Genomic DNA, 57,671 nt, shown 5'->3' with positions numbered 1-57,671 from the left:
TTGTTCACGTCAACCGGCCGTGAAGGATAGGTGGGAATGCGATCAAGTTCCCTGCGGTCCGCCGCGAAGACCAGAAAGCCATTGGTTCTGTTTTTTTCAATGGAATCATCCATTTTACTTCTGCTGCGGCAGTAGTCGACTGCCAGAACAGAGAGCCCCCGGTCCCGGGCAGCCGTCAGATATCCGAGCATATACTCCGTATCATATTCCGGTGTCTTCCTGTTATCCGCTCTGTATCCGTAATAGAGGTCCTCCCGCCCCACTCCGTCGATGGCATCGAGATAGGAAGAGACAAATTGCCCCGCCGCCGTGCCATCGGATGTGAGGAGCTCCTGGCCGTTCTGGGGAATAACGGCAAAGCCGGGGTGTCTCTCTTTTCCGTATCGGCTTATCTCCTCTACGAGGCTCCGCATCTCGCCGCGGTAATCAATCTGTTGAGCTGCGATTCCCTCGGTAAACAAAATACCCGCAAAAAATAATAACAGGGGAAGTCGTAAGGGAACCGATGATCTCCGTTGCCTCATGGCGCGATACTCTTTTTCCTCAATTTGGGAAACAGAGGAAGGACTGAGAATAAAATAAGTCCCGCCGAAACAAAGAGCAGAGCTTCGCCGACCCCTCTTCTGTCTGCGGCGAAACCGAAAATCAGAGCTATCAGCGCAGTCAAGACTGTTTTAACCTGAGACTGAACGGAGAGAACTGATGTGAGTATAGAGCTGTTGACCTGCTCAGAGAGGTAACCGGTCATAAGAGGCTTCCGCAAGTTCTCGGTCAGGTGGATTATCAGGAAGAAAAAAACCGTCAGCAGCGGGTATCCCGCCATGAGAAAAAGTCCTCCTGCAGCACCGGCCGCCAGCCCCCCCAGAAGAGTGGCCACGGGAATAAACAGATTCGCACCGGGGTTTATTTTTCCCGCCGATGCGGAAGCTATGGATGTCAGGAAGTAAATGACAAAATAGACAACCCCGATAAGCAGTGCCGAACGCTGGTCCGTATTGTACTCTTTGAAAAGGGGCAGAGTGAGAACCAGAGCGACCAGGACCGGCTGAATATAGTCTTTTACTGCTTTGAGATAGGCCGTATGGAGGGCTGTCAGATTTATCAGTTTGAAGACTTTTCTATCGGTTATGGAATGTATTGTTTCGCTGAGAACTTCCTTCACCTTCTCCCTTTTCCCCTTCGAAGCGTTTTCCTCGCGGTTATCCAGATTCACCGGATAGGAGAGAATCAGAACGAAATTGATGGCGTAGGGAACAGTGGAAAAAAGGAAGATCGAATCGTATCCCCCGGAAAGAAATACAAAAAAACCGGCGGCGAGCGATGAAAGGGCCAGCCCCAGCTGGGACCAGGAGCGCGTCCGGCCGTAATAAGCGGACATCAGCGCCTGTTCGCCCCGCCCTTTCAGGTAATCGGCTATCATGCCCTTATGCGTCCCCGATCGGAAAGCCTCTCCCGCTCCGTAAAAAATGAACGCTACAGCAAAGAGAAGAGGATTCCTGAAGAGATAAAAGATGAGAAATGATGCCATGTAGAGAAGAAAGGATCCGGCAAGCGTTTTTCGTCTCCCCAGAACATCGGCGGCGATTCCCGAGGGGATTTCCAGAAGATTGGCGCTGATTTCCCGAACAGCATAGAGAACACCTATGCTCGTATAGGAAATGCCCCGCTCTATAAGGAAAACAATGAGAAAAGCTTCAAAAAAGCGGAGATTCTTGAGAAAACCGTAAGCGCAGAATTTACTGAACTGAAAATCTCTCTTTCCGGTCATAAAGGTCTATTTCCAGGCGCGTATCTGCGAAGTCATCTTCCAGATGGCGCCCATGTGGAACGCCGTATGGGCCAGAACACAGAGGATGCCCGCGAAGTCGTCGACATTCTTCCAGTAGGTCATACCGTAGACATTCGCCTTTACGGTTTCATAGGATTCCCTCACTTCTTTTTTGAGTTCCTCCCATTGCTCTTCCGTAACCTTCTCCACGGTCCAGCTCTGATTCCAGTCTGTCGGTTCGTCAATCTCGCCCGTATTGTAACCGATAATGGTATTCATAAAGAAACTTATATGCCGGACATGACCGGCAATGGAGGAATCGGATCCGGATGGACAGACAGAGACTTCTCCGGAAGAGAGATCATCAAGAGTTTCGAAGAGGCTTGTCCCTTTATCCAGGTAAAAACCGTCCACTTTCTCAAAAGTTTCCCGAAGAAGATTTCCGATTTCTTCGCTTATCATTTCGTCCTGAGACTTATCCATATAAACTCCCCGGGATCAGTATCCCGTTAATCTGATATTGACGTAGAAAATCAGTATAACGTCAAAGGAAAAATTAATACATTAAAAACTGGCAAGTTTGGTGTGCAATGCTCCCCTGGAAGTGAGCCGGCTCGTATAGAGGTGGAATGATCTTACATCAAAGCTTGAAGACCGGAAAGACGCAGTACCGGCCAGCCATTCGCCCACAGCATCATGAGGTTCTCCTGTCAGCCGGCCGAGAGTGATATGGGGAGCAAATTTTCTCCCCTCCCGCTTGACGCCGCAATAAAAGAGGGCTTCATCAACCCGGCGGTAAAGCTTTTTCAGCTGATCCGATGGCTGAACTCCGGCCCAGAGTATGTTCGGCATCCCCCTTGGAGGGAAATAACCGGTACCGGCCAGGATAAGAGAAAAAGGATCCGGTTCAAGAGAGCTCAGCTGTTCACAAAGATCCCGGACGAGAGCTCCGTCACCCCTTCCGATAAAGCGGAGCGTCAGATGAAACTGATCCTGCGGAGTCCACCTCACTCTTTCCAGATGACGACAAAGCACAGAAAGCTCGTCCCGCACCGCGTCCGGAAGGTCTATCGCTACAAAAAGCCTGTAATCCATAAATATAGACTATAGCTGAGCGCTGTTGCTGTCCATACAATGTTGCAATCAGCTATGGTGACTCTTAAAATATAGAAAGAAGCTATGAAAAAATCGGAACAGGCTGATTTCCTTAAATATATAAAGATCGGCATTGTGATAATCGACAGAGAAACCCATCTCATACAATATGTCAACGAAGACGCGGCTCTCATGGCGGACTCGACTCCCGATGAGATGACGGGAAACCGGTGTTTCGGTTTTATCTGTACGGCGGATGAAGGGATTTGTCCCTTTGAAGGTAACGCGGAAATATCCCCCAGTGTCTCCTCCCTGGTCAGATCTGACGGTTCGGCTCTGGACATAATAAAGACCATCCGGCCCACAAGTCTTAGGGGAGTTCCCTGTTATGTCGAAACTTTTTTTGAACTCGATGATATCAGACGCTTCGGCGATCTGATCAACAGGGAACAGGAAAGACTCGACAGGGCCATGACTATAGGCCGTCAGGGAATATGGGAATACAACAGAGAAACAAAAGAGCTCTATTTTGATGAACATTTCTACCGCATGGCAGGATACGGAGATGGAGACTTTCCCGCCGATTTTGATTCATGGCTCACACTGGTTCATGAAGACGACCGGGAAGGCACCGCCGGCGAACTGGATGCTTTCGTTTCCGGAAAAACAGACTCCTATAACTGCAGTTTTATGTTCCGCCGTAAATCGGGGCGTTATATGTGGATCAGAGCCAGAGGCGAGAAAGTCACCCGGATTGACGGCTCGGGTTCATCGCGCCTTCTCTGCATCCACCTGGATATCAGCCAGGATAAAGAAAGAGAGAAAAGAAACCTTCTGAGAAACAGCCTGCAGATGCGGCTTCTGAAACCGGCGCCCCTGCAGGAAAAATCTGAACTGATTTGCAAAACTGTCCGCCTCGCCACGTCTACTGACACGGCGGAGTTATGGGTAAAAGGCTACTTTCTGGGTAGTGAGGCAAGTCCGGAAAAGCCCCTGTCTCTTCACAGGGCAGCTTTTTCCGGGAAAACCGGGGAAGACAGCTTCGGAGCGATTTCCCTTTCTTTTATCGAAAAAGTAATGGCATCGGAAAATGCGGGACCTTTAAAAGCCGATGATGAGGCAAGTCTGACGGGTTTTCAATTGAAAGGATCAGACGGAAATGCCATCGGAGCCCTGGTTCTGAGCTCTCCCGGAGATCTCGACAGCGAAAAAACCGCTTATCTGGAGTCACTGGCCTCTATCACTTCCCAGGTAATACTGAATAATCACTCGGAAGAAAACCTGATAACCGCTCTTTCGGATATGGAGAGAGCGGTAAACCTTATGAACGGAAGGGAAGCGAGGATCCTGGAAATCAAGGAGGAAGTCAATCAGCTGCTGAGCCAATCGGGAAAGAGCGCCAAGTATGACCTGGACCGGAAGCCCGATCAAAGCTTCACAGGGCAACTGACTTTACGGGAAGAGAAGAGAATAGCATTAAGCCTGGCGGAAGATGCGGAAATTACCCGAAGGCAGCTTGTTGAATCCAATGAACAGCTGTTACTTATTAAAGCGGCGGTTAACTCCTCGAGCGACGGCGTCGCCATCTCGACGACAAGCGGAATGTTCTACTTCATAAATCAAACATTCACATCCCTTCTGGGCTATTCCGTCGGAGACCTTATGATAACTCCTGAAGAGAAAATTTTCTCCCGTCCGGAAGATTATACATCCTGCCTGAAAACAACTTTGAACGGCGGATCGTTTCTGCAGGAAAGTTTCCTGAAAACCAAAGGGGGAAAAATCCTGCCGGCTTTTCTTCGGGCATCAGCTTTCAATGACAAAGAGGGCTATCCCATCGGCATTATCTGGAACATCACCGATATAACCCTGCGGAAAGAGAATGAAAAGAAGATAAACAGCGATCTGGCTGCTCAGAAAGAAATGCTCAGAAAAGCCCTTGTTCTTCAGCAGAACTATATTCAGCGTTCCATTCCCGTTATCAGAAATTTCAACATACAGGGGCTTTTTATGCCCTGTGAAAAACTGGGCGGAGATTTCTTTAAAATTCTGCGGGGAATTTCCGAGGATAAATTAATTATCGTCATGGGAGACTGTACGGATCACGGCCTGAAGGCATCGCTGGATGCCTCTCTCCTCTCGAGTGTGACAGATCATCATATCGAGCAGCTTTTCCGATCCGGGCGGACAGACCTTTTTCTCAAGTCAATCAGCCGTTCCTTCATGGATATGGCCGATGAGGACCAGTTTCCCACCATGACCGTACTGCTGATAGATCTGACTAAAGGCATTCTCCGGTATTCAAACGCCAACGGGGAACTGCCTTATCTGATCCGCGACGGCCGCGCGGTCCGCCTCGATCCGGTTCAGGGAATGCACATATCCTATTTTGCCGACCCTGTTTACGGGATGAACGAAATGGAGCTTCTATCGGAGGACCGGCTGCTGATCTATTCCGATGCCGTTGTGGAAATGAAAGACAGCCGGGGAAGAAGAAACAGCCGGGCCATTTTCGAAAGCCTTCTGGAAAAGAGCCGGGGCAACAGCTCCCGTTACTTCTATTCCCTGATCCGGGAGCTGGAAAAGCTCAACGGCAGCTATCCCCTGGACGATGATACGACGCTCATACAACTGGAATACCGTCAGCCGAAACGGTTTAATTTTTCCTTTCACCATATAGATGAATGGGACAGACACCTGACGGCAATGAAGAAGCTGATGCACAATTATGATTTCGGAATCGATGAGACGGAAAAAACAGCCATTGCCATAACGGAACTGGCTATTAATGCTTTCGTCCATGGAAACCGCTCCGACAGCAGCCTGCAAGTCATGGTCAGGGGTGCCATCGACTGCGGCTCGATCGTGGTTACCCTGGCTGACAGGGGAGAAGGCTTCAAGAGGGAGGATATAATCGATCCCGTAACCAATATTCAGGAGATCATGGACCGAGATGTGGAGCATGAGTACACCCATGGAAGAGGTCTTAAAATCGCCGATGATTTTCTCAGTGAAATCATCCGCAACAAAAAGGGGAATGAGGTCACCGCCATACAGGAAAAAAAGAAGAGGGATATAATCACAATCGATAAAATCAGTTTTTAATCCCGGGGAATTTGCAAAACCCCTCCGGCGTTCTTCATAATTATAGAAGTGGAGGATAATGATAATGAATCGAACCATTGTATTGAACTGGAAAGACAGCGATCCCGCACCGGATACCCTGCACAAGGACAGAGAAATATATAACGCAGCGGACCAGAAAGAGGCCTATCTGTACCACATCGAGCACAGCGATGTGGATTCCTACATAATCAACTGTTCTTCTCTGACAATAGTCGATGTAAAAGCCATAATCCGGCACATCCAATATCTCAATGCCATTATCACAATCATTCTCTACAAAGCGGATTTCGGTGTCTTTGAACCGCTCCTTCAGGGGGGAACCGTTTTTATCGCCTCGAACATGGAGGAAGCGGCATCCCACTTGAGGGCGACCGATAAGAAAGTCCGTTCCACCAACAGGATTCAATGGCCTCTTCATGGAGAGTACTGGGAATCTTCCCCTTCGGATAGAAAAAAGGAGCGCGTTATGGTCACGTCCATTTCTTCCGGCGGCTGCTTTCTCAGAAGCGAAAAACTTGAAGGGCTGCAAGCGGGAGACGGAATTTCCATCCTCTTTCATTTCAGGAATTTCGACTTTCTGGCCGAAGGTTCAATCGTCAGAATCAATAAGGGCGACGGGGCCGCCTCCAGAGGAATGGCTGTGTCATTCAAAAAAGTGTCCCCTCAGACCGAGCGGTATATCCAGGAAATCATCGATGAGAAAATCCTTTCAGAAATTATGGACATGATAAAATAAACGGGATTTTGGAGCAGAGCACTGAAAAACAGCATCAGGGAAACAGGAAAACTACAGGATTTTATCTCAAACCTCAATAAATACACCGGCGAATACTCCCGGGTTCTCACGAATATATCCCGGAACCTACCCAGAATCGAGACTCAGATCGATGACAACATACTGGAAGCGAGGGAACTGCTCAATTTTATTTTTTCTACCGATAAAAACAGGAGCAGCTATGGAATCAAACACGAGCTGGATGCTTTTCACACCCAGCTGAACGAAGCACTGGCCAAGCTGAAGGAAACGCAAAACGCCGACAGCAAAGTGTTCGACGATCTGAAGGAAACCATAGAAATTTCCAACAACGCCGTAAAGCGAATAGAGGATATCTACAACATATCCGAAGATCTGAAAGTTTTCGCTATAAACTCCATAGTCTACTCCCAGAGAGAAGGAACAAGAGGAAAAGGCTACCAGATCATATCGAGCCGCTTTATCTCGCTTTCCGAGGAAATAGCCAAGGGGACGACCGTCATTAATGGAATCGGAAAAAAAATGAACAACCTCATCGGGCATTTTCTGACGGACATCGATGAATATGAAGAATTCAATCACAAACACATTCATACGGTATCCACCGATTCCCAGAAGCTTATGGAAGTATCGGGCAACAGCGTGGAGAATTTCTCCATGATTCTGGGGGATCTGCTATCGAGAATCGAAAACATCAAAAAGCCCACCTATAACATAATGATACAGCTGCAGACACAGGATATTATTCAGCAGCAGATGGATCATCTCTCAGAAATACTTGAAAAGACTGTCCGGATTACAGAAGATCATGCTGCCCTTCTCAATTCCGGAGAAGAGGATCTGAAAGATTTTCGTAAACTGGATGAGTACAAAAACATAAACACCCTTCTGATTTTTCTTCTGAACACAACGGAAAAGCAGATGAAAAGGATAAACAGCGAGCTTCTCTCCATGCTCGACCGCCTTGAAATTGAATTCCGGAAAATCAATGAACTGATCCGCGACGTGGACTCGGACAAGGAGATGATAAGCTCGCTGGTTCAGAGCGAAAACGGCAGAGACAGCGAGGCCACTGTCATCCATATTATTTTTCAGGCTCCGAAAAACACAATCAGGGATATCATCGCCAACCTGGAGAGCAGCCGTCAGCGGAAAAAGGATATTCTTTCGCGGTTCAGGGGCATTTATGAGCTGGTCCTTTCGGAGAGGAGCGTCACATCGGAATTCATACCCGTTATCGAATCGATAAACAATCTCCTGCTTCTGGCCAGGATAGAGCAGGCCAGAAACAATCTCGATGTTACCAGCGATCTTTCGGGAAGCGATGTTTTTTCCGATACGGCTTTTTCCGATCTTGAAGGAATCATCGGCGATATGGACGAATCGGGAGACCGCATCAGCGAAAATCTGGAAACGGTCAATTCCATTTTTAATAAACAGCAGGAAGAATATACTCTGATGGAGGAAGATCTGTACCAGTCATCGAACATAATCGAAACGACCGAACAGCTCTTTACGGAGAATTTCAACTCGGTCATGAAGATCACCGATGCCCTGTCGGGAGAAATCAGGCAGTATTCCGTGCTCTTTTCGCGGTTGAGGGAACTCCATCAGGTGATGGACAGCAAAATTTCCCTTTGCGACGAACTGCTGGACAACATCAACGGCAATCTGGAACCTTACGGCGGTCCGCTTAAGATCAGCGAATGCACCTTTAAAGATACGACCATACAGGAAATCCTGCAAAACCTGACTGTCGATGAAGAACGGACGACAATTGCCGGCGAATACTCGGAACTTGATATAGAAAAATCTACCGGTAGCAATATCACTCTTTTTTAGGAGGAGACATGAATACGTTAACAGTTGATAGGGAGCTGAAAATCAGAAATGCCGCCTCTCTGTGGAAACAGGTAAGGGAAACGGAAGACCCGCTTGAACTGGACTGTTCCGGCCTGGAAAAAATCGACGGCGCGGGAATGCAGTTGCTGCTCTATCTCATCCATCAGGAGTACAAACTGAAGGGACTTACGGAAGATCTGATCAGAATGATCGATAATAAAGGATATACAATCAAAGGAGATAAATCATGAAAACCATATTTGCCGTTGACGACTCCCCTACTGCCAGAGCATCCATCGAATACACACTATCAAAAGCGGGCTTTCAGGTTGTCCTGGCGGAAGATGGTGTCAAAGCGCTGGAGAAAATTCCCTCGACACCGCAGATTGACGTCTTTCTCTTTGATGTCAATATGCCCAATATGGACGGAATAACTCTGATAAAAGAGGTGAGAAAACTGGCGGACCACAAATTCACACCGATCCTCTTTCTCACCACCGAATCCCAGGAATCAAAGAAAATGGAAGGGAAAGCTGCAGGAGCCAGCGGATGGGTTGTCAAACCCTTCGATCCGGAACAACTGATAGCTGTCATTTCCAGATTTGCCGGGGAGTAAAGACTTATGGACAATATGCTGCATGATATTTTTATACAGGAAGCTGAAGAGAATCTCGAAATTCTGGAAAATCTGATTATAACTCTCGAAGAGACTCCCGATGACAGCGATACCATTAACGAAGCTTTCAGAGCCATTCACTCTCTCAAGGGAGGAGCGGGTCTGGCAGGTTTTTCCAGCATAAAGGACTTTGCGCATATTGTAGAAGATCTGTTTGAAAACATCAGAAACGGTTCTCTATCCATAACGGGAGACCTCATTTCGGTAATTCTCAACGCCATGGACAGCCTCAAGATGATGATTGCCAATATCAAAGAGGGGCTGGAAGCCGATGAGGGAGTGGAAACCGCCGGAACGGAAAACGAGATCCGGACCAGACTGAATGATATGGCCGCAGAGCCGGACAGACAAACGGAACCGCAGAAAGAAGAGATAGGAAAAAAGCGGCTCTTTTTTCTGCAGCTCGAGTACGGAAAGGATCTGTTTCTCACGGGGATCGATCCCCTCATGTTTCTCAGCGACCTCTCCTCCAGGGGAACCATTGCGGAGGTGGAAGCCTTTTTTGAGGAACTACCGGAACCGGACGATTTCGATCCCGAAAGTATGTATCTCCAATGGAAGCTCTTTTACGAAACGGAAATTGATGAAAAGGAACTGACCGATATTTTCTGTTTCGTCATAGATGAATCGAATCTCCGTTTTACCAATCTGACGGCTTTGAAGGAATCGGGAGAGCCGCTCGATTCCTATAAAGTGAACGGAAAAGCACCGGATGCTTTTTTTTCAACAGAGCCGGAGATAGAGCCGGTGGACCGAGAAGACAGATCTGACGGGGGCGACAGAAGGAAGGGGGACAGGCGGACCGGCCAGATCCCCGGAGATGCGATTCAAGGGGAGAGAAGGCAGGAAGACCGGAGAAAAACGGACCGCCGGAAAATCGGAACAGTCGATTCCTATATCCGCGTTCCCACTGACAAGCTGGAAAAAATATTCAACACCGTGAGCGAGCTTCTCATATCCCAGGCCAGGCTCAATATGCTTACTGAAGAACACGAGGAAATCCTCCCCGACAGTTTTTCCACCGTAACCGATTCGCTTAAAAACATAACCCAGCTCCTTCAGGAGCAGGTGACCTCGCTCAGAATGATGAATCTGGGCAGCACATTCGACCGATTTAAAAGAGTTGTCCGCGACATGGCTTCGGAAAGGGGAAAGAAGATCCGCCTGAACCTGAGCGGCCAGGAGACCGAACTTGACAAGAACATGATCGAAAAGCTCAACGATCCTCTCAAGCATCTTGTCCGGAACTGTATCGACCATGGAATAGAGACAACAGAAGAGCGTCTGAAACGCGGCAAGAGCGAAGAAGGCCACCTCGAGCTGGCGGCCTATCTGGAAAGCGGCAAAGTGGTTATCGAAGTCTCGGACGACGGACGGGGCATTAACCGGCAGAAACTGCTGGACAAGGCGGAGGAGCGGGGAATTATTACCAAAGAGACCCGCCTTAACGACGGCGAGATTCTCAACCTCATTTTCCACCCGGGGCTCTCTACGGCAGAAGCCGTTACCGACCTTTCGGGACGGGGTGTCGGCATGGATGTGGTTAAAAGCTCCATTAACGAACTTCACGGCAATATCGACATTATTTCCACTGAGGGCTCGGGAACGACTTTCAAACTCTACCTGCCGCTGACCCTGGCCATTCTCGACGGAATGCTCATCAGCATCGGTTCTGAAAAATACATTATTCCCACCTTATCCATTCTGGAGATATTCCGTCCCGAAGAGGTTCACCTCAAGTCTGTTTCGGGCGGAGAGGAACTGATTTTCTTCCGGGGGAACTACATCCCCATGATCCGGCTTCACAGGATTTTCAATATAGAGAACCCTGTTTCAGAGCCTTCTAAAGCGGAAGTGATCGTTATCAACAGCGGCGGAATCAAAGCGGCGATACTTGTTGATAATGTCCTGGAACAATACCAGATCGTTCTGAAATCCCTGCAGAAAAACTTCCGGAAAGTGGAACATATATCGAGCGCCACGATTCTGGGCGATGGCGATGTAGCCCTGATCATCGATATCCAGAGTCTGGTAAAAACAAATCAGCAGGCGAAAAATGTATAGAAAATACGACTCGAAATTCAAGACCCAGATAATGACCATCTTTGCGGGGGAGTACTACATAAGCACATCCAGAGAAGTCATATCGACAGTTCTGGGTTCCTGCATTTCCGTTTGCCTCTACGATCCTGTGAACCGGATCGGGGGAATGAATCACTTTATGCTTCCCTCGGGGGGGCAGGAATCGCTTATAAACAGTTCCGGAATTGATAAGGAAAAGCTGACCGAACATTCCATGCGCTACGGGATAACCGCCATGGAAGTCCTCATCGGAGAGATGCAGAAACGGGGCGCCGAAAGAATCCATCTCAAAGCCAAAATATTCGGCGGAGGCAAAGTCATCAATAAAAACATGACAGGAACCACCGTGGGCGATAAGAATATTGGTTTTGCGCGAGCCTATCTCAAAATGGAAAAAATACCTATTGAAAGCGAAAATGTCGGGGCGACCTGGGGGCGGAAGATTTTCTTTCTGACGGAGAACAACTCCGTATTCGTTAAAAAAGTCGATCTCGAACCGGCTGTTGAAGAGGAAAGAAACTACATGAGGAAACTCAAATCGCTCAAACAGAAATCCGATGTTACCATTTTCTGACGGGAAGGAGATGTCTGTGTTCGTTTTAAATGACAGGGAATACAAGTACATTTCCCGGGCTGTGTACAACTATGCCAAAATAAACCTGACTGAACAGAAACGACCGCTCATTGTCTCCCGCCTGTCCAAGCGGATAAGAGAGCTGAAGATGGGAAGCTTCGCGCAATACGTCGAATACCTGAAGGACGATACGTCCGGCCGGGAGTTCGAGTTGCTGGTCGATTCCCTTTCGACCAATTTCTCTCATTTTTTCAGGGAATCCCATCATTTCGATTTTCTAAAGGATGAGGTACTGGAAAAGGCGGGAAGGGAACAGCTGACCATATGGTCGGCGGCGGCATCGACAGGTCAGGAAGTGTATTCCATCGTCATGACCATAAAAGAGTTTGAAGAACAAAGAGGGCGCAGGATCAATGCCAGACTCTTTGCGTCGGATATCTCGCGAAAAGTTCTGCTCGCGGCATCGAAAGGGATCTATCAGGAACGGGATGTGGAGAAAGTTCCCCGCCCGATCCTGGAAAAGTATTTCCTGCGCGGAACCGGAGAGAAGAGCAATCTGGTAAAAGTTAAAAAGGAGTTGATTGGGAAAGTGAATTTTTTCCGGCTCAACCTTAACGACAAGACATATATGCTGCCGGAAATGGACATCATCTTTCTCCGCAACGCTATAATTTACTTTGATCACGACACCAAGGTGGAACTGATCAACAGACTTCACAACTATATAAAACCCAACGGTTATCTGATTCTGGGACACAGCGAGTCCCTGTCGGGAATTTCTGACAGATTCGAGCTTATCGGAAAAACCATATACAGGAGGATTGGAGATGATTGATATTCTTGTTGTAGATGATTCAGCCCTCGTACGCAAAGTTCTGACCGATATCATAAAAAAGGCTCCCGACCTGCATCTGGTCGATACGGCATTCGATCCGATATTTGCCATAGAAAAGCTGAAGAAAAACAAAGTTGATGTCATTATCCTCGATGTGGAAATGCCGAGGATGGATGGTCTGACCTTTCTGGAAAAACTGATGAAAGTGAGACCGACACCGGTCATCATCCTCTCTTCCCTGACTCAGCGTAATGCGGAGATCACCCTTCAGGCTTTTGAACACGGAGCCTTTGACGTTCTTGCCAAGCCGGAAGACATTCTTCAGCTTGAAGAGCTTGAACCGACTATTCTCCAGTCAATCCGAAATGCAGGGAAACCGCAGGTCCGGGATAAACTTCTGCTCCGATTCAAAAAAACCACCGAAGCCGTGGCCCATGCCGACAGAGCCCCCCAAAGCCGCTTCACCGTTTCGCGGAGCACTACGGACAAAGTGATTGCCCTGGGTTCTTCTACAGGGGGGACCACAGCCATTATGGATATACTGTCGGAACTGCCCGTGGACATACCGGGAATCGTCATAGTGCAGCATATGCCGCTTCGTTTCTCCCATGCCTTTGCCGAAAGGCTCAACGCCAACCTGCCCCTGACAGTGAAAATCGCCGAAACGGGAGACAGGATACAGAACGGTTTCGTCTATGTGGCGCCGGGAGAACAGCACTGCTCGATAAAATCGAGCGGGGCCAAATATGTCATAAATTTGCGGGAAGGTCCACGGGTCCACTACCACAAACCCTCAGTGGCCGTTCTGTTCAACTCCGTCGCCAATTATGCGGGGCCCAATGCCATAGGTGTCATGCTAACCGGTATGGGCGATGACGGATCCATGGCCATGAAGGAAATGAAAGACGCGGGGAGTTATAACATCGTTCAGGATGAACAGAGCAGCGTCGTCTGGGGTATGCCCGGCAAAGCGGTTGAATACGGCGCGGCCTCAATTGTTCTGCCCTTAAATAAAATTGCCGGTGAAATCTGCCGGTTTCTGAACCATAATTAAAATAGAAAAATGTGTGGAGGAGCTAAATGAGTATCAGAGAAAACAGAACGGGAGATACAGTCGAGCTTGTTGTTGACAGCCTCTCTCTTGCCGGTGATGAAGCGACAGCCTTGAAGGAAAAAGCCGTGGAATTGATTGATTCGGGACAGATTAAACTGAGCCTGAATCTGACTAAACCGGAGTATATTGACAGTTCGGGAATAGGAAAACTCCTGTTTATGAACAAAAAAATCGAAAAACTGGGCGGTGATTTCAGAATTTCTGCCATAAACAGCACGCTTTACGATTTTCTGGAGTCCCTTGCCATAACCAAAGTGATGGATATTGCATCACCGTGAGATTTTTTCTCCTTGTTTCTGCTGCCGTCCTCTGGGCTGCTTCTCTCTTTGCAGAGCCGAGACATGTTGAAGTGTATACTTACCACACCCATGCGCCCTTTATCATCGATGAAGAGCGCGGCCTGACTTACGATCTGGCCGGTTATCTGACAGAGAAGTCCAATGGAGTCTACGATTTTACGGTACTTACCATGACGCGCGCCCGTGTCGATAAAATCCTGGAGGAAAAGGTCGAAGGCATTATCCCCTGGGTCTCTCCCGATTGGTTCAGCGATGAAACGCTGTTGTGGACCCGGGGCGAACTGATGCTCGACGGCAATACAGTTATCTCATCTATGGATTTAAAACTGGATTACAGCGGCCCCGAATCAGTAAAAGGGCTACGGTTCGGCGGAGTCAGAGGACACCATTATGTCGATATAGACCCCCTTGTAGAGGCAGGGGAAATAAGGCGATTCGACAACGAAAACCATCTGAACAATTTCAGAATGATTGAAAAAGGGAGAATTGATTTTACCATAGCGCCGCTCGCGGCCTCCCGATACCTGATTAAATCAAACAATATGGAGGAGACGCTCTATTTATCGGGAGAACTCCATTCATCCTATTACAGACGTATCATCGTATCCGGCGGCGATGAAGAGCTACGCCGCTTTCTCGATACGGTACTGGCCCGGATCGATTCCGATCCCAAATGGCAGTTATATGTGAACCGGTATAAATAATGAGAACACGAACTCTCAGGCGAACCTTCTATGTAGTCATTCTGCCTATGACAGCAGTTTTGACTCTGGCCTTCTTTCTGCTGATGCAATGGTTCGAATGGAAGGACACATACAGGAATCTCAACATGAAGATGGATGTCCTGCTGAGAAAGGAGATTGAAGAGTTCGCCTACCCCCTCTGGATCGTCAATTATGAAAGAATCGAAGAAATAGGCCAGGCTTTATTCTACGACAGAGATATCGCCGGTATCAATATATACGATGAAAGCGACGCAACAGTTATCTCCATGGGCAGCACAAAAAGCTACATAAGGGAAACCATGGACTATCTCAGCGCCAGAGAGGAATCGCTCAATGAAACATTACCGGATTTTTTCCGGTATATTGCCACAGCTCTGGGGCTGAATGAAAGAGAGGAGAAATACTTCACAAGAGGAAAACAGCTTGAATATAATAGCGGTTCAAGAGCTGTTTTCGTCGGTTCAGTATATCTGACTCTTACCGATAAAAACATACAGGACGGTTTCATAAACCATTTCCGCCTTTTCATGATGCTCTTTCTCGGTATTTTCTCTCTCATATCTCTGACTGTTTCCTTCGCCTATTACCGAACAGTCCAGCTTCCTCTCAGCTCTATTCGGGCGTTTATTTACGAGAAGGAAAAGATGGGCCTCTTTGATGAAGACCTGCCGGAGGAAGAGAAAAACAACGACCTTTCTTATATCAAAAAGAGATTTGTCAGAATCTGGAACAGACAGGACGAACTGCTGAAGGAACAGCACTTCAGCAAGGAGTATTACCGCAACCTGCTGAACAGCCTTCCTCTGGGAATTGTCCTTCTCGATAGTGATAACCGCATTCTGGAATCGAATTTTTCTTTCCAGATGCTCTCCGGTTATTCCGATAGAGAAATCACCCATATGACGATGGATGATTTTACACCGGAGGATTTCCGGGAAAAAGATCAGAAATATCTGAAAGATCTGAGAAATTCGGGGATTATGAAACCCTACGAGAAAAAGATAAAGACGAGAAAAGGAAAGGAAATTCCCGTGCGGATAAACGGCTCTTCCGTAAGCCGCGGGGAAGAGTTCTGGTTTATCATCAGCATCGAGGATATTTCCGAAAGAGTGGATATAGAGGCCGAGCTGAACAGGAGTTACCAGTTTCTCGATACGGCATCCCAGATCGCCCGCGTAGGCGGATGGGAACTCGATATGGCAACCCGGAAGCTGAACTGGACACGGGAAGTGTATCGCATATACGGACTGCAGGACAGTTATGAACCCGATCTTGAATCATTCTATCTCTTTTTTAAACAGAAGTACCGGAATATTGTCAAGACAGCTATTGATAGAGCCGTAAAATCCGGTGTTCCCTTTGAAATCGAGGTCCAGCTCATGTTGGATTTTGACAAGGAAACCTGGGTTGTCGTCAAGGGGCAGCCCCGTTACCAGAACGGGAAAATAACTGCAATCCACGGGACATTACAGGATATAACGGACAGGAAAAACAACGAAAAGGAATATCACAATCTCCAGAAAGAGCTGGGCCATAAAAGCCGGCTGGACCTTATAGGGCAGCTGGCCAGCGGCGTGGCTCATGATTTCAACAACATTCTCGGAGGAATAATCAGTTCCGCCGAGATCCTCAAATTCAAAATGAAGGATAGGACCGGCGACTTTTCCAAATATATCGATATCATTATCAGCCAATCGGAAAACGCCGCCATGCTGTCAAGGCGCCTTCTGGCCCTGTCGAGGAAAGAAAATTACAATAAGAATTCTGTTAATCTCAACGGGCTGTTGAAAGATACGGTATCCCTTCTGAAAGACACACTGGACAGGAAAATCAATATTACGCTGAAAATGGAATCTGAATCTTTCGCATTTATTGATTATTCCTCCATACAGAATGCCATCATGAATATCTGTATAAATTCGAGCCACGCCATGCCCGACGGTGGTGATCTGATAATTGAAAAAACTACAGACAGCAACTCCGAAGGGATGAATTACGAGAAAATTGTAATTACTGATTCAGGAACGGGAATCGATGAGGAGCATATAGGCAGGATTTTCGAACCCTTTTTTACTACAAAAAAAGAAGGCCAGGGAACAGGGTTGGGTCTTTCGGCCGTTAAGCGGACCATAGAGGACCACGACGGAACCGTAAGCGTCACCAGCGTGGAGGGAGAAGGAACAACCATGACCCTTCTCATCCCCTCCGATCAGAAATCCATGGCAAAGGATAAAGCGGAGAAAAATGTAATTTTCGGTAAGGGACGCATACTTCTGGTAGACGACGAAACTGTAAACCGCGATACGGGAAAGGAAATCCTCGAGTCCCTGGGTTACACCGTTCTCCTCGCGGAAAACGGAGCCGATGGCGTGGAAACCTACCGGCAGAACATGGAATCCATCAATCTGACCATTCTCGATATGGTCATGCCTGTTATGGACGGCTATGAAGCTTTTGAGAAGATAAGAGAGATTAATAAGGAAGCCAGAGTCCTTATCCTGACAGGTTATGCAGACCATAAAAAGCTGGAAATCATGAAAGAAAAAGGGGTTGAGGATATTTTGAAAAAACCCTTCCAGATTCCCCAGTTGAGCCAGATTCTCGCAAAAATACTCCCGTGATTTTTTTGCATACACCGCGGGAATATTCTAGAATATAGAAGATGGGACAGAAAACCATATACGATTACAATCAGAAAATCCCCGAGTGGAATGAGAGCCTGGAAATCGGCCTGGATTCGATTGACCGGGAACACCGCTTTTTTCTCGACCTTATAAGAGAAATAGAAGTCGAAGCCTTGCGCGACAGGGAGTCGGAGTTTATCCAGCTTCACATCGATGAGCTCATTCTCTACGCCAGGTTTCACTTCTTCAGCGAAGAAATATATATGAAGAAAATCAAATATCCCGATCTGGATAAGCACAGGGAACTGCATCTTCAACTGATCGGCAAGCTCTCAGACCAGGTTACCCGGTTTCAGATGAAGGAAATCCACATCGAATCCATTGTGGAATTTCTGGTCAACTGGTTTAAGTACCACACTCTGGTGGAAGATGTGAAAATTGCCCGTTTTATTTCCTCCTGATTTGAAACAAACCGGTTGCCCTCCTAGAATATAAGATATGAAAGGAAAAAAATATTCATTATTCCTGCTCCTCATGACATTAGCCCTCTTAACGACTCTCCACGGTTTGGAAGCTCCCGTACTGATGGGAGCCGAAACAGGATACCCGCCTTTTTCCTTTCTCAACGAAGAAAATGAAATTACAGGCTTTTCAGTCGAACTGGCCGGAAGCATTCTCAATAAAATGAATGTTTCCTACCGCATTCATGTCGACAAGTGGGCTGTTTTGAAGGATCTCCTTCAGGAAGGAGCTGTCGACCTGCTGCCTCTGGTTGCAAGAGCGCCCGAAAGGGAAGGCTATTTCGATTTCACCTTTCCCTATATGGAGCTTCACGGCACTCTTTTTTTTCATGAGAATTCCCCACTTCTCTCCAGTCTCGAAGATTTGAAAGGAAGTAAAATAGCCGTAATGCAAAGCGATACGGCAGATGAATATATATCCGCACGGGTGGATGAAAGAGACATTGTCCGTACTGAGACTTTTAATGAAGCCATGCTTCTTCTTTCGGAAAAAAAAGTCGACGCCGTAGCAGCCCAGCGGCTTATGGGTCTGGAAACAATAAAGGAACTGGGAATTGAGAATATCCGGCCGGCCCTTGCTGATCTGCCGGGATTTAACCAGAGTTTCTCCCTCGCGGTAAAGGAGGGCGACAGCGAGCTGCTGGCGACACTGAACGAAGGACTCTCCCTGGTCATCGCCGACGGGACCTTCGACAGGCTCCAATTCGAGTGGTTTTCTCCTCTCGGAGCCTACAGAAGCACCCAGAAAAAAATCAGGATCGGCGGAGACAGCGATTACCCCCCCTATGAATTCCTCGATGAAAACGGCGAACCGGCCGGATTTAACGTAGACTTGACAAAAGCCATTGCCCAATACATGGATCTCGATGTGGAGATAATACTGGCTCCCTGGACGGTCACCTACAACCGCTTGATAAACGGGGAAATAGATATGGTTCAGGGACTCTTCTACTCGCCGGAACGGGACCTGACAATGGCTTTTACCCAGGCCCATTCTTCAGTAAATCACGTGGCGATAACCAGAGTGGAGGATAGTCCGATCAACAGTTTTGAGGATCTGGAAGGGAAAAGAATTCTGGTTCTGAAAAATGACATTACCCATGAAATGCTGAAGGGAAAGGGTCTGGAAAAGCAGTTGATCCCCGTAGATTCCTTCTCATCGGTTCTGATAAAACTGGCCAGCGGAGAGGGGGATTGCGCCATTGCGGCCCAGAGCCCCGCTGACTATTGGATCAGAAAACTGAAAATTACCAATTTGACAATGGGTCAGTATTCTTTTATCAGCGCCCAGTACAACTACGGCGCTCTTGAAGAAAAGAGCGAATATCTCAATCCCTTCAAAGAGGGACTCTCTCTGTTGAAAGCCAATGGGGAATACAGAAAGATCGACTTAAAGTGGCTCGGAATCGAAGATGAAGAAAGATCTTTTAAATTTCTGAATCTTTTCATTCTCTCCATTTTTATTCTTGCGATAATGATCCTGCTTCTGTTTTACAACAGACGTCTGAAAAAATTGAAAATGAAAAAAGATGTCAGTGAAGATATACAGCTCTGTACCGTTCTTCAGCAGATTGATTCTTTTCTCTGGATTTTGAATATAAAGGGAACCATTATAAAAACCAACGAATCGTTCCGTCTGATGTTCGAAGAGGGTTTTGATAAAGATGAAGAAAAAAGCATCAAGGATGGCCCCTGGTCGGATTATTTCTCCTTTATTCCCTTAAACCACTATGGATTGATCAATCTCAAACAAATGGAAAACTCTTTTGAACACCGCTATCTAGACGGAAAAGGAACCCTTCACAGAGCCCACACGGAAATTTCCATTTATAAAGACAGGAATAGTGGCTCTAACCTTCTTGTCGGTTTATCTACCGATGCATCAAAAAGTAAATCGAAAGGCAGCCTCATTTCCGGGGAAGAGGTTATACAGGACAGAGAATTTCAGGGCGGTTTCGAATTGGAGGGAAACGACAGGCATATGGTCAATCTCGAAAAAGCCATAGATCAAAGCCCGCTGTCCATAGTCATTACCGATTTCGATGGAAACATTTTATTCATTAATAAAAAAACCTGTGAAATCTCCGGATACGGCCCCGAAGAGCTGCTGGGAGAAAACGCCCGGATTTTCAGAAGCGGGCTGATGGATTCCACGGTCTACAAAGACCTTTGGGATACGATAAAAGAGGGGCGGGACTGGAACGGAAAACTCCAGAACAGAAAAAAATCCGGCGAATTGTACTGGGAGCAGGTCATTATTTCACCGGTGAAGGGTCCCGATGATAAAATAGAGACATTCATAGCCTCCAAGGAAGATATAAGCGAACTTGTGGAAAGGGAAAGCGAGAATGTGCTGCTTGAAAAAAGATTGCGCCAGAAAAGCCAGCTCGATATTATCGGAGAAATAGCCGGCGGAATAGCCCATGATTACAATAATATGCTGAACGGAATTCTCAATTCTGTTTATCTTCTGAAGAACATCCGGGACAAAGATGAGGAAAAAGCCGAAGCTTATCTCAACATAATCACCCAGGCGGCGGAACGGGCTATCGGACTTTCGGAGCAACTGAAGTCTTTCGGACATAAGGAAGATCTCCTTTTTGAAAAACTCAACCTCCATTTTATAATTGCAGAAACAGCCGATGTCCTTAAAGAATCTCTCAAAGAGAATATATCTCTTTCCATGGATCTATCAGCCCGTAACTTTCTCATATCCGGCAATTCGTCGGAAATACACAACTGTATCATGAATATCTGTGAAAACGCGGTTCAGTCAATGGAAAGCGGCGGGGATCTGATAATCCGGACTAGAGATACCAGAATCGAACGGTCCGGAGAAATCAATTCTTTTAAAGTGGAAAAAGGGACCTACTGTACGCTTGAAATCGAAGATAAGGGATGCGGAATCCCTGCGGAGAATATAGAAAGAATTTTTGAACCGTTTTTTACGACCAGGGAACCGGGAAAAGGCAGCGGTCTCGGGCTGGCAGCCGTATACGGAACCATGCTCCACCATAACGGCTATGTGGAAGTCCGGTCGGAAGAAAACAAGGGCACCATATTCGGCCTTTCCTTCAAAATTACAGGAGACATTGAAATGGAAGACAATAAGGATGGGAATGAAACAGGAGATTACGAAATGAAGGGAGCATCGAAAAGGATTCTCGTTGTTGATGATGAACAGATGAACCGGATAGTTCTTCCGGACCTTCTCGAGTCGATGGGATACGACTCCCTTGTAGCAGCCGACGGATATGAAGCCCTGGAAATCTACCAAAGAGAAAAAGATAGTATAGACCTGATTATCCTCGATTTCATGATGCCTGAACTCAACGGCAAGGAAACCTTTCTGAAACTGCTGGAAATAGACAGCGATGTACAGGTTATCGTAGCCTCAGGCTTTTCGGAAAATGAGGATATTGAGCAGATGAAAGAGAAGGGACTGGCGGGAGTCCTCCGCAAACCCTATAGAACCACAGACCTGGAGCGGGTTTTAAAAGAGCTGGAGAATTAATAATGGACCGGACGGAACTGGTTCTCGAAGATTATTTCAATGCCATTTTCGATACGGACCGCGATGAGGCCATAGCCGTAATCGATTCAGCTCTGGAGAGCGGAATGGCTCCGCAATCCATTATATTCGATATCATTATCCCCTCCATCTCGCGGATGGAAAGGGAATTGGTGGATAAGGAGAATTCCACACTGGCGCAGCACTACATATGCTCCAAGGTGTCATCGGAGATTACCGACAGGCTGATTCCCCTGCTTCCCGATTCCCCTATATCCCGGGGGACAATCGTTCTGGGTACGGCCCGGGGCGATTACCACGGTCTGGGCAAGAAAATTGTAGGCTCCATTCTCAATAGCAATATGTTCAAGGTCATTGATATAGGAATCAATGTCCGTCCGGAGCTCTTTGTAAGAGCAGCACTGGAAAACAACGCTTCTGTTATCGGAATCTCCTCCATGATGGTTCACACATCACGGGGGATAAACGGCCCCCGCGGCGTGAGAAAGATACTGAAAGAAAAAGGGTTGGAAAAACAGATCAAGATAATAGTCGGCGGAGCGCCTTATCTTTTCGACAGGAACCTGTACCTCGAAACCGAAGCCGATGCCTGGTCTCCGACAGCCATTGAAGCGGTTGATGAAATAAACCGCCTTCTGAAGGAGATAGACCATGACGCCTAAAGAAAGGTTCGGCTGTCTGATGTCCGGCAAGCTGCCGGACCGGGTCCCGGTTATCTGCAACCTTTTCGAACAGGGCGCCGCAGAACTGGGAATGCCCCTGAAAGAGTATTACAGCCGCGGGGAATTCGTGGCTGAAGGTCAGTTGAAACTGGCGGAAAAATTCGGCTACGATAATCTATGGGCTTTTCACCATACGGCGATTGATGCGGAGATGCTCGGATCCCGGTATACCGCTTATTCCGAAGAGGGACCGCCCAATGTGGGAGACCTTGTTCTCCACAGCGAAAGCGATATCTACAAACTTAAGGTGACGGAAGATATTCTGGACACTAAAGCCCACCACGAAGTGGCAAAAACCTTGAAAATACTGAAAGAGGAAAAGGGTGACTCCTATCCGGTGCTTGGCGCTGTCGTCGGCTCCTACTCCATGCCGGCCATTCTCATCGGAATGGAAAGATGGATGGAACTCCTCTACTTTTCTTCCGATAAAGCCGCGCGCACGCTTATGGAGAAGTGTTCCGAGTTCTGCAGGATAAAAACAAAGGCATTAATCGACGAAGGTGCCGATATGATCGTGTATATGAACCCTCTCGCGTCAGCATCGTTTATCTCTGTCAATAAGTTCAGAAGCGACGCTCTGGAGTGGATAAAACGGGATTCGGAGGGGACTGGATCAAACATGGTGTATTTTAACGGAGGCGGGCAGATTAATCCGATGATTACACCGCTTCTGGAAGAAACAGATTTTCCCTTTATATATATCAATCCTCTCGATGATGCGGCCGAAGCCAAGTCACTTATCGACGGAAAGAGAAATCTCGTTGGTACGATAAACGATATTAAACTGATCTCTCAAAACAGCGAGGAGATCATCGATGAAGTGGACCGCATTGTGAAAGCAGGAAAACCCGGAGGCGGTTTCGCCTTCGGAACACTCGTCATGCCCATGGCCATAAAAGAGGAGAAAATCAAGCTTATGATAAACCGGGTGAAAGAAACAGGCCGTTACTGATGGAAATCGTCAGCTGCGGGATTCTGAAAAAAGAGATTCAGCATCTCGTCCGCAAAAACCGCTGGACCTTCAGGGAACGTTATCTCGATTCGTCCCTTCACATCGATTTCAATAAGCTGGAAAACGCCCTGGATGCAACCCTGACCAAAGTCGAAGCCTCCCCGCCCCTTCTTGTATATGGAACCTGCCACCCCCTTATGGATGAGATCTGCAGACGATACGGAGCGGTGAGAACAGAGGGCCAGAATTGCGTGGAAATACTATTGGGAAAAGATATTTTCCAAAGGGAACTGAAGCGGGGAGCCTTCTTTCTGCTGGAGGACTGGGCTCGCAGCTGGGACAGAATCATCCCCGCAACAATGGGCAGCAAAAAATCCATCCAAAAGGAAATTTTCAGGGACTCGCACAAATACTTTCTCGCACTGAGAACCCCCTGCAGCGATGATTTCAAAAACGAAGCGGAACAGATAAGCCGGGAAATGGGACTGCCTCTCCACTGGCGTGATGCTGATTTGAAAAACCTGGAAAATGTTCTTAAAAAAACTATGTCATCTTTCGGGAGCATGCAGCCGTGAACCAGGAGGATCTGGAAAAGAAAATTAAAAGCCTCGAATCCCGCAACAGAAAGCTGGCGAGACTGAAATCCCACTATCAGATGGAATCGGAGATTATCGCGGCCATGGCCGCCGCTGCCGGTCTTGAAGAGCTTGTAAAGATTGCCGCTGAAGCGATTATGAATGCTCTGGGAGGTTCCAACGTCCAGATCTATTATGAAAAGGAAGCGGAATGGTACTACGCCGATTTGACAACTGATCCCGTGGTTATTGACAGAATTGATAATGAAGATGTCCTGAAAGCCATTTATACCGGGGAAGTCTCGAACTATAAGGATAGAGGAAACGAAGAGATGGCCAAACTGCTGAATTATGTCCATCCTCTTGTCATCAATGATCAGGTGATCGGCGTGGTCGTCCTGGAAGGTGTTCTGGGTTTTTTTGAGCAGAATCTTACCGAAGAAATCAGCAATATTATAAGTTTTTTCACACTGGCTCTGAAGAATGAAATCAATTCCGCCAACCTGATGCTCCATGCCTATGAAACGCTCACAAAGAAGAGCAAGGAACTGGAGAAGCAGATTGAGGAGAAAACGAAAGAGCAGATTAAATTCAGGAATACCATCAACGCGTCATTCGACGGGTTCTGGATTGTCAATGAGAATAGTGAATTTCTCTATATAAATGATGCCTACTGCGATCTGACCGGTTACTCCCGGGAAGAGCTTATCGGCAGATCTATTGCTTATATCGAAGCCGTTGATAGCGAAGAAGTAATAAAAAAACGCACACAAATTGTAATAGAAGAAGGACAGGACCGCTTTGAAACCCGGCACAGATGCAAAGACGGCTCCCTTGTAGAGGTGGAAGTCAATATAAACAAAAGTGTCGAAGACGACGATCTTTACGTTTTTATCCGGGATTTAACGGAAAGGAAAAGACTGGAGGAGCAGCGGAACCAGGTTTCGAAAATGGAATCCATCGGCCGGCTGGCCGGCGGGGTAGCTCATGACCTGAACAACATGCTGACTCCGATACTGGCTTATGGAGATCTTCTCGCACAAAATCAGACAGATGAAAAAAACCGGAAAAGAGCTGAAATGATTCTGAAAGCGGGAATCAGCGCCCGGGAGATAATTCAGCAGCTGCTGGCCTTCAGCCGGAAACAGGACCTTTCCTATAAAGTCCGGGACCTCAACACGATTATCCAGAACTTCAGTATCCTCCTCTACCGGACTCTCCGGGAGGATATGACATTTACTTTGAATCTTTGTTCTGAAGAACTGCCTGTTTACGCCGACAGCAGCCAGATAGAACAGGTCATAATGAATCTCGTGGTCAATGCCAGGGATTCCATAGAAGGACCGGAGGGGAAAATCCTTATCAGTTCTTCTCTGGTGGTTCCCGGCGACTTATCAGATGCGGATCTGAAGTATATGCCTCCCGGGCCATATGCAAAAATATCAGTCAGAGATAACGGCTGCGGTATGGATCCCCTAATACTCAAAGATATTTTCGAGCCTTTTTTCACTACGAAAGGCGAAATGGGAACAGGACTGGGCCTGGCAACAGTCTACGGTATTATCGAACAGCACAAAGGCAGGATTATCGTAGAAAGTAATCCGGGAAAGGGAACGGAATTCATAATCTTTCTACCGATTATAAAAGAGGAAATCACAGCTCAACCGGAGAGAGAGCCGCTTCCGGAAGTATTGATTAAAGATTGTAGAATTCTTATCATCGAAGACTCAGAGGACATAAGAAACACGGTCGGAGATATGCTGAAGCAGAAGGGAATCGGAATCTTTATAGCCTCCGATGCAGATCATGCCATTGAAGTGATGAAACTTCATGGAGAAATCAACCTCATTTTAAGCGATATCGTTATGCCCGGTATGAACGGTACGGAGCTTTATGAAAAATTGAGAATGATAAAAGATGATTTGAGAGTTATCTTTATGTCGGGATATTCCAATGAAATCCTTAATGAATACAAAATTGATGAAAAATCCGGTTCCTTTATTCAAAAGCCTTTTACGGCTGAACAGCTTTTAATGAAAATCGGTGAACTTTTCGGGACCGATCCGATTGAAATCTATTAATCGGGGGTTTGTTTCTTCTCCCTCGATATAAGATAATTGAAAAAGGAGACTAAAACAATCCGGATAGCGAATCAGGATATGAGGTCGTCATAAGTAATGAGTACAAATAAGAACACCGCCAATAAAGAATCCCCCGTTTCCAGCTTTCCAGTAGTCGGAATCGGCGCTTCGGCGGGAGGTCTTGAAGCCCTGGAAGACTTTTTCAGGAATATGCCTTCCCGTCCGGGAGCCGCATTTGTTGTCATACAACACCTCTCTCCCGACTATAAAAGCATGATGAATGAGCTTCTGGCCCGTTTTACGTCCATGCCGATCCACCTGGTAGAAGACGGCATGGCTGTTGAAGTGAATAACGTATATCTCATTCCGCCCCGGAAAAATATGACAATCTATCAGGGAACCCTGCTGCTGAACGACCCTCTGCCGGGAAAAGTCCTGAATCTTCCCATTGACATATTCCTCCGGTCTCTGGCCAAAGACCAGGAAAAAAATGCCATCGCGGTTATTTTATCGGGAACCGGCTCCGACGGAACATTGGGCATTAGAGCGATTAAAGAAGCCGGCGGCATCTCCATGGCGCAGGATACGAGGACAGCTAAATTTGACGGGATGCCGCGCAGTTCCATCTCCTCGGGAATGGTGGATTTCGTCCTGTCCCCACCGAGGCTGGCTGATGAACTGGTTAACTACTGCAGACACCCGCTGACAATCAATTCCCGGAAAATGGAGCAGATTTCCAATGAGAACGAAACGGAACTGTCCAAGATCATTTCCATTATCCGCGAAACAACCGGTGTGGATTTCGGCCATTACAAACCGAATACGGTCCTCAGAAGGCTGGAAAAGAGAATCAGCCTCAACCGGTTTAACAGCATCAGCGAATACCTTAACTTCCTTATGTACAATGAAAGGGAAATAAAAACCCTTTTCAATGAACTGCTTATCGGCGTGACCCGGTTTTTCCGGGATGAAAGCTATTTTGAGACTCTATCCCGGACAGTCATCCCCCGCCTCTTCGAAAGCATTCCCATAGAAAAGGACCTGAGGGTCTGGGTCGCCGGCTGTTCCACCGGAGAAGAAGTCTACAGCCTGGCGATTCTCCTCTTCGACCATATGGAAAAAAGCCGCACTTTCAGGAATATAAAAATATTCGCTACTGATATCGATACGGAAGCGCTGAGTTTCGCCGGTGCCGGATTCTATCCGGAGAACATTGTGAGCGACGTTCCCCTTCCCTTCCTGGAAAAGTACTTTACCAGACAGAACGGGGGCTACCTGATTTCTGACAGCATACGGAGCGTTATCGTATTTGCCAGACAGGACCTTATCAACGATCCCCCTTTTACAAAGATCGATTTTATAACCTGCCGTAACCTTCTCATCTATCTGGAAACTCCGGCGCAGCAGAGAGTTCTCTCCTATTTCTACATGTCTCTCAATGATCCGGGATTTCTCTTTCTGGGCAACAGCGAATCCATCGGCAACCTTTCAGAGGGATTCGATTGCCTCGATAGCAAAGCCAAAATATATCAGTACAAAAAGGGCTTCAGGCTCTCTTCGGTCAACGAATTGCTGAAAAGAGAACCGATCATCACCAACAGGGGAATGGGTTCTCTCGGAACCCGTAGCAGAATGCGGCAGACGGAAAGAGAGTCTCTCGACAATATCTTCACGGAGCTGCTATCCGGTTATATCCCCCCCTCGGTCCTGGTCGATTCCCGTTACGAACTGCTCCATATTTTTCATAACGTAAACAATTATCTGCAGTTCCCCGTTGGAAAGGCCAGCTTCAATATACTGAAAATGATGTCGAAAGAAATGGGCGCCATTGTCAGCAGCCTCCTGAGGAGGGCGGACAAAACAAAGAATCCGGTTGTGATGGACCATATCACCCTTGAGGAGCTGTCGGGGAACAGCCTTTCGATCTCCTGCCGGAAATTATCCGTAACAAACAGACCGGAAAATTATTTCCTTATCAGCTTCACTGAAGAAGAGAAGCTTCCCAAGTCGGATTCCGTTGTTGTTGTGGAAAATTTTAATTATCCGAATCACTACACAGATCAGATCGAAGAGCTGGAAAAAGAGTTGAGCCTGAAGAGCGAAAGCCTCCAGGCCACGGTTGAGGAGCTGGAAACTTCCAATGAAGAGCTCCAGTCATCCAACGAAGAGCTGCTGGCTTCCAATGAAGAACTGCAGAGCACCAACGAAGAGCTGCAGTCTGTTAATGAAGAACTCTACACGGTCAATGCCGAACACATAAAGAAAATCGAAGAGCTCAGCGAGATGACCGCCGATCTGGAAAATCTTCTGAAAAACACCAAGATAGGCGTTCTCTTTCTGGACAGGGATTTGAAGTTGCGAAAAATAAACAGCATAGCATCAGAGATAACCCATATCCAGCCAAGCGACCGGCAGCGCTACATCGGGCACTTTGCTCTCGAGCAGTTTCATAAGGGCTTTTTAAATCTTTGCCAGACGGTCCTGAAGACTCTGAAAGAATACGAAGAAGAGTTTTACTTCCAGCAGAAATGGTTGCTTCTGAAAGTAACCCCCTACAGGACCAACGTAAACGCAGTGGATGGATTGATAATTCTTTTTATTGATGTAACGACAAGGAAATTAGCCGAAGAGAGACGAAGCCTTCTTTTCCAGACGATGAACCAGGGCATTGTTTTTCAGGATGAAGAGGGGCGGATAATCGACGCCAACCACACAGCCATAGATCTTCTGGGGCTCTCTCTGGATCAGTTAAAAGGCGTGACATCAATGGATCCGGCATGGAAAGCCATTAAAAGTGACGGAAGCGATTTTCCGGGAGATGAACACCCGGCCATGAAGGCATTGAAAGAAAACCGCATTGTGAAAGACTCTTATATGGGCGTTTTCAATCCTGTCAGGAATGCCCGGCTGTGGTTGAAGATTCAGGCCATACCGCTCTACAGAGAAAATGCTGACAAACCCTATCAGGTTTACACCATTTTCGAAGAAGTGGATGAGAAGGAAGTGAAAGATCATGAATGAAAAGGAACTGCTGGAAGAACTGAACATTCACCAGATAGAGCTGGAACAGCAGAACCTTGAGCTGCTGGCGTCGCAGCAGGAACTGGAAAAATCCAACGCCCGATACAGAGATCTTTTTAATACGGCTCCCGTCGGTTATCTTATCTGTGACAGCCAGGGGACGATTCATGATATAAACCAGACAGCTGCGCGGATGTTCGGCCTCCCGTACAGCGATATTATCAATAAAAATATAACGCTTTTGATATGGCCCGATGATCAGGACGAATATTACCTGTTAAACCAGAGCTCTTCAACTGGAGATTCTTCAACCATTCAGTCCCTATCCCTGAGAATGAAAAAAGCTGATGAGACATATTTCCATGCCCATCTCAACTTCTTTTCAGAACCATCGGGAGACAGACGCATCGCTGTCAGCGATATCAGCCCTTTGAAACAGGCGGAGGAAGCTCTGATCACCAGTCAGCGAATGGCCGCCGTTATAGATTTCGCCGGAAACGCATCCCATGATCTGAGCAATTCCCTTCAGGGTATTATGAATTACATTGAGCTGGCTTCCCTTAAAGCAAGAAATGAATCCCCTTCCCATAGGGGGAGCAATTATTACGAAGCCATTCAGACTATTGTAGAAAAAATGACGGAAAGAATCAGGGAGCTTCAGAACCTGTCCAGGGGCTTCCATGGCGAAAGCGAGAAGTCGGAGCTCGACCTCTCTGCGATGCTTTCGTCTCTATGGGAATCCTATGGCAGGACTATCTCTCCACATATCGAAAAAATCGGTAAAATCGAGGACAATCTCCTTGTTTCGGGACATGAAGAAGACCTGAAGCAGGTCGTATTGCTGTTATTGAAAAACGGAGAGAATTCCATAAAGGGAGCCGGATCTCTGACGCTCAAGGCCTACAGAGAGGACCAGTGGATTGTCGTTGCTGTAAAAAATACCGGCGAAGGCATGGATAAGGAAACAGCAAGACGTATCTTTGAGCCGTTCTTTTCAACCGGAGGTTATAAAACGGGACTGAATTATGGTCTGACCGGCGTATACTCCATAATTGAAGAACACGGCGGCAAAATAAAAGTGATCTACACGGAAAAAGGAAAGGGAACCGTTATTGAAATCCGGCTCCCTTATCTCAACTGATTCATTTACAAAACAGCCGAATCGAGAACGGCCTGTTCATTTTCCGAAAAGAAATCGGACAGATTTATTATGATAATCATTCTGTTTCCTATCTTTCCGATTTTCTCAATATAACGGGCATCAACAGCTTTGCTGAACTCCGGCTTTTCGCTCAGATTCTCCGCCGTAATGCTGACGACATCTGAAACGGCATCGACTATGAAACCGACTGTTCGATGATTGTCTCTTCCCGTCTGGGCGATAATAACGATTGTGCTGTTGTCCAGCTCTCTGGTTTCCAGTTTGAACTTGCTTCTCAGCTCATAGAGAGGAATAATGCTTCCCCGCAGGTTTATAATTCCCGGAATGTATTCCGGTACACCGGGAATTCTTGTCAGATTGGGAAGGGAAATAATTTCCTGAACGGCCAGTATGGGAACTCCGTATTCCTCATCCTCAACGGAAAAGACGACGAACTGGTTGGAGATATCCATGTTAAGCTGGGAAACAAGCAGATCCTCTTCTTCATCTTCCAGAGTCATGATTGTTTCCCTGTTGTCATCTCTTCTATCTTCTTTCATGGTTTTATCTCCTTAAAATTCCGCGAAGTCCGATTCATCGGCCAGCGATGAGAATGTTTCATAAGCATCTGAACCTTCTCCGGATTTACCTCCATCCGATGATCTGTCATCAACGAGGGTCACGCCTGTCGATCCGGGAGCTTCTATGGATTTAACCTTTACCTCAGACGAGTCTCTTCCCTTCCTCAGTTTTTTAATATCCACAGTGCTCTTTCTATCCAGTTTAAAGAACTGCATGGTGGAGAACAGCTCCTGCGCCTGGGAAGACAGTTCCTCGGTCGAAGAAGCGGCTTCTTCAACCAGCGCCGCGTTCTTCTGGGTGTTTTCATCGAGGCTGGCCAGAGTTTTATCAATCTGGTCCACACTGGAAAGCTGTTCCTGTGATGCGGCTGATATTTCTCCGACTAACGCTGTCACTTTCTTGACCGAAGCGGTGATCTCATTGAGCATTTCGCCCGCTCTATTGGCAATATCCACCCCTTCTTCCACTTTCCTGTTACTGGTCTTGATAATGTCGGCGATTTCCGAGGCAGCCTTATCAGATCGTTTGGCCAGTTTTCTGACCTCCACGGCCACAACGGCGAAACCTTTCCCCTGTTCGCCGGCCCGGGCCGCTTCAATGGAAGCGTTGAGGGCCAGAAGATTCGTCTGGAAGGCGATATTGTTTATAACTTCTATGATATCGGCGATACGGGTACTGAACACGCTTATTTCATCCATGGCCGTGACCATAGTCTGCACAGCCAGGGCGCCGTCTCCCGATTTCTCAAGAGCATCGCGGGAGAGCTGATCGGCCGAGCCCGTATTGTCCGCATTGGATCGGATAGAGGAGTTCATCTCCTCAATTGCCGAAGATGTCTCCTCAAGGGCGGTCGCCTGCTGTTCCGTCCTGGTAGACAGATCCTGGTTGCCCGAAGCGAGCTGACCGCTGGCCGAGGCGATCTGCTCCGCACCGGAGAGGGAGAGATCGACGATCTCCGTCAGTTTCCCCATCATCTGCACCATGGAAGCGTAGACACCGATCGCTCCTTCTTTATTAACGGAACCGTCATTGCGGAGGTCTCCGCGGGCGATCTTCTCGGCTATGGTCTGAATTTCCGCCGGGTCTCCCCCGAGCTGTTTCAGAACGCTGGAAATAGTCATGAGAGCTATGACGACGCCGGCCGCTGTAGCGACAGCCAGAATGATCCATATCATAATATTGGCTCTATCGTTTGAAGCCTGTAGCTGAGGTCCCAGAGCGTCTTGGTCAGCCTTGATGGACAGCTTGACATCTTCAACCCATTGGGCGATTTCGGGTCCATGGACATCGAGGGTGTTATGCTGCAGATCATTCCGGCTGAAGACAACTTTGGTAAGCTCTACAAATTTTTCTTCATAGGTAATTTTGTCTTCCATGACTCTTGACAAATGCATTCGCCGGTCGGCATTCTGTAATTCATTATTCAGTATGTCAAGGCTATCATCCATAAGGTCGAACTCCTGATGGAAGCGGTCCACATGGGCCTGCAGATTATTATCGAGGAATTTAACCACATAGAGACGTCCGAGAAGCAGATGTCTCAGGGCCATAGCAGCGTTGTAGGAAGCCATCATATCGCCGTCTCTTTCTGCTGTTACCAGGATTTCCGTCAGATCCTGCTCCATGACCGGCCCGATAATATCGAGGTTTTTGGAGACAAGATCCTGCCTCTGTGCCTGGTAATCAACTATTTTTTGAAAAGCCTGTTCATATTCCAGAACCGTGTTATCAACATTATCGATAAGGGCGGCCCGTTCCGGTTTCTGGATCTCCGTCTGAGACTGTTCCAGAAAACCGTTCATCAGCTCGAGATATTCATCATACTGTTTTTTGTCCTCTTCGCTTCCGGTAATCTCGAAATCCTTGACATTCATACGGACCATAAGCATATTGGCCTGGAGCTGACCGGCCAGGTTGGTATCGCGAGCCAGTCCCCGGTATTCTTCAAACCCGCCGGAGGCCGTGCTGATCTGCAGCAATGAGATGACACCGATTGTAACGAGCAGGGCAATTACAATCCCGAATCCCAGAACTATCTTCGTTCTCAGTTTCATCTGAAAAACTCCTTCTTTTCTGTTTAAAAAACCAACATTTTAAATTATGGAAGCTCACTTTTAAAATGTCAAAATACCGCACAGATCAGATTGGCATCACGTCCTGTTTTTCTTAATGGTGAAGAAATTGATATTGCTGTTCAGCTCCTGGGCCTGGGAAGACAATTCTTCCGTGGAAGAAGCCGCTTCTTCCACGAGAGCAGCGTTTTTCTGAGTGTTTTCATCGAGGTTTGTTATGGTCTTATCAATTTCGTCAACACTGGATAGCTGCTCCTGCGATGCTGCGGAAATTTCACCGACAAGGGCGGTCACTTTCCTGACCGACTGATCGATTTCCTTAAGCATTTCACCGGCTTTTCTGGCGATTTCCACACCTTCCTCCACTTTCCGGCTGCTTGTTTTTATGATTTCTGCGATTTCGCTGGAGGCTTTATCGGAACGCTGAGCCAGTTTCCGCACTTCGACTGCCACGACGGCAAATCCCTTACCGTCCTCTCCCGCACGGGCAGCCTCAATGGAGGCATTCAAAGCCAGAAGGTTTGTCTGAAAGGCGATATTTGTAATTATATCGATAGTATCTGCAATGGACAGGCTCGACGCATTTATCTCATCCATGGAATCCATCATGGAATTGACAGCGGTTTTTCCTTCCTCAGTTTTCCTGAGAGCTTCCTGCGCCAGTTTTTCCGCCGATACGGTATTGTCCGCATTGGACCGGATAGAGGATATCATCTCCTCGATAGCAGAGGATGTTTCCTCCAGAGCCGAGGCCTGCTGTTCCGTTCTGTTGGAGAGGTCCTGATTTCCCTCCGCGAGCTGCTCGCTGGCCGTGGCGATCTGTTGCGAACCGGACAGTACGACGCTGACTATGTCCTGGAGCTTTTCGACAAGATCATTGACTCTCCGTGTCATATCCCCTATTTCATCGCTTCTCTGCTGAACCTTCTTATCCACTTCCTGAGTCAGATCTCCCGTGGACAGAACGGACATAACCTGCGAAACATATTTTACAGGCGTGGAGATTGTGCGGCTGAACAGGATGGAGATGATAGTGGAGAGAATAAGAATAACTATGGACACTATTGATATTATCCTGAGCAGAGTCGAAGTCCCCTGGAAAACTTCGTCGGAATCCATCTCCGTTATCAGGGCGACATCATATTCGCCGACTTTCAGCATATGATTATGGGCCAGAACCTTTGTCCCCTGTTCATTGAGGTATTCATTGGTCAGGCATATTCCTGTGCCCCGTCTCAGCTCATTACGGTTCATATGAGGCGAGATACCTTCCGATCCGTTGACATTCGACTCAAGGGCAGTCAAACGGCCCAGCCGGTCTGAAGTCAGAACCAGATATTCGTCTCCCTCGTTCTGAACCATATAAGAAAGGCCTGATTCGCCCATACCTGTTGCATCGTTGAGAAGATCTTCGATTCTGACCGTATCGATGTCGAAAATGAGAATGGAAGAAAAACGCTCTTCCACGGGAGAGTTCATCTTCAATTGTTCCGTAGTCAGGCCGTATCTTCCGATCCCATGAGACATGTGAATAGAGGAATGATTGAGTTCGCTGCAGTGTTCAAAGGATGAGGAATAGAGAAAAGGACACCCCGTTTCTTCCGCAGTCACCCCCTGTTTGTTCAGCTCCATCAGGTCCAGGGCCCCGGTAAACATACTCCTGTTACTGGTATTTCCCGAATAATTACCCGAGCTGATGAGCTGATCTCCCTCAGTAAAAATGACCTCGCCATTTCTATTCTTTATATCCCATGCCGCGACAAGTTTTATTTCAGCAAAGACGCCCAGCTCTTTGTTATTTTTCAGCAGATATTGTTTAACAAACCTGTAGTTTTCTGATATCTGCTCCAGAATATCTCTTTTCTGCTCAACAGTCAGATTCGGATCAATGCCGGATAACCGGGCATCCTCTATGGTCCGGTCGATATTGAATTTCAGATTATCGAGCCCGGTCATGACATGGGCTTCGCTGAAACGCATCTCCAGAAATTCTTCAACTTTCTGAGTTTTCAATTCGGAAACGGCAGCCAGCTTTTCCGTAGCTTCGACCCTGATGGATTTTGAACCGCTGAAATAGGAAATAAAAGCCAGCGAAACAGAAATGGTCAAGGCGAGCAGCGCAAAAGCGAGCATGAGTTTACCGCCGACACTTTTAAAAGACAGTCCCGATTTAGCCATATAGAGCCCTCCGGATATAGTTTTTACCAAATAATAAAAATAATGAAAGGAAATGATTGAACTCAAAGAGAATATTCGTGTTCACAAGCAAGAGAATATCTCCACAATTGTTACAAACTTTGTGTAACTATAATAAGTTTGAGTGAAGATTTTCAATTAATCAAATTTTATTCATTGGAAATTCGGACACGCCTCTCTTTCTTCCCCAGAACAAGAGTGACGCTGTTGCCTTTATCGGAGTATGCGAGGCTATCCACATAGACACGGGAAATCCAAATGCCCCGACCGTGAGTGTATTCCTGCGGATTATCCTCTTCCATAAGCTCCTCCAGAACTTCCGTGGGGTCGGACAGCTTCCCGCAGTCAAATCCCTGTCCCTGATCGGTAATGGAGAATTCAATGGTTTGACAGCTCACAGATCCTTCAACCACTACGTTTTTTAACACATCATTTTTGTTTCCATGGACCACGGCATTAATGACCATTTCGTCGAGGGCGATTGCCATGGGCGTAACCTCGTCATACCTGTAATCATATTTTTCCAGCAGATCACGGATCTGATCGTGTATGTCTTTCCACTGTTCCAGACTTGAAAATTTATAGGAAAGCCTGACTGGAGGCTTGTACTCCAGAAGGAGAAGAGTCATATCATCGCTCGTATTAAAGCCTTCACTGTCATCGAGCAGATGTTCAACTATATAGTTTAAATGGACTCCGAGATTTTTCTCGCTGTGTTCCAGAAGATGACGGATCGGTCCCGTATCGTAGTGAATGAGCCCATCATCGAGAATTTCCATCAGAGCATCGGAAAAGAGAATCAGCCGGGCATCCTGTTCGAGTTTAAAACTTTTCCTCTCGTACTCCGGTTTTTCCTCATATCCTATGTGCAGTCCCGCAGCATGAGGAAGGCGCTCGACCGCACCTTTTCTGCAGATGAGAGGATTGGTCGCATTGGCGCTGGAATAGTAAACCATTCCTTCTTCGCAATCGATCACCATGACAAACATGGTGGGAAACTGATCTTCATCGGCCGTCAGGGCAAAATGGCGGCTCACTTCAGTCATAAAGAGATCGGTCCTGTTGCCATTATAAAGATTGTGGATATGGGGCTCTGTCAGGCTGAGCAGAAGCGACGCATCCATGGAAGCCCGAATGCCGTGATCCGTACAGTCTCCCAATATAAAAATGAGTTTATTGTCACAAAGCCCTTTCAGGACCCGGAAGAAATCACCGCCAAGATTCTCACAGGGAAAAAACAGGCCTTCTATATTGAATGAATCATCGAAAGGCAGTTTTTTCTGAATATAACTGTTCTGCAGAATAACCGCTTTGCGCAGCAGTTCCTGCTTCTCCTTAAGGTCCTCAACAATCTGCTTCTGATACTCAACCTGCCTGGATATATCGATAAAATGCCAGATACTGCCCAGAAGCTGATCCTCTTCATCGTATATGGGTGAGAGTCGGAGAAGGACCGTAAGCGGCATGCCGTCAGACTTGCGGACTTCAACCGTATCGCTCCAGCTTTTCCCCTCTCTGACATAAGCGTTCAACTGCTCGTATAATCCTCTGTCGGGAAAGAGATTATCCAGTCCGGCAGCCATAATTTCAGCAGGGGAAAAACAGAAAAGCTCATCAAACGTCGTATTCCTGAAATACACATCGCCATTGGATCTGGTTATCGTCATGGCGTCGTTCGAACTGTTGACCGCATGCTTGATGATGAGAAGTTCCCTATGAGCCTCAACAGCTTTCTGCCTTTCTATTACCGCGTCTTCCGCCAGGCTCAGGGCGTTCTTTCTCAGTTCCGCGGGATCGGAAAGATCCGTATTATTGTTGAAATCCTCTTCTCTGAAATCTCTGTAGACCTCCCCCCATCCCAGACGGGTGGTTAAATCATTGATTTCTTTTTTTATATCGCGGATTCTCGCTTCCCGTCCCTCCATAAGGCGGTTGGCTTTTTCCGACAGCTCCAGAGCTTCCTTCATCTGCCGTTCCGTTTCAGAAAAAGTCTTTTTTATATTTGAAATATCATAATAGGTTTCAAGCAGGAAAACCCTGCTGCGGAGCCGGACTGTGCGGAGGGATTTGACTACAGGAATAAATGAACCGTCGGAATGGCTGATATAGGCCAGTTCTTCATCAACAATATGATCATGAGCGCAATCGGCGCATTTGATACCGGATTCGGCACAGATCGTTCCTTTGCAATTTCGGCCCGAAAGCTCACTGAAAGGGATGCCCACCAGCTCGCCTGCCTTTTCGTTGGCAAAAACAATGGTTCCGCTTTCTATATCGATAAGAAAGAGAGCTGTCCGAACCGCCATGAGAAGAGAAGACAAATCTCCCTGAACGAAGGAAGGTTGTTCCATACTTTTTAAATGGTAATTCATGGAATGTTGCATGGCAACTTGTACTATAATAAATGCATGGACGTAATTCGGGTTCTGATTCTGGAAGATGACAGATATATTCAGGAAGTGGTCAGGGCACAGCTTGAAAAGTCAAAAATCTGGAAATTCCAAATGACTTTTATCGAGTATATGGAAGAAGCTCTGAAACTGAAGGATACGGGACTCTTCGATATTTTCCTGGCAGATCTGGAACTGCCGGACAGCACAAAAGACTCGACTTTAAGAATTCTCAAAAACGAGTTCCGCCAGATTCCTTTCGTCATACTGACCGGTCATGACGATGACAGTCTGCTGCTCCAGAGCCTGGAGGCGGGAGCCAGTGATTATTTGAGCAAAGAATACCTCAGTCAGGGAGCGCTGCTGTCGCGGACATTGTTCAACGCTCTGGAACATTGGAAGATTCTCCAGGAACTGGAATACACAGCGACCCATGACACTCTGACAGGAGCGGTAAACAAAAGCCATTTTATGAAAATTCTCAAAGGGAAAATCGAAATGGCCGCCTATGATGACAAGCCCTTCTGTCTGGCTATGTGCGATCTCGACGATTTTCGCAATATCAATAACAGCTACGGACATATGACCGGAGACAGGGCCCTTATACTTTTTGTCGAGACGGTCATGGAGAGGATAAGGACAAAAGATACCATGGGCCGTTTCGGCGGTGATGAATTCTGCCTGATTTTCCCCGATACGGAAAAAGAAAAGTGCCGCCGGTATCTGAATAAACTGACGAGCCTGAAAATAGAACTGCCCGGCATGATCCCCGTAAAAGGCAGTTACGGAGGCGCCCAGTTCCATAAGGGAATGAGCGCCGAGGAACTGATCATTACTGCGGACAAAGCCCTGTATCAGGTTAAAAGCGAAGGAAAGGGATTCAGCCGGGTGCTGTAAGCCTTTCCAGCTCCTCTAGATAGGCTAGAGCTTCCTCTCTGGTCTCTCCGCACATTTCGTGGTCCGGCCTTAATTCGCGGCAGACCTGCGGGTAATCTGCTCTACCGTGAATCCGGCAACCGTACTTTTCATCGAGATGTATACACCTTTCTCCGGCTTTTTTACCGTCGGGCATTCCCGGAATCGGTGATGAAATGGAAATAGCTATACAGCAGGCTCCGCAGCCCTTCCGGCAGGTCACAGTTCACCGTCCCATTCACGGTAGAACTCTTCGAGGAAGGTTTCGAGGAAACTGTGACGGTGCTCTGCCATTTTCCGGCCCGTCTCCGTATTCATCCTGTCTTTCAGTAGAAGAAGCTTCTCATAAAAATGATTGATAGTAGGCGCTGTGCTGTTCTTGTATTCCTCGCGGCTCATAGTGAGGTTCGGCGGAATGGCGGGATTGTAAATTTCCCTGTTTTTAAAGCCGCCGTAATTGAATGTTCTGGCTATGCCCACCGCTCCCAAAGCGTCAAGGCGATCGGCATCCTGAATGATATCCAGCTCGGGAGACCGGAAGAGCTGTTCCCCTCCCCCTTTGAACGATATGTGAGTTATGATATTTTCAATGTGTTCTATGGTATTTCCATCGATCTGCTTCGATTCCAGAAATCGACTGGCAACTGCCGGCCCAAGGGACTCGTCTCCATTGTGGAATTTCGAATCGGCGATATCGTGAAGCAAAGCCCCCAGTTCGACAATAAAGGCATCGGCTTTTTCAGTATTATTGATATGTACAGCCAGCTTTCTGACCCGGTCGGTATGCCACCAGTCGTGCCCGCCCTCGGCGCCATCCATCTCCTCCCGTACAAATTTCTCTGTCAGGGCTATGATCCTGTCTTTATCCATAGGGGCTATTTTTTCACAGATGACTCGTAAATTTCAATCCACTGACTGACTGTTATTTTCGTAGCCAGCTCGCCAATAAGCCCGAAGGGGATATCGTCCATTTTTTTAAGGCGGATACAGCTTTTCCCCATATCGAGTTTTGTCCGGCAGGTTTTGGCGTATTCCTCCCGGAACCAGTTCAGCAGATTTTCATCCGAGTAGATTCCCATATGATAGAGGGCGATAAAATTCTTCTGGGAAGCCAGGCTGATAAAGGGAAGCGGCTCTTCGGGCTTGCAGTGATACCCAGCGGGATAAATGGAATGGGGAACCACAAATCCGGGCATGCCGTAACTCATTTCTTCGGCGAACCCCTCCGGCAGATTATCGAGAATGACCTGACGGATTTTCCGGAAGGCGTCCTTTCTCTCTTCGGGGATCTGATCCATATATTCCTGAACATTGGATGCCGATATCTGCATATTCTATAACTCCTTGTCTACCCAGATGGTTTCGCTTGTGACAAAACCGTTCTTTCTATAGAGGCTTAACGCCGCATCATTTTTCAATCCCGAGGAACAGGCTATATAGACAAGATCGTTCTCCCGGCACCAGGAGTCAATAAAATTCAGGATTTCCGTAGCCACACCCCTATTGCGTAATAACTCATCCACATACAGTTCATTTATCCAGAGATAATCTCCTCCCGATTCCAGTCCGGAACAGATATTGGCGAAGGCAAAGGCTTCCGGTTTCCCTCCGGTATCAGATTTGAGAAATAGAACGGCTCTGCTGCTTTCTTTCAGAGCGTTGATCAGTCCCTTCCGAAGTCTTTCCTTATCAGGATCAGCACCGTAGGTTGCCATCTGCTGGCTCATCAGAAAGATAAGAGCATCGGGATCGGAGATATCATCAAATCGGGAAATGACTTTGATAAGATTCATACACTCTTGTACCAGAGTCCGGTAAACTCTTTGACCATAGGCGACCTCTTTTCCCGAATGGCCTCTTCAGCTTCTGCACCGAAAAAGAACCCGCAGATGCGCGCCGCTTCCTCTACGGAATTGAATTTGTAATCAGTGGGAATCACAACCCTCGTAAAACCGTATTTTTCTTCTAGAAGACGGTAATACTCTTTCAGAATCTCAGTGGGAGGACCGGGTTCTTCGGCATTTGTCCCGAGCGTTTCGATCAGGATGACCGTTCCACCGGGATTTACCAGGTTCAGACTCGAATTAATCAGTTCATCGGCCTTATCGACATAACCATCGACAAAATCGGATACGGTATGGCCGAAGCTCCACCCTTCGATAAGGAAATCTCCCGTCTCCTCGAGCAAGCCGATATCATTATTGTCACAAAAACCGAAAGTTATTTTTTCACTGAGTTCACTCAGATTGACCTTCGCTTTATCGAGCATATGGCCTGACCGGTCGTAGCAGAGGATTTTCTTTGCTGAAGGCCCGTACATAGCTGTGAGCCTTCCTGTACCTGTTCCGAACTCCAGGACCTTTTTTCCCCGGAAATCGAACAACTGGTTCAGCTTCGCCGGAAGATTCTTATCATGGTCTTCAAAACGCAACAGCTCATCGTATTCATAGGAGTGCTTGTCATAGATTTCGTACATGGTCGGCATTATTTCTTCACTCCTATTATGAAAAGGGAATCGCCATCTTCAAACTCTGTGTATTTTTCCATATCAACAATCTTTCCGCCGATCCAGAAGCTGTGGATGATCACGCCTTTATCGGTAAGGATCCGGCGCTGACCTTTGAAAACCTCTTTTAGCTCCCCGAGAGGAATATGCTGATAGACTTTGCGGGAAAAATCATAGCCTTCGGCCATTTTGCAGTACTGCTCCACTCCCTCGGGTGTTTGGTAGATTTTCATCATTCACTCCAGAATGTAATTGTCAAAAAAGGCGTCAAAGGAACTTTCCATGGGGCTGCAGGCATACACTCCGACAGAGATCTCCGAAAAAGGTTCATGGAGATGGGCGATCCTGAGCTGATGCCACTCCATACCGTCTTTCGAGTAATCGATGAAAAAATCCTGACTCTCTTTCTTTATGCGGTACCACATCAGGCTGATGCCGCCGAAGACGTCGACCGTAGCCCAGTCGGAATAACCATGATTTGTCACAACAGATCCGAGCCTCGAATGCTTCTCTGTTTCAAATTCCGTGGATGCTTTGATCCAGTTCTCCTCGTCGAGACGGATGATCAGGCCGCATTGGTCGTACTGCCTGTTCCCTGAAAATTCAGTCCGGACCGATAACGTAAAATCACCGCTGGCCGGGGTGAGAAGACAGTGGCCGTTGTCCCTTCTGAAACCGTAATGGGTGCGCTGCCAGAAGTCCGTATGGGGAGAAGTCCGTATTTTCAACCGCTTATCGAGAATTTCGAATTCGGGTTCGTTGAACCATATATATCTATCTGATATTTTGCCGCTTTTTATCATGGCGCCTCCGGAAATCTGATCTGATCTGTCGGTAAAACGGGTAGAGACTTCACATCTACTGATAGTAAATGATAGTTTACCGATCAGAAACCGACAAGTCCCCGGTCAATTAGATTTCTACCGAGATTAATAGCTTCTTTTGCCGCTTCGATCTCCAGAATATAGTGGATGCCGTCCTCAGCAGAGAAACGGACAGTATGCCGCTCTCCGCCGACAATCCGGGAGATTATTACATTGACGGAATACCTCCCGGACCGCACCTTTTTCGGCAGCGGTTCGAGTGAGTATTCACCGTAGGATTCGGTCACCGGACCATTCCCAGTTCTTTCAGGATTCCGCCGAGGACCTGCATCCGCTCGCTCAGGATTTCATCGTCCTTGTGAAGGCAATCATCAAACAGCTTGATGTCATCTTCCAGCTTGTCATTATCGGTGCAGATGGAAAAATTCATAGCTCCCCCCTGCAGACCTATGCGGTCCAGATGGGGATATCCGGGATAGTCCTTCTCGTTCATATGGTAGCGTTCCTGGAAAAAGAGCTTGGCCCGCCCTATCATAATGGCCAGATCGAGGACTCTGTGGAAAGGCAGCTCTTCCGACTGGCGGGACCACTTCTCTCCCGTATGGCGCCAGATTTTCGCCGATATGTCCACATTGCCCCTGTCGTTCCACTGGGCCAGGCCCAGGGAGAGCCCCATGGCATCGGTGTCGCCCGATTTTCTACCGTCTATTTTATCGTAATCCTCTGAAACGATGACCGGTTTGTGTTTCAGGTCAGCTGGTATTTTCATATTTACTCCTCTACTAAATTAGTAATTTACTAAATTAATAATGGGAAACGACAATCCTGTCAAAGGAAAATTTAATTAGATTCCTAAATTGCTTACTGATGAATCTCTTTCACGCGCCCCACCTGACCATCGGTCAGTCTGACTTTGATGCCGTGGGGGTGAAAAGAGCTGTTTGTCAGAATATCCCGGACCACGCCTTCAGTCAGATCACCGGTTTGCTGATCTTTTTTGAGAACAATGGATACGGAGAGTCCCGCTTTTATATCCGCCCTGTTTCTTCCGTCTTGACTCATAAAACCTCCGTTCAGCGAAATGCCGGAATGTTATGATTGGTTTTTCCGATTGTCCCGGCCTCTTTTTGTTTTTTATGGCCTTCATAACAGAAAGTGTAATCACGGACCCGGAGTTTAGCCATGTGATTTTATTTGAGAATATGGCAATATGCGAGAATTTGCAGGTTGGTTTTTATTCCAACTAACATCCTTTTGCTGTATAATCATCTTCGGAGGGTCGAATGAACTGGCAAATATTCAAGAAGGATGTCGAAGCTGAACTTCACAAAAATATACTCAACTACTGGATGAAACATATGCGCCACATGAACGGCGGAGTATACGGAGAAATATCAAATGACAATATCCCCGATGCTGAATCGCCCACAGGACTGGTTATGACCTCGCGTTTTCTCTGGACCTACTCGGAAGCATACAGAATGACAGAACGACCGGAATACCTGGAATTCGCTTCGGAGTTATATAATATTCTCATCTCCACGTTGACAGATCCTGATTACGGAGGATTCTACTGGCTGGTTGACCGTGAAGGAAAGCCAGTCGACGACAAGAAAGTCCTCTACGGGCAGGCATTCGCTCTTTACGGACTGAGCACCTATCAAATGGTAAACCCCTCAGTGGAAACAGAAAAACTATGCTCCCGGATCTTCGCCTATCTGGAACAATACGGACGGGACAGAGACAAGGGCGGCTATTACGAAGCCTGTAACCGCGACTGGTCCTATGGAGGCGTGAACAATCTGGGCGCCGATGATATGGCCTGCGAGAAATCCATGAACACAAACCTCCATATGCTCGAGGCCTACACCCGCTATTATCTGCAGAGCCGGAGAGAAGATGTCAGGGAAGCGCTGGTCTCTCTGATCAGAATCATTACCGATAAGATCTACGATCGTTCAACCGGTCATCAGAAACTTTACTTCTCGAAAGACTGGACCCCCGCGGGCGATGTGGAATCCTATGGGCACGATGTGGAGACGAGCTGGCTCCTGTGGGAAGCTCTTCAGATCCTCGGAGATGAAAATTTGCAGGTAGAGTACAGGGAAACTGTGTTAAGACTTCTCGATGTATCGAGCGCAAAAGCCACAGCTCCCGACGGAAGCCTCTACAATGAAAAACACGACGGGCACCTCGACAGAACCAGGATATGGTGGGTCCAGGCGGAATACGCCGTCAGTCTTCTGAACAGCTGGGAGATGACCGGCATAGAGGATTATCTTCATAAACTGGAAAAGCTCTGGGATTATATTGTGAATGTTCAAACCGACAGAAAAAACGGAGAATGGTTCTGGGGAATCAATGATGACGGATCAGTCATGAACCGGGAAAAAGGCGGAATGTGGAAAACGCCTTATCACAATGGCCGGGCCTGTATGGAACTGCTTCACAGAATAGAGAAACAGGAGAAAATAAATGTTTAAAGAGAGAAAAGCTAAGGTAGAGAAAGCCCATGCGGAGCTTCTGACCCTGAAAAACGAACCGGTCCTTCCCGGGAATGGAATATATACAAGATATAAATATCCCATTCTGACAGCGGAGCACACGCCGCTGGACTGGCGATACGATTTAAATGAAACAACCAACCCCTATTTCATGGAGAGAATGGGCATCAATGCAGTTATGAACTCCGGTGCCATCAGAATCAAGGGAAAATACTACCTGATGTGCCGGATCGAGGGAATGGACAGAAAATCCTTCTTCGGCCTGGCGGAAAGTGATGACGGAATCCACTTTAGCTTCACCGGAAAGCCCCTCCTGATGCCGGAGAACCCCCGCAAAGAGACAAACTCCTACGATATGAGACTGACGCAGCACGAAGACGGTTGGATATACGGCATTTACTGCGCCGAACGGAAGGATCCCGATGCGGCTCCCGGCGATACGGCCAGCGCGGTCGCCAGCGCCGCCATGATCCGGACAAAAGATCTGGAAAACTGGGAACGGCTCCCGGACCTGAAGACGCCTTCGTCACAGCAGAGAAATGTGGTTCTCCACCCCGAATTTGTAAAAGGGAAATATCTTCTCTACACAAGGCCTCAGGACGGATTTATCGACACGGGATCGGGGGGTGGAATATCCGTCGGCTACTGCGACGATATGACCGATGCGGTTATCGAAAGGGAAACCGTTCTCGATGAGAAGATCTACCATACCATTAAGGAAGTAAAGAACGGAGCCGGCGCCCCACCGGTCAAAACCGATGAAGGCTGGCTCCATATTGCCCATGGCGTCCGCAACACGGCCGACGGCCTGCGCTATGTCATTTACGCCTTTATGACCGAGCTCGATGATCCGGAAAAACTGCTTTACACTCCCGGCGGCTATCTCATCGCTCCCAGAGGAAGCGAAAGAGTGGGAGATGTGTCCAACGTCGTATTCACCAACGGTTTGATAGCCGATGATGACGGAAGGCTGTTCATCTACTACGCCTCTTCGGACACGCGAATGCATGTCGCCCTGTCGACAGTAGGACAGCTTGTCGATTACTGCAAAAATACGCCGGCCGATCCGCTGACGTCTCATGAATCGGTTAAGCAGAGATTGGAGATGATAGAGAGGAACAGGTCACTCTAGATAATGATTAGCCGGCTTGTTAAAAAAGCCGGCCAATCATTGTTTTATGAAACAGCTGCGGTTATATTTAGTAATAATAACTATTACTGTTTGCTTTACATAACCAAAGGTTGTCATATGAAAACTTGCAGAATAGGGCTACATAGCCTTGTTTTTCCCACCATTTTAATTCTTTTTACATTCCAGATATGGACTGAATCCCATATATCCTATCTCGAAGGCATGGTGACTATAATAAGAGATAACAAAGAAATATCCGGCGATTTCGGGACTCCGCTTTTCGAGAGAGATCGGATTCTGACCGGTCCTGATTCACTGGCCGTTCTGGAAATCGAATCGCGCTGTACCTTGAAACTGAAATCAGATACGACATTGGTACTGGAAACGGCCGGGCAGTCCATTAATGTCAGCCTCAGACAAGGCGGACTGTTCTCAAGAATCAAAAAACTTCTGGGAAAGGAATACAATGTGCGGACCGGCGATACGGTAGCGGGAGTCCGGGGTACGGAATTCTTTGTCGCTTTCGGAGAAACCATCGAGGAAACGCCGGATATCTGGCTCTGCGTCAATGAAGGGGCTGTCGAGGTGGCTCTGCCCGCAACCGGAGAATCTCTCATAGTCCGCGAAGGCGAAGGGATAACCATACCAGCCGGGAACCGACTGACAACACCCCGCTCCTACAGCTGGACGGCAGATCTGAACTGGAACATCGACCCGGATAAGGGGGAGTTGAAGGACGAAACTGACCTGAGCGGAGCTTATGCGGACTTAAGGGATTTTGATTATGATTGATAAAAAAAGATCCAGGCTGTTACTGATACTGATACTTCTCTCTGCTCCGGCTCTCTTCAGTTGGACTTATGAAGAGAATCAATGGGAATTTCCAGCCCGATTGGCCTTAATGGGAAAAATCAACCGGTTCAACCCCTATATTGAACTGCAGGGGATGTATCATTTACCGGAAGGGCGGTTCCGCTATGCCTCCATGACAGCCGGCTCCTACATAAAGGTTGCGCCATGGCTGAAAATGGGGGCTTTTTATACGTTCCAAACCGGGGCGAGACACCTGGAAGACTGGAGTTTCACTGCCGGTCCTCCGGACAGTCACTGGTGGGAAGATACAGCGGGGAGAACGGAACATCTCATTACTTTTGATGCCACTCCGCGGTTTCTTCTCGATTTTCTGCCGGGAAGAAACTGGTTAGCGCCGATAAAAATACGGTATATCTATAATGTCTCTGAAAATCTCCACAATCTCTTGGTCCGACCGGGAATTACCTTTGTGGTCATGCCTGACAGAACTCCGCTTTTAACCATATCACTGAACTACTCCCTCTATTTCGCTCTCAATTGGGGAGAAGCACCGTTGTATTCCCACGGGCCCTACCTATCGCTGATCGGACATGTGAATGAATGGTTCAAGATCGAGGGGAGAGCGTCCTACCGATATGCCAGATACGCTGTGGAGGATAACGGTTCATGGATTCTGAACAGTTCGGTATTTACATTCGGTCTGGGGTTGATTTTCACACCGGATTTTTCATGAATAAAATAACATAAATGTTCACCCTTTTGCAATTTAATACATTTATGTATCTTTATCACATGTTGGAATGCCTGGGACTTGAACAACAAATTCATCTATTTTCTTTCCATATAAATATTAAAAAATATAAATGTTACATTTCTTTTGATTTGGTATCCTTTTTGCAATTTAAAGGGCATGAAAACACTGAAAACCGCAAAAGGACTTTATACTTACAGAAATGACGGGTCTCCCGAAACATTTCAGCCCCTTGAAGAATGTCAGATCGAAACATCGGCAGGACATTACACGCCTGCCTACATGGTGGAGGATCACGGCAGAAAAAAACTCTCTCCTGTAAAGTTCCATAAAAACGGCATGATCAAAACCATAGCTCTTCAACGCGCACAGACAGTGAGAACCTCCGTTGGAAATTTCGAAGCGGAACTTCTTACGTTTTATCCCGACGGTTCGCTTCACCGCCTCTTCCCCCTGAACGGAAAAGTTTCCGGTTACTGGAGTGAAAACGATGAGTATAAATTAGCTGAAACGCTTACAATCCCTACATACTGGGGAATCCTGGCGGTAAAACCGATCAATATCGAATTTTATAAAACCGGGTTGCTAAAGAGTCTGACTCTCTGGCCAGGCGAGCGTTCCACTCTGGAAACACCATCCGGTGAAATTCTGATTCGCAAAGGAGTCTCATTCTATAAAGACGGTTCGCTGCATTCCTGCGAACCAGCCGTCCCTGCGGAAGTCCGGACATCAATCGGAAAAATATGGGCATACGACAGTGATATAAACGGACTAGACGGGAGCCGGAACTCATTAGTTTTCACCGAATCCGGTGAAGTGGAGGCTCTGACGACAACCCGTAATGAAGTCACCCTTATGGATGACTGGGGATTCCGATCCACTTTTACACCGGAGAGGAAAAGCAGCCTGTGCGGGGAGAACAGTTATCGCATCGAACCCCTCCGCATCTCCTTTGATGAGAACATGGTAACTTTCCGAAAGGGAACGCGAACAGCGGGAAAGGTTCACCTGAGAAGCCGTTTTACGGTCAACCCCTATATTCCCGGAATCCCGGCTGAGACACCGGATCTGTGCAGCGAAGCGGGTTGACTTCCTTTCCGGTAAGTTATATTACCTGAAACCCGGTTTTCCTTCGTAACCCGGGCTTTTTTGTTTCAAAAACATTTATTGTGGAGCTCTAGAGAAATCAGCCTTGAAATTCAATTGTTTTCTTGTATTTTCAGAAGTATTTCATCGGGCTTGTACTGTTCATATTTAATGCCTTTGTAACTGATGGCGTTTACGGGGCAGCCGTGGAGGCATCTGGTGCAATGCATACAGGATAAATTGAATTTTACTCCATTCTCATTCATCCGGATATTCCTGGTCGGGCAGTTCTTCACACACTTTCCACAGCGAATGCAAGATTCATCGACCCTGTAACTTTTCCCCATGAATCTTGCCATAACCGAAAAAAGTTCTGCAAAAAGATCGAGTTGCAGAATACCTTTGCTGTCGGGTTTAATCGGGGAATCCCAATCTATGGACCTGATAAAATCAGCGCTTTTTTCTGAAATGCTCTTCAATTCTTCTTTAATTATATCGGAAGCCGGCTTTTCGTATGATCCGAAATAATAGTTTCTCGGCATTTCAAAAGCGGCTGTACCATATATTGAATAACCTTTTTTGATTAATTTTAAGCTCATTGATTTGTTTCCAAAGGCATTTTTCAATCCTGCCGAAGTAGTAAAGACAATAGCCTTTCCCGAACATTTATTACTTTCTACATTTCTCAGGAGCCAGCGGATAAGTTTTTCAGGAATATTTCCAGCATAAATCGGTCCTCCCAAAATTAGTAAATCAGTATCGCTCCCGACCGGAATATTCTCTTCAATGGATGATATTGAGATTTCTCCCAATTCCTTTAGAGCCTTCCCCAGTGCTGCCGCCGTAATCGCAGTATTACCTGTTCCACTGAAATATCGTATTTCTATTTTCACCGCTCTTCTCCTCTTCTATATAAATCAAGATTCATATGAATCTTTTCCAGCACCTTGCAGGTTGTCGCAAGATCTTTTTCCGGGATATCAAATGTCAATTGATCCTGCATCTTCCGGAATCCGATAGCAAAATCGTCTCTGAGCTTTTCTGATTTTTCAGTCATATGGATAAGCAACTTCCTCGAGTCTTCAGGATCCTGTTCTGCCGATACAAGATTTTTGGATTTCAGTTTCGAGATGTTTCTACTGACATTTGCTTTATTCAGTCCGATTTTCTTTGCAATAAGATCCTGGCGAATGGGAAGTTCCCGCTCCCCCATTAGAAAAAGAAGCATCATTAGTTGGCCCTGTCCCATGTTCATCTCTTTGAAGAGCTTCTCTGTTTCCCACTTGAGCTCTTTTGCAAGGAATATTATTAAATCGCCCAATTCTTTCTGTTTCATTTTGACACTATACTTCAATTACGTTGCGCACGCAACAGTAAAAGTAAACTAATATGTTAATTTCCTGAATAACATGAATATCTGGATTTGATGAGATTACAGAGATCTATTCATAATAACTATAGCGAGAAGTGTTTTTCCTGTTTTGACAACCTCAATAGGGAGAATCCAGATTGAAATCAGAATCAGGTCGAGCCGTCTGCGGAAGTGATCAGCACCAAGTCAGGATTACTGATCAATCATGATGCAGTTTCTTCCGCCAGAAATGCATCTTCGGCGCCATATCGTCAAATCCGAACTTCTTATACAGATCCTGGGCGATCCCGTTATCCTCGCGAACTTCCAGAGTCAGTCTTGAACAGAGCTGATCCTTACCCTTCTGAACGATATACTCGGTCAAAGCCCGTCCGTATCCCCTTCCCCGGAACTTATCGATTACGCAAAGGTCGTGGATATTAATGATGTTGTCCGTATTGAATGTGGAAAATGATTTGAAGCAAACAGCCCCTCCGGCTATTTCCCCGGATTTCGTGTACAGGAGAAAAACCATAACATTGGGATGAACCAGGAATTGGGTTCGGAGCCTGGCTTTTTCCACTTCCGTATAAGGGACGCCATCGCCCATCTCTCCGGTTTTATAGTTTTCCAGAACCGTGATGATATCGTCGATGTGTTCCGCTTTGTAATAATCGGCATCAATAATTTTATAATCAGCCATTGTAAACTCCCTGTTTCTTGTATTTGTCGATGTTGATTTTGTACTTATCCAGTCTCAGACCGAACTGCCGGTATGTGATCCCCAGATTAGCGGCCGCCTCCTTAATATTTCCGGCCGTCCGTTTCAGCTCTTCTATAACCAGTTCATACTCGAGAATATCCAGCTGGGACTGCAGCCTTCCCGTCTCCCCGGATGGAACTTTTCCGATAGTCTGAAGCGACGGAGGAAGATGATAACTGTGAATCACTTCATCCTCCGCCAGAATAACAGCTCTTTCGATACAGTTCTCCAGTTCCCGAACATTCCCCGGCCAGTGATAGGACATGAGCATATCAATGGCCGGCGTGGATATCCTCTTCACTTTATTATTGGTGATAGATGAGTATTTTTCAATAAAAGTGTCCACCAGCAAGGGGATATCGGTTTTACGCATTCTCAAAGGGGGAACGTTTATGGGAAAAACATTGAGACGGTAGTAGAGATCGAGCCGGAACAGACCTTCATCGACCAGTTCCATCAGATCCCGGTTTGTCGCAGCGACGACTCTCACATCTATTTTTACCGGACTGTTGGTGCCGACTTTTTCCACTTCTTTTTCCTGGAGAACCCGGAGCAGTTTGGATTGAGCCGTCATGGACATCTCGCCTATTTCATCGAGAAATATCGTGCCCCCGTCAGCTGCCTGAAACTTGCCGTCCTTTTCGGCGAAAGCCCCGGTAAACGCCCCTTTGGTATGACCGAAGAGCTCGCTTTCCAGAAGCGATTCCGGCAGCGCCGCGCAATTGAAGGGAATGTAAGGCCGGTCGGCGCGGTTCCCCGAAAAATGAATGGCTCGGGCCACCAGCTCCTTTCCGCTGCCGCTTTCACCGGTGATCAGGACGGTTGAACTCGCGCCTGAGATCTTATCGATGAGATCATACATGTTTCTCATAATTCTTGAATTGCCGATGATATTGCCGGGATTTTTGAGTCCTCTGGCCAATCTGGCCTGAAGCTCTTCATTCTCCCAGACCAGCTGCTGTTCCTCGTGCAACGCCTGATGGAGACGGACGGCCCGGGAAATCATGGTGCTGATAATGGTGAGAATCTTCAGATCGTCTTGTATCGCTTCCTTGATACTGTAGCTTTTATCAATGCTGAGCGAACCGATAACTTCGTTAGTCGTTTTTACGGGGACACAGAGGAAACCGTTGTTTTCCCCTTTTCTGGAACTGCCTGTCCGATTGAGAAACAGCGGATCGTTATCGGTGTTTTCTATCACGATCGGTTCACCTGTCTCTACGACTTTCCCTGTTATTCCCTCTCCCAGCTGATAAATCCCCCGGGCTTTTTCATCTTCGCTCATACCGTAGGAACTGGTCGCAATTATTTCCGAAGTCTTTCTGTTCAGAATCGTCACCATTCCTCTGTTTATAGACATATCTTCGCCCAGCAGATCCATCAAAACCGGGAGAAGTTCTTTCAGGTCTTCTCCCGGAGTGATGGCAGAGGAGATTTTTATAAAGAGGGAAAGATGGTTGCACTTATCGCAGGTACTCATTTTTTCTTCCCTTATTATCTTTGTAAATTTCCAGAACTTCCTGCTGACTTAGGAAATTCTTTTTGCTTCTGGACCGGTTTCTGTAGACATCCATAAGCCCGGCGACGACTTTTTCGCTGTCTCTGATTCCGGCGGCCCGAAGCACGCCGATGACTCCCGCTTTGCCCGAATGGGATCCCACAACTATAGAAGAGGGAGGCAGCCCCTTTTCCCGGGGATCAAAAGGCTGATAGGCAAGAGGATTGCCCAGCTGGCCGTGGCAGTGAATACCCGATTCATGAGTAAAGGCCAGCGTTCCTACAATGGGCCTGTCTACAGCAACAGATCGGCCGGAAAAATCAGCGACCATCGCGCTCATCTCTTTGATCTTATCAAGAGAGATAGATGTATCGAGAGACTTATGAAAGTGAAGAATAAAAGCCAGCTGTTCCAGCGAGGCGTTTCCGGCTCTTTCGCCGATTCCGTTCACTGTCACGTTGATTGAATCAGCTCCGGACTCCAGAGCCGTCAGAGAATTGGCAGCTGCCAGCCCCAGATCATTATGGCCGTGAAAATCTATTACCCCGCTATATGCTGAACGGTAACGGCATATGAGCGCATCAACATCGGAAGGCAAAGCTGTCCCTACCGTATCGGAAAAGCGGATACGGTAAATGCCGAGTTCTTCAGCCAGTGAGCACGCTTCATCGAGCCGGTCTTTTGGAGCCCTGAAACTGTCCTGAAAACCGACGGATACATAGGGAAAAAGATCCTTCGCCATCATCAGGATTCTGAACATTTTAGCCTTGACGTCATCCCAGTAGCCGATCTGCCTCCCCAGATGGTAATCGGAAAGAGGAACGGTAAAGTGGATAAGGTCCGATTTGGCCTTGTAAGCGGCCCGCATGTCCTCTTCCCTGAGCCTTGCCCAGGAGGAAATGCGGGTCGATGAACTCTCAGCGGAAAGACAGCGGATCAGTTCGATCGTCTCGCTCCCCATAATCGGAATTCCCGCTTCTATCTCATCGACTCCGGCTTCCATTAGCTTCATAGCGATATCCCTTTTCTCCCGCAGAGAAAAGGAAACGCCGGGAGCCTGTTCGCCATCGCGCAATGTTGTATCGATAATTTCTTTTTTCATAAGCATTACCTATAAAAAGCAAGATTAGTGCCAATTGATAAAAGACCACTTCAATTACTTTTCAAATAGATAAACAGCCGGATTCAAGTTTTATTCCTACATTATTGTATTCACAAAACGAAATATCTCCATAAATGTATGATTATGAGATCACCAGATCCTCGCAGACCTCTCCCTCTTCCATTGCATCCAGAATAGCATCAAGATCCTCCTCTCCGGTTATTCCGCCGTACCAGGTGTTCTCCGGATAGACGACCATAGCCGGTCCCCTGTCGCAAACTTTGAGGCAACCCGTCGTTGAAATCATGACATCGTGCATTCCCCTGTCCAGCAGTTCATTCTGCATGTACTGGACGAAATCGATGCTTCCCTTTTTATGGCAGATCCCCTGAGGTTCCCCTCCGGCCCTGAAACTTGCGCATACCAAAATGTGTTTTCCCGGTTTTTCCATATTCTTTCTCCTATTATTGATAATTCTCTTTTAATCCATCCAAAGCTTTAACCGCAGCCGTTGCCGCCGCCCGTACACGCCGTCCCGCATCCGCTGCTCCGGCAGCTCATGGAGCTGAGAGAATGGCCCGAATAGATCTTAGAGGCTGCGACATCGAGCAATCCCTCGACCTGATAGACTTTCAGCCCGTTGTTTTCCAGGATTTTCCTCGGGGTGTTTCCCACGCCGTTCACGAGTAAGGCCCGGCAGTCGGAAAAGGATTCGGCCAGTTTTTCCCAGCGCACATCCCCTCCTCCGGATACGGGGGTTTTCCGCCTTTCCATAAGGCTGATCTTACCGTTTCCGTCGAGCTTATATACGGCAAGATCGGACGCTTCACCGAGATGCTGGTTTATGAGAAATCCCTCTCTTGAAGCGACGGCCACATAGGGGCGGTCCTCTTCGGGATGAAGCGGTCTGGACGCCGCATCGAGGAACAGCTCTCTCCACAGGCTCGGATCTTTTTCAGTCAGTTTGCCCACAGCATCGGCGCGGCATCTTTGGCAGTGCTTCATCTGGGGAAGAAATTTCCCCGCTTCCTCTTTGATCTTCCACATGGCATCGTGATCAGGTTCGGTCAGGTTCCCGAAGACCGCCCCTTCCACTGGTATCATGGGGATGCAGTTGAACAGGTCAGCTCCCCTCTTCTTCATTTCCTCGGCGATCCTGGGAATGTGATGATCATTGACACCGGGGATAACGATGGAGTTGATCTTGACCGTTATACCGTGGGCTTTCAGAGATGCTATGGCAGCCAGCTGATTTTCCAGAAGCAGCGTCGCCCCTTCCACACCGCGGAAAGTCCTTTTTCCTCTTCTGATCCAGCTGTAGATTTTACTTCCGATTTCGGCATCGACGGCGTTGACTGTAATGGTCACATGGCTGACTCCGATTTCCGCCAGCCTTGGAATGGATGAGAGCAGGTTCAGTCCGTTTGACGAAACGCAGAGGATCGCATCGGGATGGGCGGCTCTGATTAATTCGAATGTTTTCAGAGTCGGTTCGGGATCGCAGAACGGGTCTCCGGGACCGGCTATACCGGCAACGGAGATAGGCGTCTCTGCGGAGACCTTAGTAAAGAACCACTCGGCCTGACCGGGCGAGAGTATGGTGCTCGTTACTCCCGGTCTGGATTCGTTGACACAGTCGTAATCGCGGTTGCAGAAATTGCACTGCACATTACAGGCCGGTGCCACGGGCAGATGCATCCGCCCATAGTCTTTTGCCGCATTTTTGTTGAAGCATGGATGTCTGGTCTCGTCTATCATATATTACCTCCGATAGCCTATTACAAGTAGGAATATCCTATAGTTGAATCGTCCTGTTTCTTTGTCAGCAGACTGTTGACAATTGTGTCGAGCAGATTGAGAGCTCCACCGTATCCCACATGGAGAAAACGGGGACCGCCGATCCGGTCGTGGATGGGGAATCCGCAGCGGACCAGGGGTATATCCCTCTTTCTGGAGATGGGATACCCTTTGCTGCTTCCGATCATGATGTCGAAATCTTTCCCTTCCATGAGTTCTTCAAGTTCACGGAAATCCACATCGGCTCCGATAAAATCCGGTTCAGTCTCTTCAAGACAGTTTTTCACATATTCTTCAAAACGGGGAAACGGTGTCCCGCAAGCGCAGATGACAGGTATGATTCCGATTTCATCGAGAAAGGAAGCGATACCCGCTACAAAATCCCCATCTCCGTAAATGACGGCTCTTTTACCGAAAGCGTACTTGTGGCTGTCTGCCAGAGCATCAATCAGCCGGGCTCTTTCCCTTACGAGATTGCGGGGAATGTCCTTTCCGCTTTTCTGTGACAGAACATCGATAAACTCATCTGTACCGCGGATTCCGATGGGGGGAAACAGGTCAAAATGCTCCACACCGTATTCCTCTTCCAGCCAGCATGCAGCGCTTATGTCCTCTTTTACATAAGGAGAAAAACTGATGGAGAAATCCGCTTTATGGGCCGCCGCAATATCTTTCTGAGGCGTCCCGCCGGGCGCTATGGGGACATATTCGCCCCAGATTTCACCGTCGAGCGTTTCCGAATAATCGGGCATGACCATGGATTTCTCAAAAAACGAAGCGGCGATTTCTTTCAGATAGCGAAGATCCGCCGGGGAGACCATTGAGGGGAAGATGTTGACAGTCTGCCGTCTTTCTTCGCCTTTCTCCTTTTCAGCGATTACGCTTCTCACAGCCGCATAGAACCCCACAAGATGTGCGCTTGTATAAGTCGGCATGGATACGGAAACGACTTCCGCCGATGTGGTGGAATCGAAATCGCGGCAGTAAGCCCTCAGGTCGTCTCCAATGGTTTCGGAGAGGCATGTAGGCGCCACAACGATCAGTTCGGGATCATACTTGATCGAGACGTTTTCTATGGCGGCGCGGAGATTTCTCTTCCCGCCGAAAACCGCTGATCTTTCATCAAAACTGGATGAGGCTATATCCAGAGGCTCTTTGAAATGACTGATCATATAGCGCCGGATATAGGTGGCGCATCCCTGTGAACCGTGCATGATCGACATGGCATTCTCCAGACCCTTTACGGCCAGACTGACGCCCAGAGGAGAGCAGACTTTGCAGGGATTGGATGTCGAAACGTAATCGGGAGTTTTCTTATTCATGGCTTTTCCTCCTGTTATTGCGGGGAGCGAATTTCCACACCGGGCTCATAACAGAGGAATAGACCTCTTTATAGAAATTGATCATCCCCTCATATCCGGCCAGAGCGATCTTCCTCTCGTGGTTGTGATCGCAGAAGCCGATTCCCAGCTTGTAGGCAATGGGCCTTTCCTTAACCCCTCCGATAAAGAGGTCTGCTTTTTTCTCCAGTACGAACCGCGACAGCTCCAGAGGATTGGAATCGTCCAGAATGACCGTACCGGGATCGCAGAGCTCCTCGAGCTGTTTATAGTCATTCTTGTTACCAGTCTGCGAACCGGCTATGACGACTGACATATCGATAAGCCTCAATGCTTTTATAAGAGAGAAAGCCTTGAAAGCCCCCCCCACGTAAACGGCCGCTTTTTTACCGGCCAGTTTCTCTCGGTAATACTGAATCCGGGGCATGATCACGGAGATCTCTTCGCGGACGATCTCTTCAGCCTTTGTTCTCAACTCGGGATTGAAACTGAAAAAATCGGCCACATCGTAAAGAGCCCGGGACTGATCCTCTATACCGAAGTAGGAAACCCGGATATAGGGGATGCCGTACTTCTCCTCCATATGCTCCGCCAGGTAGGTCAGCGATCCCGAACACTGAACCACATTGAGCGATACGCCGTGAGCTTTGGAGATTTTTCCGATTCTGCCGTCACCGGTCATAACAGAAACAACTTCCACGCCCATTCTTCTGTAATAGTCCTCGATCATCCACGCCTCGCCGGCGAGGTTGAACTCTCCCAGGATATTGATGCTGACTTTGGGAATGCCGCTGATATCGCCGGTTCCGACAATCTTCGCAAGGGCATCGCAGGCCGCTTTATATCCGTCTTTTTTGGTTCCCTTGAATCCTTCCGAATGAACGGGAAGAACGGGAACGCCGAGCTTTTCGGCCGTTCGCTTGCAAACGGCCGCAATATCGTCGCCGATGATTCCGGCGATGCAGGTCGCGTAGACAAACACAGCCGAGGGCTTGTGCAGCTCGCCCAGCTCTGTAATGGCTCTTTCGAGCTTTTTCTCTCCGCCCTGTATAACATCCATTTCCCGCAGGTCTGTGGAAAAACTGAGTCTATGGAGCTCCGGTCCCGAGCTGAGGCTCCCCCTGATATCCCAGGTGAAGGAAGCGCAGCCGATCGGTCCGTGAACGATGTGAAGGGCATCGGCGACAGGGTACAGCACGACTCTCGAACCGCAGAAAACGCAGGCCCGCTGGCTCACCGAACCGGCCAGACTCGACTTCTCACAGGCGATTTCGCCCTGCGACTGCTCTTTGATAAAGATCTGATTTTCTCTGTCCTTCAGTATTGCTGCTTCCATATTTTTACCTCTGCCGAAATAAGCTCGGGAAAACCGTATTTCTTAACTTTTAAGAATTTGTACTGTCGGACCAAAATGTTCAGATTTGGGGTTAATTCAAGGCAGAGTCTGATCCGGCAGCGCAGCATAGCTGAGCTATGTGAGCAGCTCGAGCAAGACTCTAACGCAGAAGTAGCTCCAAAGGTGACATTTCGGTCCGGCACCCACCTACATAACCAATTCAAATTTTTCTTCAGGGGCTTCTCTGTCCATCTGATCCATAATAGCTCCGAGCATTTTGTCCAGAATCCTCATGGCTCCGGCATAGCCGGTCACGGGGAAGTAGCTGTGCCCGATTCTGTCGAGGATGGGGAATCCCATTCTCACGAAGGGTATATTCTCATCCCGGGCGATGTACTTGCCGTAGGTGTTCCCTATTATCAGGTCGACCGGTTCGTTCTTGATCCACTGATGGAGCAGGAACATGTCGGCTCTGGGACCGTTCTTCACGTTGCCGGTTTCGAAATCGTCACCCATGATCTCTTTCATCCTCTCCATGAAATACTTGCCGGGCGTACCGCTGACGATGTGGACCGGTTTCATATCCATGGCGAGAAGGAACTCGGTGAGGGGGATCAGAATGTCCGGATCTCCGAAGAGAGCTACCTTCTTCCC

The 57,671-nt window shown here is 47.6% G+C and carries 54 protein-coding genes (2 of these 54 only partly in view); 26 read left to right on the top strand and 28 right to left on the bottom strand.

Going from position 1 to position 57,671, the window contains the following annotated elements:
• The 4 genes from HNR50_RS09215 to thpR all read right to left on the bottom strand — a co-directional run.
• Nucleotides 1-524, bottom strand: partial view of an endo alpha-1,4 polygalactosaminidase gene (locus HNR50_RS09215; protein WP_184746109.1) — the 5' portion only. It extends 466 nt beyond the left edge of the window; only the first 524 of its 990 coding nucleotides appear in the window; its start codon is at nt 522-524; its stop codon lies off the left edge, out of view.
• On the bottom strand, nt 521-1,768 hold the full coding sequence (locus tag HNR50_RS09210) for an MFS transporter (protein WP_184746107.1): 1,248 nt from the start codon (nt 1,766-1,768) through the stop codon (nt 521-523). Before HNR50_RS09210 ends, HNR50_RS09215 begins: the two co-directional genes overlap by 4 nt.
• Nucleotides 1,769-1,774: 6 nt before the next feature.
• On the bottom strand, nt 1,775-2,251 hold the full coding sequence (locus HNR50_RS09205; RefSeq protein ID WP_184746105.1) for a hypothetical protein: 477 nt from the start codon (nt 2,249-2,251) through the stop codon (nt 1,775-1,777).
• 81 nt (nt 2,252-2,332) lie between these two features.
• Nucleotides 2,333-2,863, bottom strand: a complete 531-nt coding sequence (thpR, locus tag HNR50_RS09200) for an RNA 2',3'-cyclic phosphodiesterase (RefSeq protein ID WP_184746103.1) — start codon at nt 2,861-2,863, stop codon at nt 2,333-2,335.
• Nucleotides 2,864-2,947: 84 nt separating this feature from the next.
• Between thpR and HNR50_RS09195 the strand changes: the two genes are divergently transcribed.
• The 20 genes from HNR50_RS09195 (at nt 2,948) to HNR50_RS09100 (ending at nt 30,059) form a co-directional block, all read left to right on the top strand.
• Complete coding sequence (locus HNR50_RS09195; RefSeq protein WP_184746101.1) at nt 2,948-5,968, top strand: SpoIIE family protein phosphatase; 3,021 nt, start codon at nt 2,948-2,950, stop codon at nt 5,966-5,968.
• 64 nt (nt 5,969-6,032) lie between these two features.
• Nucleotides 6,033-6,725, top strand: coding sequence for a PilZ domain-containing protein (locus HNR50_RS09190; protein WP_184746099.1), 693 nt, complete (start codon nt 6,033-6,035; stop codon nt 6,723-6,725).
• Nucleotides 6,726-7,034: 309 nt separating this feature from the next.
• The gene (locus tag HNR50_RS09185; protein WP_184746097.1) at nt 7,035-8,585 is read left to right on the top strand and encodes a hypothetical protein; all 1,551 of its coding nucleotides are present in this window, start codon (nt 7,035-7,037) and stop codon (nt 8,583-8,585) included.
• Nucleotides 8,586-8,593: 8 nt separating this feature from the next.
• Entirely contained in the window at nt 8,594-8,836 is a 243-nt protein-coding gene (locus HNR50_RS09180; protein WP_184746096.1) for an STAS domain-containing protein, read from the top strand.
• Nucleotides 8,833-9,201 carry a response regulator gene (locus HNR50_RS09175; protein ID WP_184746094.1) on the top strand — a complete coding sequence of 123 codons (369 nt, stop codon included), beginning with the start codon at nt 8,833-8,835 and terminating at the stop codon, nt 9,199-9,201. Before HNR50_RS09180 ends, HNR50_RS09175 begins: the two co-directional genes overlap by 4 nt.
• Before the next feature lie 6 nt (nt 9,202-9,207).
• Nucleotides 9,208-11,325, top strand: coding sequence for a chemotaxis protein CheA (locus HNR50_RS09170; RefSeq protein WP_184746092.1), 2,118 nt, complete (start codon nt 9,208-9,210; stop codon nt 11,323-11,325).
• On the top strand, nt 11,318-11,917 hold the full coding sequence (locus HNR50_RS09165) for a hypothetical protein (protein WP_184746090.1): 600 nt from the start codon (nt 11,318-11,320) through the stop codon (nt 11,915-11,917). Before HNR50_RS09170 ends, HNR50_RS09165 begins: the two co-directional genes overlap by 8 nt.
• A 16-nt stretch (nt 11,918-11,933) precedes the next feature.
• Nucleotides 11,934-12,752 carry a CheR family methyltransferase gene (locus HNR50_RS09160; RefSeq protein ID WP_184746088.1) on the top strand — a complete coding sequence of 273 codons (819 nt, stop codon included), beginning with the start codon at nt 11,934-11,936 and terminating at the stop codon, nt 12,750-12,752.
• Complete coding sequence (locus HNR50_RS09155) at nt 12,745-13,806, top strand: protein-glutamate methylesterase/protein-glutamine glutaminase (protein WP_184746087.1); 1,062 nt, start codon at nt 12,745-12,747, stop codon at nt 13,804-13,806. Before HNR50_RS09160 ends, HNR50_RS09155 begins: the two co-directional genes overlap by 8 nt.
• A 26-nt stretch (nt 13,807-13,832) precedes the next feature.
• Nucleotides 13,833-14,144 carry an STAS domain-containing protein gene (locus HNR50_RS09150; protein ID WP_184746084.1) on the top strand — a complete coding sequence of 104 codons (312 nt, stop codon included), beginning with the start codon at nt 13,833-13,835 and terminating at the stop codon, nt 14,142-14,144.
• Nucleotides 14,141-14,869, top strand: a complete 729-nt coding sequence (locus HNR50_RS22720) for a transporter substrate-binding domain-containing protein (RefSeq protein WP_184746082.1) — start codon at nt 14,141-14,143, stop codon at nt 14,867-14,869. The genes HNR50_RS09150 and HNR50_RS22720 overlap by 4 nt, the downstream gene beginning before the upstream one ends.
• On the top strand, nt 14,869-17,511 hold the full coding sequence (locus HNR50_RS09140) for a PAS domain-containing hybrid sensor histidine kinase/response regulator (RefSeq protein WP_184746080.1): 2,643 nt from the start codon (nt 14,869-14,871) through the stop codon (nt 17,509-17,511). The genes HNR50_RS22720 and HNR50_RS09140 overlap by 1 nt, the downstream gene beginning before the upstream one ends.
• Nucleotides 17,512-17,552: 41 nt before the next feature.
• The gene (locus tag HNR50_RS09135; RefSeq protein WP_184746078.1) at nt 17,553-17,975 is read left to right on the top strand and encodes a bacteriohemerythrin; all 423 of its coding nucleotides are present in this window, start codon (nt 17,553-17,555) and stop codon (nt 17,973-17,975) included.
• A gap of 37 nt (nt 17,976-18,012) precedes the next feature.
• Nucleotides 18,013-21,549: a transporter substrate-binding domain-containing protein gene (locus tag HNR50_RS09130; protein WP_184746076.1), complete on the top strand. Its 3,537-nt coding sequence runs from the start codon at nt 18,013-18,015 to the stop codon at nt 21,547-21,549.
• 2 nt (nt 21,550-21,551) lie between these two features.
• The gene (locus HNR50_RS09125) at nt 21,552-22,229 is read left to right on the top strand and encodes a cobalamin B12-binding domain-containing protein (RefSeq protein WP_184746074.1); all 678 of its coding nucleotides are present in this window, start codon (nt 21,552-21,554) and stop codon (nt 22,227-22,229) included.
• A complete protein-coding gene (locus HNR50_RS09120) occupies nt 22,219-23,241 on the top strand; it encodes a uroporphyrinogen decarboxylase family protein (protein WP_184746072.1) in 1,023 nt (340 codons plus the stop codon). Before HNR50_RS09125 ends, HNR50_RS09120 begins: the two co-directional genes overlap by 11 nt.
• Nucleotides 23,241-23,816, top strand: coding sequence for a DUF1638 domain-containing protein (locus tag HNR50_RS09115; protein ID WP_184746070.1), 576 nt, complete (start codon nt 23,241-23,243; stop codon nt 23,814-23,816). The genes HNR50_RS09120 and HNR50_RS09115 overlap by 1 nt, the downstream gene beginning before the upstream one ends.
• Nucleotides 23,813-25,897, top strand: a complete 2,085-nt coding sequence (locus HNR50_RS09110) for an ATP-binding protein (RefSeq protein ID WP_184746068.1) — start codon at nt 23,813-23,815, stop codon at nt 25,895-25,897. The genes HNR50_RS09115 and HNR50_RS09110 overlap by 4 nt, the downstream gene beginning before the upstream one ends.
• A gap of 96 nt (nt 25,898-25,993) precedes the next feature.
• Nucleotides 25,994-28,918: a chemotaxis protein CheB gene (locus tag HNR50_RS09105; RefSeq protein WP_184746066.1), complete on the top strand. Its 2,925-nt coding sequence runs from the start codon at nt 25,994-25,996 to the stop codon at nt 28,916-28,918.
• A complete protein-coding gene (locus tag HNR50_RS09100) occupies nt 28,911-30,059 on the top strand; it encodes a two-component system sensor histidine kinase NtrB (RefSeq protein WP_184746065.1) in 1,149 nt (382 codons plus the stop codon). Before HNR50_RS09105 ends, HNR50_RS09100 begins: the two co-directional genes overlap by 8 nt.
• Nucleotides 30,060-30,064: 5 nt before the next feature.
• Here the strand turns inward: HNR50_RS09100 and HNR50_RS09095 are convergent, their stop codons facing one another.
• The 4 genes from HNR50_RS09095 to HNR50_RS09080 form a co-directional block, all read right to left on the bottom strand.
• Complete coding sequence (locus tag HNR50_RS09095) at nt 30,065-30,619, bottom strand: chemotaxis protein CheW (RefSeq protein ID WP_184746064.1); 555 nt, start codon at nt 30,617-30,619, stop codon at nt 30,065-30,067.
• Between the two features lie 12 nt (nt 30,620-30,631).
• Nucleotides 30,632-32,695 (bottom strand): HAMP domain-containing methyl-accepting chemotaxis protein, encoded by a 2,064-nt coding sequence (locus HNR50_RS09090; RefSeq protein ID WP_184746062.1) that lies wholly within the window; start codon nt 32,693-32,695, stop codon nt 30,632-30,634.
• A gap of 96 nt (nt 32,696-32,791) precedes the next feature.
• Nucleotides 32,792-34,891 (bottom strand): methyl-accepting chemotaxis protein, encoded by a 2,100-nt coding sequence (locus HNR50_RS09085; protein WP_184746060.1) that lies wholly within the window; start codon nt 34,889-34,891, stop codon nt 32,792-32,794.
• Between the two features lie 167 nt (nt 34,892-35,058).
• Nucleotides 35,059-37,260, bottom strand: coding sequence for a SpoIIE family protein phosphatase (locus HNR50_RS09080; RefSeq protein ID WP_184746058.1), 2,202 nt, complete (start codon nt 37,258-37,260; stop codon nt 35,059-35,061).
• A gap of 57 nt (nt 37,261-37,317) precedes the next feature.
• On the opposite strand from HNR50_RS09080, the gene HNR50_RS09075 reads away from it, so the two are divergent.
• Entirely contained in the window at nt 37,318-38,196 is an 879-nt protein-coding gene (locus tag HNR50_RS09075; protein WP_184746056.1) for a GGDEF domain-containing response regulator, read from the top strand.
• Here HNR50_RS09075 and HNR50_RS09070 read toward each other — a convergent pair.
• The 10 genes from HNR50_RS09070 to HNR50_RS09025 all read right to left on the bottom strand — a co-directional run bounded on the left by HNR50_RS09070 (nt 38,180) and on the right by HNR50_RS09025 (nt 42,606).
• Nucleotides 38,180-38,437, bottom strand: a complete 258-nt coding sequence (locus HNR50_RS09070; protein ID WP_184746054.1) for a YkgJ family cysteine cluster protein — start codon at nt 38,435-38,437, stop codon at nt 38,180-38,182. The genes HNR50_RS09075 and HNR50_RS09070 overlap by 17 nt on opposite strands.
• The gene (locus HNR50_RS09065; RefSeq protein WP_184746052.1) at nt 38,434-39,084 is read right to left on the bottom strand and encodes an HD domain-containing protein; all 651 of its coding nucleotides are present in this window, start codon (nt 39,082-39,084) and stop codon (nt 38,434-38,436) included. The genes HNR50_RS09070 and HNR50_RS09065 overlap by 4 nt, the downstream gene beginning before the upstream one ends.
• A 5-nt stretch (nt 39,085-39,089) precedes the next feature.
• Nucleotides 39,090-39,545: a DUF1801 domain-containing protein gene (locus HNR50_RS09060; RefSeq protein ID WP_184746050.1), complete on the bottom strand. Its 456-nt coding sequence runs from the start codon at nt 39,543-39,545 to the stop codon at nt 39,090-39,092.
• 3 nt (nt 39,546-39,548) lie between these two features.
• Nucleotides 39,549-40,007 carry a GNAT family N-acetyltransferase gene (locus tag HNR50_RS09055; RefSeq protein WP_184746048.1) on the bottom strand — a complete coding sequence of 153 codons (459 nt, stop codon included), beginning with the start codon at nt 40,005-40,007 and terminating at the stop codon, nt 39,549-39,551.
• Nucleotides 40,004-40,699, bottom strand: coding sequence for a class I SAM-dependent methyltransferase (locus HNR50_RS09050; RefSeq protein ID WP_184746046.1), 696 nt, complete (start codon nt 40,697-40,699; stop codon nt 40,004-40,006). Before HNR50_RS09050 ends, HNR50_RS09055 begins: the two co-directional genes overlap by 4 nt.
• A complete protein-coding gene (locus HNR50_RS09045; protein WP_184746044.1) occupies nt 40,699-40,953 on the bottom strand; it encodes a hypothetical protein in 255 nt (84 codons plus the stop codon). The genes HNR50_RS09050 and HNR50_RS09045 overlap by 1 nt, the downstream gene beginning before the upstream one ends.
• Nucleotides 40,954-40,956: 3 nt before the next feature.
• Complete coding sequence (locus tag HNR50_RS09040) at nt 40,957-41,523, bottom strand: DUF1349 domain-containing protein (RefSeq protein ID WP_184746042.1); 567 nt, start codon at nt 41,521-41,523, stop codon at nt 40,957-40,959.
• Between the two features lie 83 nt (nt 41,524-41,606).
• Complete coding sequence (locus HNR50_RS09035; RefSeq protein WP_184746040.1) at nt 41,607-41,831, bottom strand: hypothetical protein; 225 nt, start codon at nt 41,829-41,831, stop codon at nt 41,607-41,609.
• On the bottom strand, nt 41,828-42,313 hold the full coding sequence (locus tag HNR50_RS09030) for a DUF6530 family protein (protein WP_184746038.1): 486 nt from the start codon (nt 42,311-42,313) through the stop codon (nt 41,828-41,830). Before HNR50_RS09030 ends, HNR50_RS09035 begins: the two co-directional genes overlap by 4 nt.
• 92 nt (nt 42,314-42,405) lie before the next feature.
• The gene (locus HNR50_RS09025) at nt 42,406-42,606 is read right to left on the bottom strand and encodes a YwbE family protein (protein WP_184746036.1); all 201 of its coding nucleotides are present in this window, start codon (nt 42,604-42,606) and stop codon (nt 42,406-42,408) included.
• A gap of 221 nt (nt 42,607-42,827) precedes the next feature.
• Here HNR50_RS09025 and HNR50_RS09020 point away from each other — a divergent pair, with 221 nt between their 5' ends.
• From HNR50_RS09020 to HNR50_RS09000, 5 genes are all read left to right on the top strand, one after another.
• The gene (locus HNR50_RS09020) at nt 42,828-44,027 is read left to right on the top strand and encodes an AGE family epimerase/isomerase (protein WP_184746034.1); all 1,200 of its coding nucleotides are present in this window, start codon (nt 42,828-42,830) and stop codon (nt 44,025-44,027) included.
• Nucleotides 44,020-45,180 carry a glycoside hydrolase family 130 protein gene (locus HNR50_RS09015; RefSeq protein ID WP_184746032.1) on the top strand — a complete coding sequence of 387 codons (1,161 nt, stop codon included), beginning with the start codon at nt 44,020-44,022 and terminating at the stop codon, nt 45,178-45,180. Before HNR50_RS09020 ends, HNR50_RS09015 begins: the two co-directional genes overlap by 8 nt.
• Nucleotides 45,181-45,297: 117 nt before the next feature.
• Nucleotides 45,298-45,972 carry a FecR family protein gene (locus HNR50_RS09010; protein WP_184746030.1) on the top strand — a complete coding sequence of 225 codons (675 nt, stop codon included), beginning with the start codon at nt 45,298-45,300 and terminating at the stop codon, nt 45,970-45,972.
• Entirely contained in the window at nt 45,965-46,726 is a 762-nt protein-coding gene (locus HNR50_RS09005) for a hypothetical protein (protein ID WP_184746028.1), read from the top strand. The genes HNR50_RS09010 and HNR50_RS09005 overlap by 8 nt, the downstream gene beginning before the upstream one ends.
• 177 nt (nt 46,727-46,903) lie before the next feature.
• Entirely contained in the window at nt 46,904-47,833 is a 930-nt protein-coding gene (locus tag HNR50_RS09000; protein ID WP_184746026.1) for a hypothetical protein, read from the top strand.
• A 110-nt stretch (nt 47,834-47,943) separates the two neighbouring features.
• Here HNR50_RS09000 and HNR50_RS08995 read toward each other — a convergent pair whose 3' ends face one another.
• From HNR50_RS08995 to nifK, 10 genes are all read right to left on the bottom strand, one after another.
• The gene (locus HNR50_RS08995) at nt 47,944-48,723 is read right to left on the bottom strand and encodes an EFR1 family ferrodoxin (protein ID WP_184746024.1); all 780 of its coding nucleotides are present in this window, start codon (nt 48,721-48,723) and stop codon (nt 47,944-47,946) included.
• Nucleotides 48,720-49,166: a MarR family winged helix-turn-helix transcriptional regulator gene (locus HNR50_RS08990; RefSeq protein WP_184746022.1), complete on the bottom strand. Its 447-nt coding sequence runs from the start codon at nt 49,164-49,166 to the stop codon at nt 48,720-48,722. Before HNR50_RS08990 ends, HNR50_RS08995 begins: the two co-directional genes overlap by 4 nt.
• 235 nt (nt 49,167-49,401) lie before the next feature.
• The gene (locus tag HNR50_RS08985) at nt 49,402-49,884 is read right to left on the bottom strand and encodes a GNAT family N-acetyltransferase (protein ID WP_184746020.1); all 483 of its coding nucleotides are present in this window, start codon (nt 49,882-49,884) and stop codon (nt 49,402-49,404) included.
• Nucleotides 49,877-51,424, bottom strand: a complete 1,548-nt coding sequence (locus HNR50_RS08980; protein WP_184746018.1) for a sigma-54 interaction domain-containing protein — start codon at nt 51,422-51,424, stop codon at nt 49,877-49,879. Before HNR50_RS08980 ends, HNR50_RS08985 begins: the two co-directional genes overlap by 8 nt.
• Nucleotides 51,408-52,544 (bottom strand): LeuA family protein, encoded by a 1,137-nt coding sequence (locus HNR50_RS08975; protein WP_184746016.1) that lies wholly within the window; start codon nt 52,542-52,544, stop codon nt 51,408-51,410. Before HNR50_RS08975 ends, HNR50_RS08980 begins: the two co-directional genes overlap by 17 nt.
• 142 nt (nt 52,545-52,686) lie before the next feature.
• Nucleotides 52,687-52,995, bottom strand: coding sequence for a (2Fe-2S) ferredoxin domain-containing protein (locus HNR50_RS08970; RefSeq protein WP_184746014.1), 309 nt, complete (start codon nt 52,993-52,995; stop codon nt 52,687-52,689).
• 47 nt (nt 52,996-53,042) lie between these two features.
• Nucleotides 53,043-54,302 (bottom strand): radical SAM protein, encoded by a 1,260-nt coding sequence (locus HNR50_RS08965; protein ID WP_184746012.1) that lies wholly within the window; start codon nt 54,300-54,302, stop codon nt 53,043-53,045.
• Nucleotides 54,303-54,322: 20 nt separating this feature from the next.
• Nucleotides 54,323-55,663 (bottom strand): nitrogenase component 1, encoded by a 1,341-nt coding sequence (locus HNR50_RS08960; RefSeq protein ID WP_184746010.1) that lies wholly within the window; start codon nt 55,661-55,663, stop codon nt 54,323-54,325.
• A complete protein-coding gene (gene nifE / locus HNR50_RS08955) occupies nt 55,656-57,017 on the bottom strand; it encodes a nitrogenase iron-molybdenum cofactor biosynthesis protein NifE (protein ID WP_184746008.1) in 1,362 nt (453 codons plus the stop codon). Before nifE ends, HNR50_RS08960 begins: the two co-directional genes overlap by 8 nt.
• Before the next feature lie 207 nt (nt 57,018-57,224).
• Nucleotides 57,225-57,671, bottom strand: the end of a protein-coding gene (nifK, locus tag HNR50_RS08950) for a nitrogenase molybdenum-iron protein subunit beta (protein ID WP_184746006.1). It continues 936 nt past the right edge of the window; the window shows 447 of its 1,383 coding nt (coding positions 937-1,383); its start codon lies off the right edge, out of view — the gene reads right to left on this strand; the stop codon is at nt 57,225-57,227.

The sequence above is a fragment of the Spirochaeta isovalerica genome (assembly GCF_014207565.1).
GTDB classification, from domain to species: Bacteria; Spirochaetota; Spirochaetia; order DSM-2461; family DSM-2461; genus Spirochaeta_F; species Spirochaeta_F isovalerica.
The sequence above is the reverse complement of the archived record's forward strand: the minus strand, read 5'-3'. Positions and strand labels throughout refer to the sequence as shown.

Excerpts from the sequence above, each read along its gene's own strand:
- HNR50_RS09080 (WP_184746058.1), bottom strand. The coding sequence starts at position 37,260 with ATGGAACAACCTTCCTTCGTTCAGGGAGATTTGTCTTCTCTTCTCATG.
- HNR50_RS08980 (WP_184746018.1), bottom strand. The coding sequence starts at position 51,424 with ATGAGTACCTGCGATAAGTGCAACCATCTTTCCCTCTTTATAAAAATC.
- HNR50_RS09120 (WP_184746072.1), top strand. The coding sequence starts at position 22,219 with ATGACGCCTAAAGAAAGGTTCGGCTGTCTGATGTCCGGCAAGCTGCCG.
- HNR50_RS09050 (WP_184746046.1), bottom strand. The coding sequence starts at position 40,699 with ATGCCGACCATGTACGAAATCTATGACAAGCACTCCTATGAATACGAT.
- HNR50_RS08960 (WP_184746010.1), bottom strand. The coding sequence starts at position 55,663 with ATGAATAAGAAAACTCCCGATTACGTTTCGACATCCAATCCCTGCAAA.
- HNR50_RS08970 (WP_184746014.1), bottom strand. The coding sequence starts at position 52,995 with ATGGAAAAACCGGGAAAACACATTTTGGTATGCGCAAGTTTCAGGGCC.
- HNR50_RS09195 (WP_184746101.1), top strand. The coding sequence starts at position 2,948 with ATGAAAAAATCGGAACAGGCTGATTTCCTTAAATATATAAAGATCGGC.
- HNR50_RS09155 (WP_184746087.1), top strand. The coding sequence starts at position 12,745 with ATGATTGATATTCTTGTTGTAGATGATTCAGCCCTCGTACGCAAAGTT.
- HNR50_RS09175 (WP_184746094.1), top strand. The coding sequence starts at position 8,833 with ATGAAAACCATATTTGCCGTTGACGACTCCCCTACTGCCAGAGCATCC.
- HNR50_RS09055 (WP_184746048.1), bottom strand. The coding sequence starts at position 40,007 with ATGAATCTTATCAAAGTCATTTCCCGATTTGATGATATCTCCGATCCC.
- HNR50_RS09025 (WP_184746036.1), bottom strand. The coding sequence starts at position 42,606 with ATGAGTCAAGACGGAAGAAACAGGGCGGATATAAAAGCGGGACTCTCC.
- HNR50_RS09075 (WP_184746056.1), top strand. The coding sequence starts at position 37,318 with ATGGACGTAATTCGGGTTCTGATTCTGGAAGATGACAGATATATTCAG.
- HNR50_RS09150 (WP_184746084.1), top strand. The coding sequence starts at position 13,833 with ATGAGTATCAGAGAAAACAGAACGGGAGATACAGTCGAGCTTGTTGTT.
- HNR50_RS08965 (WP_184746012.1), bottom strand. The coding sequence starts at position 54,302 with ATGATAGACGAGACCAGACATCCATGCTTCAACAAAAATGCGGCAAAA.
- thpR (WP_184746103.1), bottom strand. The coding sequence starts at position 2,863 with ATGGATTACAGGCTTTTTGTAGCGATAGACCTTCCGGACGCGGTGCGG.
- HNR50_RS09125 (WP_184746074.1), top strand. The coding sequence starts at position 21,552 with ATGGACCGGACGGAACTGGTTCTCGAAGATTATTTCAATGCCATTTTC.
- HNR50_RS09010 (WP_184746030.1), top strand. The coding sequence starts at position 45,298 with ATGAAAACTTGCAGAATAGGGCTACATAGCCTTGTTTTTCCCACCATT.
- HNR50_RS09030 (WP_184746038.1), bottom strand. The coding sequence starts at position 42,313 with ATGAAAATACCAGCTGACCTGAAACACAAACCGGTCATCGTTTCAGAG.
- nifE (WP_184746008.1), bottom strand. The coding sequence starts at position 57,017 with ATGGAAGCAGCAATACTGAAGGACAGAGAAAATCAGATCTTTATCAAA.
- HNR50_RS09140 (WP_184746080.1), top strand. The coding sequence starts at position 14,869 with ATGAGAACACGAACTCTCAGGCGAACCTTCTATGTAGTCATTCTGCCT.
- HNR50_RS09085 (WP_184746060.1), bottom strand. The coding sequence starts at position 34,891 with ATGGCTAAATCGGGACTGTCTTTTAAAAGTGTCGGCGGTAAACTCATG.
- HNR50_RS09060 (WP_184746050.1), bottom strand. The coding sequence starts at position 39,545 with ATGCAGATATCGGCATCCAATGTTCAGGAATATATGGATCAGATCCCC.
- HNR50_RS09065 (WP_184746052.1), bottom strand. The coding sequence starts at position 39,084 with ATGGATAAAGACAGGATCATAGCCCTGACAGAGAAATTTGTACGGGAG.
- HNR50_RS08975 (WP_184746016.1), bottom strand. The coding sequence starts at position 52,544 with ATGAAAAAAGAAATTATCGATACAACATTGCGCGATGGCGAACAGGCT.
- HNR50_RS09205 (WP_184746105.1), bottom strand. The coding sequence starts at position 2,251 with ATGGATAAGTCTCAGGACGAAATGATAAGCGAAGAAATCGGAAATCTT.
- HNR50_RS09190 (WP_184746099.1), top strand. The coding sequence starts at position 6,033 with ATGAATCGAACCATTGTATTGAACTGGAAAGACAGCGATCCCGCACCG.
- HNR50_RS09045 (WP_184746044.1), bottom strand. The coding sequence starts at position 40,953 with ATGAAAATCTACCAAACACCCGAGGGAGTGGAGCAGTACTGCAAAATG.
- HNR50_RS08985 (WP_184746020.1), bottom strand. The coding sequence starts at position 49,884 with ATGGCTGATTATAAAATTATTGATGCCGATTATTACAAAGCGGAACAC.
- HNR50_RS09105 (WP_184746066.1), top strand. The coding sequence starts at position 25,994 with ATGAGTACAAATAAGAACACCGCCAATAAAGAATCCCCCGTTTCCAGC.
- HNR50_RS09130 (WP_184746076.1), top strand. The coding sequence starts at position 18,013 with ATGAAAGGAAAAAAATATTCATTATTCCTGCTCCTCATGACATTAGCC.
- HNR50_RS09095 (WP_184746064.1), bottom strand. The coding sequence starts at position 30,619 with ATGAAAGAAGATAGAAGAGATGACAACAGGGAAACAATCATGACTCTG.
- HNR50_RS08990 (WP_184746022.1), bottom strand. The coding sequence starts at position 49,166 with ATGAAACAGAAAGAATTGGGCGATTTAATAATATTCCTTGCAAAAGAG.
- HNR50_RS09090 (WP_184746062.1), bottom strand. The coding sequence starts at position 32,695 with ATGAAACTGAGAACGAAGATAGTTCTGGGATTCGGGATTGTAATTGCC.
- HNR50_RS09100 (WP_184746065.1), top strand. The coding sequence starts at position 28,911 with ATGAATGAAAAGGAACTGCTGGAAGAACTGAACATTCACCAGATAGAG.
- HNR50_RS09135 (WP_184746078.1), top strand. The coding sequence starts at position 17,553 with ATGGGACAGAAAACCATATACGATTACAATCAGAAAATCCCCGAGTGG.
- HNR50_RS09015 (WP_184746032.1), top strand. The coding sequence starts at position 44,020 with ATGTTTAAAGAGAGAAAAGCTAAGGTAGAGAAAGCCCATGCGGAGCTT.
- HNR50_RS09005 (WP_184746028.1), top strand. The coding sequence starts at position 45,965 with ATGATTGATAAAAAAAGATCCAGGCTGTTACTGATACTGATACTTCTC.
- HNR50_RS09040 (WP_184746042.1), bottom strand. The coding sequence starts at position 41,523 with ATGATAAAAAGCGGCAAAATATCAGATAGATATATATGGTTCAACGAA.
- HNR50_RS09000 (WP_184746026.1), top strand. The coding sequence starts at position 46,904 with ATGAAAACACTGAAAACCGCAAAAGGACTTTATACTTACAGAAATGAC.
- HNR50_RS09180 (WP_184746096.1), top strand. The coding sequence starts at position 8,594 with ATGAATACGTTAACAGTTGATAGGGAGCTGAAAATCAGAAATGCCGCC.
- HNR50_RS09165 (WP_184746090.1), top strand. The coding sequence starts at position 11,318 with ATGTATAGAAAATACGACTCGAAATTCAAGACCCAGATAATGACCATC.
- HNR50_RS09115 (WP_184746070.1), top strand. The coding sequence starts at position 23,241 with ATGGAAATCGTCAGCTGCGGGATTCTGAAAAAAGAGATTCAGCATCTC.
- HNR50_RS09170 (WP_184746092.1), top strand. The coding sequence starts at position 9,208 with ATGGACAATATGCTGCATGATATTTTTATACAGGAAGCTGAAGAGAAT.
- HNR50_RS09210 (WP_184746107.1), bottom strand. The coding sequence starts at position 1,768 with ATGACCGGAAAGAGAGATTTTCAGTTCAGTAAATTCTGCGCTTACGGT.
- HNR50_RS09020 (WP_184746034.1), top strand. The coding sequence starts at position 42,828 with ATGAACTGGCAAATATTCAAGAAGGATGTCGAAGCTGAACTTCACAAA.